The organism is Streptomyces sp. NPDC039465, assembly GCF_055639315.1.
Map to the genome: position 1 here is coordinate 1,018,433 of NZ_JBVKAP010000001.1, position 57,671 is coordinate 1,076,103.

Consider the following 57,671-nt stretch of genomic DNA (forward strand, 5'->3'; position numbering starts at 1 on the left):
CCGCAGCCGGGGCACCCAGCGGCGCAGGGTCACGTGTGTGCCGGGATCGCAGATCCGGGGCTGTGCGTACGCCAGGCCCGGGTCACGCTCCAATTCGGCGGCGAGCCGGGACAGGACGTCGGCAGTCGGCAGGCAGGCATCGTTGTCGAAGAAGAAGAGGTGGTCGCCCATGACGTTCGCGGCACCGACGTTCCCGTACAAGGCACTCGTACTCGATGGCACGCTCGGCGACTGCCGGGACGTCCGCGCTGCGGTTGATCAGGTCTCGCAGCGACATGGGGCCGTTGCACATGAGGCTGTAGGCATGCCCGAACGGCATGAGGAACACCATGCGCAGCAGCGCGTCCGGATCCTTCGGCTCGTACGGGTCGGCGAGCGGGATCTCACGGGCCCGGATGCTGTCGATCTCCTGCTGAAGGTGGGACATATGGAACGTCCTCTCAGTCGATGGGGCGGGTACGGGCCACGTCGGCGGTGGCCTGCCGGATGGCGTCGCAGATCGCGGCCTCGTCCCCGGGGCTCATGCGGGGGTGGAGCACCGGGCACAGCAGCCGGGCGGCGAGTCGTTCGGCGCGTGGGCAGGGCCGGCCGCTGGTGTGTTGACGGATCAGGCCATGTCCCACATAGGTGACCGGGTCGCTGACGATGCTGCCGACGCCGTGTTCGGCGGCGAGGACGTTCATCAGCTCATCGCGGCCGCCGCCGGCCCACTTCTCAGGCACGAGGAGGTTGTGCCGGTAGTACAGGTGTCGCCCGCCCTCCAGCGTGGGTGGAAGGCTCAGCTCGTCGATGCCGACAAGGGTGTTGGTGCGACGGTGGGCCCGGCCGACGCGCGCGGTGTTCATCTCGTCCAGGCGGGCGAGCTGCACCAGGCCGACAGCGGCCTGGATCTTGGACATCAGTTGGTTGGTGCCCCAGTGGTCGCGGCCGCCGTATGTCCGCAGCCGGCGCAGCCGCTCGGCCAAGGCTGGGTCGTTGGTAGTGACCATGCCGCCCTGCCCGAAGGTGGTCATGAGCTTCTTCGACTCGAAGCTGAAGACGGTGGCCCAGCCCTCGGCGCCGACCCTCGCCCCGCCGGGGGGGCGGCCGCCGCAGGCCCGCGCGGCGTCCACGATGACGACCGGCGGCCCGTGGACCGGGTGCGGGTTGAGCGTGGCGAGGTCGAGGAAGGGCCGCAGGTCGGCCACCGCCCCGTTCCAGTGGGTGATCAGGATGGCCCGCGTACGCGGGCCGATGACCCGCTCGGTGTCGGTCACGTCCAGGTTGAGCGTCACCGGCTCGGGCTCGGCAAGGACCAGGCGACCGCCCTGTCCGATCACGGCGAGGTGCGGGCCTACGAAGTTGAGCGCGCAGGAGATCACCTCGTCCCCCGGCGCAAGCTGCAAGTACTGGAGAACCATTTCCATCGCGGTGCCACCGGAGTTGAACGCCACGGCGTGGCCGGCCCCCGTGTACTGGGCGAAGGCGCCCTCGAAGGTGTCGGTGTACGGCGTGGCCTTCCAGCCCCTGCGCCAGTCGTCGGAGTCGGCCATCACCTCCCGTACGGCATCGTGCTCGGCGTCGGTGTACCAGCCGCCCTGGGCCGGCTCCACGGGCCAGCGCAGATGCGTGACCGCACTCGGCACTGTGCTCGGATTCGTGGGCATCAGCGTCCTCCGTGCGCGGCCGGGGCAGCTTCGCAGTGCCGGTGCTCGAAAGCTGTGATCGCCTGAACCTGCACGGCGGCGGAGGAGTCGGCGTCGAATCGGTAGGCCAGCCACTCCGCAGTCAGACGCCGGGCCAGCCCGAGTCCGATGACACCCTGGCCGAATGCGAGTACCTGGGCGTTGTTGGAGAGCACCGCGGCGCGCACGGACAGCGAGTCGTGCGCGGTCACGGCACGGATGCCCTGGACCTTGTTGGCGGCGATGGCGACGCCGAGTCCGGTGTGGCACACCAGAAGGGCACGGTCCGCCTGTCCGTCGGCGACGATGCGGGCGGCGGCGAGCGCGATCTGGGGATAGGAGGCACGGGTGTGGTCGTCGACGCCGACGTCCATGACGTGCGCGACCAGTTCGCTGGCCCGTAGGTCGCCCGCCAACGCGTCCTTGTAGTCGCGCCCCGCATCGTCGGAGCCCAGGACGATGCGCAGCCGGTTCGGTTCCGCGCTCATGCGCGTTCTCCTTGGTTCGGCAGGTGGTTGGGGGTCGGGTGGCGGCCGTGATCTCCGGCGTGAGGGAGCCGGCCTCCCTGGCGGATGGCAGACGCGTAGCGGGACAGGTGCGCGACGGACTGGGCCAGCAGCCGGAGGTTCGCGGCCGGGTCGTGCGCCTGGTCCTGGGCGACCGCTCGGGCGTGGCGGACGGTGTCCGTCGCGATGTCGCGGGCGCGCGTGTCGGAGAGGGCGGCCGCGTACATGTCGGCCGGGTCGGCCAGCACGCTGATGTAGTCGCGGAGCCGGGCGCGTACGGCGTCGGCGGCCTCGCCGGTGGGGCGGCCGTGCGCCAGGTCGAGCGCGAGGCGGACGTCAGCAGCAAGGACGGCGGGGGTGACGATCTCGCGGGGCGGGGAAGTTACGGGGGCCGCCACGTTTTCGGTGGGGCTGCTGTCGGTGGGGTGCACTGATATCACCGTTTTCCGTTCGATGGCGCCGACTCTTCGGTGTGGTGCCGAGTCAACGGCCATATACGGACGGTGAGGAGGTGCCAGGCTGTGGGCCAGTCGTAGGCCCGTGTAGGCCACGTCAGGGAGGCACCTGGTCCCCCTGGTGGAGGAGAAGGGGGCGGGGTGTCCGACATCCCTGACATCGGTGCGCTGATCCGGCAGGCGTGCAAGGCAAAAGGGTGGGGCCCGACCAAGCTCGCCCGGGAGTTAGGCATCGCCGAGGGACGGGGCCCGAACGGGCTCGACCGGCAGTCGGCCAGGCGGTGGATGGCCGGTAAACGCACGCCGCGGTACTGGCTGCCGTTCATCCTCCAAGTCCTCGAACTCGATGCACACTCGGTTCAGGCCGCTGAATCCGCCGGTCCCGCAGGCCCGGACGCGGATACCGTGGCGTCAGTCATCGAGTTGGGAAGGAGCGACGTGCTTCGGCGGAACTTCCTCGCCGCGACGAGCGCTTACGCCATCGGCGCTCTGAACTTGCCGGATCCGGAGAGCATCACCCGCCGGACGAACCGGGCGGGTGCCGTCCGGGTCGGCGGCGGCGAAGTCGCGGCGATCCGGCAGATGACGAAGGTCCTTGGCGACGCCGCGGCCGAGCTCGGCGGCGGGCACGCGCGCCATCTGGCCGTGCGCTACCTCGTCGACGACGTGGGCCCATGGCTGGAGGGCACGTACACGGAGAAGACCGGCCAGGAGCTGTTCGCCGCGTCGTCCCAGCTCGTGCACCTGGCCGGGTGGATGGCCCAGGACGAGGGCAATGAAGGCATGGCCCAGCGGTACTACGCGCACGCCTACCGCCTGGCGGCCGAGGCCGGCGACCCCGAGCTGTCGGCGACGGCCCTTCGTGGCCTCGCGGTCCAGGCGATCGCCCTGGGACCCAAATTCCATGCGGTGGCGCTGCGGCTGTCGGAACGGTGCGTCGAAGAGGCCAAGACCTTGGACGACGCGCGGGCTGTGTCGTACTACCAGACGACGTTGGCGGACGCCGCCGCCCTCGACGGGGACCACCGTCTCGCGTCCCGGGCGCTCAAGGCATCGCGGACGGCGATCGAGAAGAAGCCGGACGCCCCGCCGGGCGAGTCGTGGGCGTCGCACTTCAGCATCGGCAGGTGGGCCCACCACTCCGGGATGATCCTCGCCCGGCTCGGTGACCTGGACGCGGCGACCGAGCATCTGCGCCAGTCCCTGGACATCCACGGCCTCGACAGGCGCCGCAGCCGAGCCATCGTCCTCGCCGATCTCGGGCAGGTCCACCTTCGGCAAGGTGACCTCGACGCGGCCCTGTCCACATGGACGTCCTTCCTTGACTGCGCGGACGGAATCCGGTCGGTGAAGATCGACGAGGCAGCCCACGACATGTACGTCCGGCTGGACCGGTACCGGCAGCTGCCGGAGGTCGAGGAGCTGCGGCTGCGGGCGGAACCCCTCCTCCCCGTTGAGGACTGACGGCACCTTCGGAAGCGTCCAGACCGGCCAGGGGGCGCGGCCGGGGCCCGTGCTGTGGCTGAAAATGCTTCCCGTGGCGCATGGTTGGTAGGTTGGCGCCCCCTGCCCTTCTTCGCTCAACGGGGGACCATGAGTCAGCACCAGCCCCATCCGCCGCAGTACAACCCGTACCACCAGGGACCCGGGCAGCCGCCCATGCCGCCCGGGCAGCCGCCCGTACCGTCCTGGCAGCCGCCGATGCCGTCCGGTGGAACGTTTCCGCCGCCTCAGGGGCCTGCCGGGCAGCAGCCGAGGGCCGGGCATCCCGTCGGGGCCTTCTTCCTCGGGCTCCTCGTCTCGGTCGTCGTCTCCGTGCTCTACACCGGGCTCGTCGTGCTCACGTACAAGGAGCAGTCGGTCGAGACGGCCCAGATCCTCTACGTGGGCCACAGCCTCCTCAACGGAGCGGCTGTCGGCCTGGTGGTCGGCCTGGTCGCGCGTGGCAGGTCCGGCGCCTGGGCCGCCGGAGCGTTGATCGCTCCGCTCGGGGCCTTCTTCGGCTACACCAACGCCGTCCCGCTCATCATCGCCGAGCAGGACGGTGCCCCGGCCATCGGGGACATGATGGAGATCGACCCCCTCATTCCGGCCAAGTCCTGGTGGGGCAGTCAGGGCGACACCGAGTGGATCGCCCTGCTCGGCCTCGTCGTCGCGGCGGGAGTGGCCTGGATCCTCGCCCATCTCGTCGGCAAGCGGTCCACTTCGGCGTCCGCTCCCCTCTCGCCGTACGCTCCGGTCGCGCCGTCGGGGCCCGTTCCGCCGTCGGGTCCCGTCCCGCCGCCGGGTCCCGTGCCGCCGTCCGGCAGTGGGGGCGGGGGCGTGGGCGTCAAGACGATCCTCAAGGGTGTCGGCGTCGTGGTCGTCCTCGTCATGTGCGCCGTCGGCTACTTCCTGAGCCAGGACGACGCCGACCACGCGAAGGTCGGGGACTGCCTCAAGAACAACGGGACCACCGCGGCTCCTGACCTCCAGGTCGTGGAGTGCGGTGGCGCCGAGGCCTCGTACAAGGTCGTCGAGGTGATACCCGACACGCTGGAGACCTCCCGGTGCGAGGGCCGGTCGGACATCGGCTACCAGGAGCAGACCCGCGGCGGCCGGCGCAGCTCGGGCAAGCAGTTCGTGCTCTGCCTGGACGAGATCAAGAAGTAGTCGGGCAGCGGAACGACGCGGCGAGGCCCCGGACCTGAGCGGTCCGGGGCCTCGTGCGCATGGGGCGGCCGGGTCAGAAGCGGCGTCGGGGCATCGCCTCCAGGGTCTGGCGGACCAGGGCCTCGGGGACGTCCTGGATCAGTTCCGCGCCGTGGGGGCCGTCGAGGACGAAGGCGAGGCCGTGGGCGGCCTTCTTGTCGAGGCGCATCAGGGCGATGAGTTCGTCCGGGGTCGGGCCCAGGGGGAGTTCGGTGGGCAGGCCGTAGCCGGCGACGATCTCGTGGTGCGTGGCGACGCGTCCGGCGTCGATCCGGCCGAGCGCTCCGGCGAGGCGGCCCGCGAAGACCGTGCCGATGGCGACCGCCTCGCCGTGCTTCAGGGCGAAGTCGGTGGCGATCTCCAGGGCGTGGCCCAGGGTGTGGCCGTAGTTGAGCAGATGGCGCGGGCCCGCGTCGCGTTCGTCGGACATGACGACGGACGCCTTGAGCGCGACGCTGGTCGCGATCTGCTCGTGGAGCGGGAGGTGGCGGATGTCGCCGGCGCCGATGAAGGCCGCGCGGGCCAGCTCGCCGTAGCCGTTGGTGAGTTCACGCTCGGGCAGGGTGGCGAGGAAGTCGGTGTCGCACAGGACCGCCTTCGGCTGCCAATACGCGCCGACCAGGTTCTTGCCCTCGGGCAGGTTGACCGCCGTCTTCCCGCCGATGCTCGCGTCGACCTGGGCCAGCAGCGAGGTCGGCAGGTGGATGACGGGGACGCCGCGGTGGAAGAGCGACGCGGCCAGGCCGACCGTGTCGGTGGTGGTGCCGCCGCCGCAGCTGATGACGGCGTCGTGGCGGGTGAGCCCGAAGCCGGCGAAGGCCCGGCAGAGCTCCTCGACGGTGACGAGGTTCTTGTCGACCTCGCCGTCCCTGGCGCGGACGCGCAGGGACGGCACACCGGGGTCGGGCACCCAGTCGTCGGGGCGGGCGGAGACGATCACGACGCGGTCGGCGCCGGTCTCCGCCACGATGCCGGGGAGCAGATGCCGTACGCCCGGGCCGATGTGCACGGTGTACGAGCGGTCTCCGAGGTTCACGGGGACGCTGCGCCGCTCGGTCGCGGCCGACGACGTGGTCGTCAGGGTCATGGAGGTCCTCCCATGCGAGTGTCGGTGCCGGTCACGCCCTTTGGAGGACCGGCGTGGTGAGGAACGCGGACTCGGGTGCGGTCCGCAGGACGAGGGCAGCGAGCGCCTCGGCCTCGCGGGGTATGCCGAGTCTTTGGTGGGTCAGGTGGGCATGCTCGAAGAGGAGGTAGGTGCCGGGCAGTTCGCAGCTGACCTCCTGGTCGCTGACGGCGGTGTCGAGGGTGCGCAGGTAGCCGCGCCAGGTGTCGGCGGTGCGGCGGCCGCCTACGAGGGAGACGGGCAGGGCGGTAGCGAGTTCGAGGAGGGCCGCGCCGTCGGCGGTGGCGCGGCGGCCGAGCGCGAGACGCTGGTCGGGGTCGATGCCGGCGGCCCAGTGCTGCCAGCACAGGAAGAGGAACGCGGCGCGGTCGGCGCTGGGGACGAGCGCGGCGACGTGCCGCAGGTGCAGCACGGCGAGGGTGAGCCGGTCGGCGGCGGGCAGTCCGCCGGCCTCGGCGACGGCCAGCGCGAAGGCGCTGGAGCGCATGGACAGTTCGTCGGTGAAGGCGGCGGCGCGCTCCTCGTAGCGGTGGAACATCCGGCTGCCGGTGCGGTCCGCCTCGGCAAGCAGCGCGGTCAGGACCTCTTGGGTGGTCGCCACGTCGGCGTCGAGCCAGAGTTCGGTGCCGGGGGTGCCGGAAGCCTCCCGCAGCGGGTGGAAGAACCAGTGGCCGGCCCGGCCGTTCAGCACCGGGGCGAGCGCCCCCGCCACGGCGGCGGGCAGCCGCGGCGTCAGGGCGGCGCCCTGATCGGCCCAGGCCTGGCCGGACAGACGGCAGTACAACCAGTTGCGCGTCACTGCGGATCACCTCGGTATGGAGTCGGATGGTTCAATTCGGGGCAGCCTTGGAATTTATTCCGGTGACATCTTGCGTTTCACCGATGAGCCGGTAATCTCCCAGCCGGGACAGGGCCCCAGAAGTGAGACTAAGGTCCGGGTGAATCGGCTTCCATTCTCTGGGGTGGAAAGCTGAAGGCCCCTGTGAATGAGGGCGGTCCTAGGGGGGTCGTCAGGGGTCCCCGCCTCTCCCCGCCGGTCAAGACTGAGCCGCACAGCGTGTCTTTGTCTTTTCCGAACAAGGGGTGGATCGGTAATGCTGCGTACCGAACTGATACGGCCGTTGCCCGAACTGCTGAAATCACATGCGCTTTCCTTCGGGAACAAGACGGCATTCAGTGACGGTCGGCGGAGCGTCGGATACGCCGAATTGGAGGCCCGTACGGGCCGGCTGGCCGGCCACTTCGCCGAGCTGCGGCTGCAGCCCGGCGACCGGGCCGCGATCCTGCTCGGCAACCGCGTGGAGACGGTGGAGAGTTATCTCGCCATCACGCGGGCGAGCGCGATCGGCGTACCGCTCAACCCCCGTTCCACCGAGGCGGAGCTGTCCTATCTGCTCGCGGACAGCGGCGCGCGGCTGCTGATCACCGACGCCGCCCATCTGGAGCAGGTCCGCCCGCTCCTGGAGAGCGGCGGCCTTCAGCTCAAGGTCGTCGTGGTCGACGACGAGGGTGCGGTGCCCGCCGACTGTGTTCCGTACGAGCGGCTGGCCACCACCGAGCCCGCGCTGCCCGCCCGGGACGACCTGGGCCTGGACGACCTCGCGTGGCTCCTCTACACCTCCGGCACCACCGGCAAGCCCAAGGGTGTGCTCTCCACCCAGCGCAACTGCCTGTGGTCCGTGGCCGCCTGCTACGCGCCCGTGCCGGGGCTCACCTCCGAGGACCGGGTGCTGTGGCCGCTGCCCCTGTTCCACAGCCTGTCCCACATCTTCTGCGTGCTCGCCGTGACGGCGGTCGGCGCCTCGGCGCGGATCGTCGACGGCTTCTCGGCGGAGGAGGTCCTGCGGGGCCTGGCCGAGGACGACTCGACGTTCCTCGGCGGTGTGCCGACGATGTACCACTACCTCGTGCGGGCCGCCCGCGAGCGGGGCTTCCGCGCGCCCGCGCTGCGTATGTGCCTGGTCGGTGGCGCGATCACCACGGCGTCGCTGCGGCAGGCGTTCGAGGAGTCGTTCGGCGCGCCGCTGCTGGATGCGTACGGATCGACGGAGACCTGCGGTTCCATCACCATCAACTGGCCGACCGGCGCCCGGGTCGAGGGCTCCTGCGGTCTGCCGGTGCCCGGCCTCAACGTCCGCCTCGTGGACCCGGAGACGGGTGCGGAGGTCGGTACGGACGAGGAGGGCGAGGTCTGGGTCTCCGGCCCCAATGTGATGGCCGGCTACCACAACAAGCCCGAGGAGACGGCGGCCGCGCTGCGCGACGGCTGGTACCGCACCGGTGACCTGGCCCGCCGTGACGGCGCCGGGTACTTCACCGTCACCGGCCGCATCAAGGAAATGATCATCCGGGGTGGCGAGAACATCCACCCGGGCGAGGTCGAGGACGTGCTGCGGCGGGTGCCGGGCGTCGCCGACTGCGCGGTCGTCGGCAAGCCGCACGACATCCTCGGCGAGGTGCCGGTCGCGTTCATCGTCCCGGCGGAGGAGGGCTTCGACCCGGAGGCGCTGTTCGCGGCGTGCCGTGAGGAACTCGCCTACTACAAGGTGCCCGAGGAGCTGTACGAGATCGAGGAGGTGCCCCGGACCCAGTCCGGCAAGGTCACCCGGCTCGCGCTCCTCGACCGCCCGGGCCGGCTGCGGGCGGCGGGCAGCAGCCACTTCGAGGCGCTGCTGCGGCAGGACTGGATCCCGCTGCCGTCCGTGCCGACGGCGTCCGCGGCCCCGTCCGGCTGGGCGATCGCCGGCGCGGACGCGTCCCCGTTCACGGCGGCCGGTCTGCGGGCCGAGCAGTACGCCGACCTGGCGGCCGTCCGCGCCGCGGTGGCCGCGGGCGGACCGCTGCCGGCGGTCACCGTCCTGCCGCTGGCGGACGCGCCGTCCACGCCGGAGGGCGTGGGGGCGGAGTCCGGTGGGTCCGGTGGCTCCGGTGACGTTTCGAGCGCCGGGCGCGGTGCGGGTGCGGGTGCGGCCCGTAAGGCTGATACGGGCAAGGGCGTTGCGGCCGGTGCCTGGCAGGAAAACCCGGGCGGCTCCGGGGGACGTACGCCCGAAGGGTCCGTCGGCCGGAGCACCGGAAGCGGTGCGGCAGCCACGTCTGCCGACAGGACCGCGGTCCGTGGGACCGGCGGCGACAAGCCGGCCGGTGCCGCCGGTGCCGGTGCCGGTGCCGGTGCCGGTGCCGACAAGGCCCGTACCGCTTCGAAGGACAGTGCCGGCAGCCGGGAAGCGGCCGTCGCCGACGCGGCCGAGCAGGTCGTGCGGGGGCTGGCCGAGGCCGTCGAGCCGTGGCTCGCGGACGAGGGCGTCGCCGGGTCGCGGCTGGTGATCGTGGTGCGGCGGGCCGTCGCGACCGGGGCTGGGGCCGACACGCCCGATCTGGCGCAGGCCGCCGCCTGGGGGTACGCGGGTGCGTTGCAGGCCCGTCATCCGGGCCGGATCACCCTCGTCGACCTCGACACCGGGCTCGCCACCGAGGACGGTGCGGGCGGCCCCGTCGCCGCGGCGCTGCTCACGGCGGTCGGCTCCGGCGAGGACCGGCTCGCCGTCCGGGACGGTCTCGTGCTGCAGCCCCGGCTCGCCCGGGTCTCCGCGGCCGTCGAGGACGCGCCGCGCGCGCTCGTCGACCCGCAGGCCACCGTCGTCGTCACCGGCGCCGACGGTCCGCGCGGCGGCGCCGTCGCCCGGCACCTGGTCGCCGCGCACCAGGCCCGTCATCTGCTGCTGATCAGCGGCGGCGGAGAGGCCGCGGACACGCTGCGCGGCGAGCTGGAGGCGCTCGGCGCCACCGTCGCCGTACACGTCTGCGACCTCACCGACCGGGCCGCGCTCGCCGGAGTCCTCGGCCACGCCGAGCGGCCGGTGGGCACGGTCGTCCACGCGCCCGACCCGGAGGACTTCTGGCCGGGCGCGGCGCTGCGCGCCACCGTCGAGGGGACGCTGCACCTGCACGAGCTGACGCGGGCCGCGCAGCCGGCCGCGTTCGTGATGCTGTCCTCCGCCGACGCGCTGCTCGGCATCCCCGGCGACCCGTCGCAGGCCGCCGCCGACGCGTTCGTCCAGGCCCTCGCCCAGCACCGCGTCTCGCGCGGGCTGCCGGCGCAGGCGCTGGCGTACGGGCCGTGGGAGCTGCCCTCGGCGGCGGTCGCCGAGACCGTCCCGGCGGGGATCGGCAGGCTGCCGGCCCGTACGGGGCTCGCGATGTTCGACGCCGCCCAGCTCGCCTCGCCGGCCTGCCTGTTCCCGGTGAAGCTGGACACGGCCACGCTGCACCGCGACGCCGTGCCGTCCCTCTTCGACGACCTCGTCGACGCGGCCCCGCGCGCCTCCGAGGCCGACGACACTCGCGCCGCGGCGCTGCGCGAGCGGCTGGCCGCGCTGTCCGAGGACGGCGGGGTGCGGATGCTGCTGGAGCTGGTGCGCACCGAGGCGGCCCGGACCGCCGAGCTGGACGGGCCGGGCGCGGTCGGCGCGGAACGCGCCTTCAAGGCGCTCGGTTTCACCTCCGTACACGCCGTGGAGCTGCGGAACCGTCTCACCGAGGCGACCGGTCTGCGGCTGCCGGCCACGCTCGCGTTCGACCACCCCACCGCGGCCGCGATCGCCCGCTTCCTGCGGGCGCAGCTGGTGAGCGACGCCGGCCCCGCCGCGGAGCTGGTGGCGACCGGCGCGGGGTATGACGACGAGCCCATCGCCATCGTCGGCATGGGCGTACGGCTGCCGGGCGGGGTCACCTCCCCCGAGGAGCTGTGGCAGCTGGTGTCGGACGGGGTCGACGCGGTGTCCGCGTTCCCCGACGACCGTGGCTGGGACCTGGAGAAGCTGTACGACCCGGACCCGGCGCACACCGGCACCTCGTACGTCCGTGAGGGCGGGTTCCTTTACGACGCCGGTGAGTTCGACGCGGGGTTCTTCGGGATCTCACCGCGTGAGGCGCTCGCCACGGACCCGCAGCAGCGGCTCCTCCTGGAGACGGCGTGGGAGACGTTCGAGCGGGCCAAGATCGACCCGGCGGGGCTGCGCGGCGCGAGCGTCGGCGTCTTCGCGGGCGTCATGTACCACGACTACGGCTCCCAGCTCGGTCAGGCGCCGGAGGGCACCGAGGGGTACATCGGGATCGGGACGGCGGGCAGTGTCGTCTCGGGCCGTATCTCCTACACGCTGGGCCTGGAGGGTCCGGCGGTCACGGTCGACACGGCGTGCTCGTCGTCGCTGGTGGCGCTGCACCTGGCGGCGCAGGCCGTGCGCAGCGGTGAGTGCGCGATGGCGCTCGCGGGCGGTGTCGCGGTGATGTCGACGCCGTCGTCGTTCGTGGAGTTCTCCCGCCAGCAGGGTCTGGCGACCGACGGCCGGTGCAAGGCGTTCGCGTCGGCCGCCGACGGTACGGGCTGGGCCGAGGGCGCCGGTCTGGTGCTGCTTGAGCGGCTTTCGGATGCGCGGCGCAACGGCCACCCGGTCCTCGCGGTCGTCCGGGCCAGCGCCATCAACCAGGACGGTGCGTCCAACGGCTTGACCGCGCCGAGCGGTCCGGCGCAGCAGCGCGTCATCCGTCAGGCTCTCGCCAACGCGGGTCTGTCGACGGCCGACGTCGACGCCGTCGAGGCGCACGGCACCGGCACCACGCTCGGTGATCCGATCGAGGCGCAGGCGGTCCTCGCCACCTACGGTCAGGGCCGTCCTGCGGACCGGCCGCTGTGGCTGGGTTCGCTGAAGTCGAACATCGGGCACGCGCAGTCCGCGGCCGGTGTGTCGGGTGTCATCAAGATGGTCGAGGCGATCCGGAACGGCGTGCTGCCGAGGACGCTGCACATCGACGAGCCGAGCGAGCACGTCGACTGGTCGGCGGGCTCGGTGGAGCTGCTGACGGAGGCGCGGCCGTGGCCGGAGACGGGCCGTCCGCGCCGGGCCGGTGTGTCGTCGTTCGGTGTGAGCGGGACGAACGCGCACGTCATCATCGAGCAGCCGCCGGCCGAGGAGCCGGTGGAGAGTGGCAGCGAGGACGAACTGCCCGCGCTGCCGTGGGTGTTGTCGGCGGCGTCGGCGGAGGCGCTGCCCGCGCAGGCGGCTCGGCTGTCGGCGTATCTGGAGGACCGTCCGGAGCTGGCGGCGCACGATGTCGCGCACGCGCTGGCGACGACGCGTGCCGCGCTGGAGTACCGGGCCGTGGTGACGGCCGCCGACCGCGGGTCGGCGCTGGCCGAGCTGCGGGCGCTGGCCCAGGGGAGGACGGGACCGGCGACGACGCTCGACACGCCGTCGGACGGGGCGCTGGCGTTCCTGTTCACGGGTCAGGGTGCGCAGCGGGCCGGGATGGGCCGTGAACTGTACGCCGCGTTCCCGGCGTTCGCCGCAGCCTTCGACACCGTCTGCGCCGAGGTCGACCAGCACCTCGACGGATCGCTCGCCGAGGTCATCGAAACCGGCCAGGGCCTGGACGAGACGGGCTGGACCCAGCCCGCCCTGTTCGCGATCGAGGTCGCTCTCTTCCGCCTCTACGAGTCCTGGGGCGTGCGTCCCGACCACCTCGCCGGACACTCCGTCGGTGAGATCGCCGCCGCACACGTCGCCGGCATCCTCACCCTCCAGGACGCGGCCAAGCTGATCACCGCACGCGGACGTCTCATGCAGGCCCTGCCCGCGGGCGGCACCATGGCCGCCCTCGCCCTCACCGAGGACGAAGCTGTCGCCCTGATCGACGGCCGCATCGACCAGGTCTCCATCGCCGCCGTCAACGGACCCACCTCCGTCGTCATCTCCGGTGCCGAAGAGGTCGTCTTGGAGATCGTCGCGAAGGTCAAGGAACAAGGCGGCCGAGCCAAGCAGCTCACCGTCTCCCACGCCTTCCACTCCCCCCTCATGGACCCGATGCTCGACGACCTCCGCGAGGTCGTCGCCGGGCTCACCTTCACCACACCCCACATCCCGATCGTCTCCACCCTCACCGGCAAGCCCGCCGGCGACGAGATCCTCACCCCCGACTACTGGCTCAACCACGTCCGTGAGGCAGTCCGCTTCGCCGACGGGGTCCGCGCCCTCGACGAACTCGGCGTCACCACCTACCTGGAACTCGGCCCCGACGCCGTCCTCACCGCCATGGCCGCCGAAACGATCGACGGCGACGCGGTGTTCGTACCGTCGCTGCGGCGGGCGCAGGAGGAGGCACCGGCCGTCGTGTCGGCCCTCGGCCGGCTGCACGGGCGGGGTGTCCCGCTCGACTGGGCGGCGTTCTTCGTCGGGACGGGCGCCCGCGCGGCCGACCTGCCCACCTACGCCTTCCAGCGGCAGCGCTACTGGCTGGACGCCCCGGCCGCCCCGGCCACGGCCGACGGCAGCGGCGGCGGCTCGGAGTCGCGGTTCTGGGAGGTCGTCGAGAGCGGTGACCTGGACGCGCTGGGTGTGACGCTCGGCAGCGGGGACAGCGCTTCCCTCGGGGCTGCGCTGCCGATCCTCGCCGACTGGCGGCGCGGGGAGCGGCTGCGGGACACCCTGGACTCGTGGTCGTACCGCGTCCACTGGAAGCGACTGTCGAAGGACACCGGTCCCGCGCTGTCCGGCACCTGGCTGGCGGTCGTGCCGGCCGGTCTGGCCGAGGGGCCCAGCACGGCCGCGGTCCTGGACGGGCTGCGGGCGCAGGGCGCCGAGTTCGTGGTGTACGAGGCCGGTACGGACGCGGAGGCGTACGGCGAGGGTCTGCGGGCCGCGCTGGAGGACGCGTCCGGGCGGGGCGAGTGGGGCGGTGTGCTGTCGCTGCTCGCGTTCGACACCCGGCCGCACCCGGAGCACCCGGCGCTGACGCGGGGTCTTGCCGCGCTGGCCCGGCTGCTGCCCGCGCTGGACGCGGCCGGTGCCGCCGGGCCGGTGTGGTCGCTGACCCGTGGCGCTGTCGGTGCGGGCCCGGACGGCCGGGTCGAGGACCCGGCGCAGGCCCTGGTCTGGGGCTTCGGTGTGGCCGCGGCCCTGGAGTTCCCGCGGCTGTGGGGCGGTCTGGTCGACCTGCCCGGCTCCGACGGCCTGGACCGCAGGACGGTGCAGCGCCTGGCGCTGGCCCTTGGCGGCGCCGAGGGTGAGGACCAGCTCGCGGTCCGCGCGTCGGGCGTCTTCGTCCGCCGTCTGGTGCGGGCGCCGCAGCGTGGCGCGGTCGCCGAGTGGACGCCGCGCGGCACGGTCCTGGTGACCGGCGGTACGGGCGGGGTGGCCGCGCAGATCGCGCGCAGGCTCGCCCGCGCCGGGGCGGAGCATCTGATCCTGACCAGCCGGCGCGGCTCGGCCGCCGAAGGGGTGGCCGAACTCGCCGCCGAGCTGGCCGAGTCCGGGGCCGAGGTGACGGTCGCCGCGTGCGACGTGACCGACCGGGCGTCGCTCGCCGCGGTGCTGGACTCCGTACCGGACGGGCTGCCACTGACGGCCGTCGTGCACGCGGCGGGTGTCGGGCAGACGGGTTCCGTCGCGGAGACGGGGCCGGAGGAGATGCACCGGATCCTGGCGGGCAAGGTGCTGGGTGCGGCGCATCTGGACGATCTGCTCGCGGACCGGCCGCTGGACGCTTTCGTGCTGATCTCGTCCAGTGCCGGTGTGTGGGGCGGCGGCGGTCAGAGCTCGTACGCGGCCGCCAACGCCTATCTCGACGCGCTCGCGCTGCGGCGTCGCGCGCTCGGCCGGACCGCCACGTCGATCGCGTGGGGTTCGTGGGGCGGGGCCGGAATGGGTGCCGCGGACGGGTCGGCGGAGCGGATGCGCCGGCTGGGTGTGCCCCCGATGGATCCGGAGCTTGCGGCGACGGCGCTGATGCGGGCCGTCGGGCGGGGCGAGACGACGCTGTCGGTCGCGGACGTGGAGTGGTCGCGGTTCGCGCCGGGCTACACCGCGGCCAGGCCGAGCGCGCTGATCGGTGAACTGCCCGAGGTGGTCGAGGCGCTGCGCGAGGACGAGGTCCCGGCCGCCGCGGCGGGCGGGGGCGGTTCGTTCGCCCAGAAGATCGCCGCGCTGCCCGAGGGGCGGCGTGCGGACGCGGTCCTGGAAGTGGTGCGCGAGGCGGCGGGTGCCGTGCTCGGGTACGCGAACGGGTCGGCGGTCGCGCCCGAGAAGACGTTCAAGGAGCTCGGGTTCGACTCCATGACGGCGGTCGAGCTGCGCAACCGGCTGGGTGCGAGCACCGGGGTGCGGCTCTCCCCCACCCTGGTCTTCGACCACCCGACGCCGCGGCGGCTCGCCGAGCACCTGCTCGCGGAGGCCGGGAGCGGTGCGGTGAGCGGCGCCCCGGTGGTGGCGTCCCGTGCGGTCCTGGACGACGATCCGATCGCGATCGTGTCGATGGCCGGGCGTTTCCCCGAGGGCCTGGACTCCCCCGAGGAGCTGTGGGGTCTGCTGGCCGAGGGCCGGGACACGATCGCCGACTTCCCCACCGACCGCGGCTGGGACATCGACGGCCTGTACGACCCGGAGCCGGGTACACCCGGCAAGACGTACTCGGTGAAGGGCGCGTTCCTGCGCGGCGCCGACCGGTTCGACGCGGCGTTCTTCGGGATCTCGCCGCGTGAGGCGCTGGCGATGGACCCGCAGCAGCGGGTGATCCTGGAGACGGCGTGGGAGACGTTCGAGCGCGGTGGTATCGACATCACCACGCTGCGCGGCAGCCGGACGGGTGTCTTCGTGGGCGCCTTCCACACCGGCTACGCCGTCGGCACGGACAACGACGAGGTCGACGGCTACACCGCGACCGGCAACCAGCCGAGCGTGCTGTCCGGCCGGGTGTCGTACACCTTCGGCTTCGAGGGTCCGGCGGTCACGGTCGACACGGCGTGCTCGTCGTCGCTGGTGGCGCTGCACCTGGCGGCGCAGGCGGTCCGTAACGGCGAGGTGGATCTGGCGCTCGCGGGCGGTGTGACGATCCTGGCGAGCCCGGACGGGTTCGTGGAGTTCTCGCGGCAGCGCGGTCTGGCCATGGACGGCCGGTGCAAGGCGTTCGCGTCGGGCGCGGACGGTACGGGCTGGTCGGAGGCGGCCGGGCTGCTGCTGATCGAGCGTCTTTCGGACGCGCGGCGCAACGGCCATCAGGTCCTGGCCGTGCTGCGGGGCAGCGCCATCAACCAGGACGGTGCCTCCAACGGTCTGACGGCCCCGAACGGTCCCGCGCAGCAGCGGGTGATCCTCCAGGCGCTGGCCGACGCGGGTCTGGCACCCGCCGACGTGGATCTGGTCGAGGCGCACGGCACGGGCACGAAGCTGGGTGACCCGATCGAGGCGCAGGCGCTGATCGCCACGTACGGGCAGGGCCGCCCCGAGGGGCAGCCGCTGTGGCTGGGTTCGTCGAAGTCGAACATGGGGCATTCGCAGGCGGCGGCCGGTGTCACCGGAATCATCAAGGTGATTCAGGCGATGCGGCACGGTGTCCTGCCGAAGACGCTGCACGTGGGCGAGCCGACACCGCACGTGGACTGGTCGGCCGGTGACGTGGAGCTGCTGACCGAGGCGCGGCCGTGGCCGGACTACGGTCACCCGCGCCGGGCCGGTGTGTCGTCGTTCGGTGTGAGCGGGACGAACGCGCACGTCATCATCGAGCAGCCGCCGGCCGAGGAGCCGGTGGAGAGTGACGACACCGCGGAACCGCCCATCATTGATTGGCAGTTGGCCGGGTCGACGGAGGAGGCGCTGCGGGCGCAGGCCGGGCGGCTGCTGGACTTCGCCCGTGACCGGGACGCCCGTGCGGTGGGCCGTGCGCTCACTCGGCGTCCGGCGCTCGACCGTCGTGCGGTGGTCGTCGGCGCGGACCGTGAGGAGCTGCTCGCGGGTCTGGAGTCGCTGGCGGCGGGTACGGCGTCGGCGCAGGTGGTCGTCGGGTCTCCGGTGCCGGGCAAGGTGGCGTTCCTGTTCACGGGTCAGGGTGCGCAGCGGGCCGGGATGGGCCGTGAACTGTACGCCGCGTTCCCGGCGTTCGCCGCAGCCTTCGACACCGTCTGCGCCGAGCTCGACCAGCACCTCGACGGATCGCTCGCCGAGGTCATCGAAACCGGCCAGGGCCTGGACGAGACGGGCTGGACCCAGCCCGCCCTGTTCGCGATCGAGGTCGCTCTCTTCCGCCTCTACGAGTCCTGGGGCGTGCGTCCCGACCACCTCGCCGGACACTCCGTCGGTGAGATCGCCGCCGCACACGTCGCCGGCATCCTCACCCTCCAGGACGCGGCCAAGCTGGTCACGGCGCGCGGACGTCTCATGCAGGCCCTGCCCGCGGGCGGCACCATGGCAGCCCTCGCCCTCACCGAGGACGAAGCTGTCGCCCTGATCGACGGCCGCATCGACCAGGTCTCCATCGCCGCCGTCAACGGACCCACCTCCGTCGTCATCTCCGGTGCCGAAGAGGTCGTCTTGGAGATCGTCGCGAAGGTCAAGGAACAAGGCGGCCGAGCCAAGCAGCTCACCGTCTCCCACGCCTTCCACTCCCCCCTCATGGACCCGATGCTCGACGACCTCCGCGAGGTCGTCGCCGGGCTGACGTTCGAGGCGCCGGCCATCCCGATCGTGTCGACGCTGACCGGCAAGCAGGCCGGGGACGAGATCCTCACCCCGGACTACTGGGTCAACCACGTCCGTGAGGCAGTCCGCTTCGCGGACGGGGTACGGGCGCTGGACGAGCTCGGCGTCACCACGTATCTGGAGCTCGGCCCCGACGCCGTCCTCACCGCCATGGCCGCGGAGACGCTGGACGGCGAAGGCTCCCTGACCGTCCCCGCGCTGCGACGGGGCCAGGACGAGGTCCGGGCCGCCGTCCTCGCCCTCGGCACGCTGCACACCCGTGGCGTGCCGACGGGCCGGGCGGCCCTGCACGCCGTCGACGCCGAACGGCCCGACGAGCGGCTGCTGCTGCCGACGTACGCCTTCCAGCGCGAGCGGTACTGGCTGGACCCGGCGGCGCCCTCCGGGGACGTCGGTTCGGTCGGTCTCGGTGAGCCGGACCATCCGCTCCTCGGTGCGGTGACCGTGCTCCCCGACTCGGGCGGTGTGCTGGCATCGGGCCGGCTGTCGCTGGCCACCCAGCCGTGGCTGGCCGACCACACGATCGCGGGGACCGTGCTGCTGCCCGGCACCGCGCTCGTGGAGCTGGCGGTGCGGACCGGTGACGAGGCGGGCAGCCCGCATCTGGAGGAGATGATCGTCGAGGCGCCGCTGGTGATCCCGGCCAAGGGTGGTGTGCACGTCCAGGTCGTCGCGTCCGGTGAGGACGCCTCGGGCCGTCGCAGCGTCGGGATCTGGTCCCGCGCGGACGACGCGGCGGCGGACCTGCCGTGGACCCGGCACGCGAGCGGCTCGCTCACCGCGGCCGGTGCGGCCGCGCCGGAGGCGGACCTGACGGTCTGGCCGCCGGCGGGGGCGGAGCCCGCCGGAACGGACGGCTTCTACGAGCGGCTCGCCGAGGGCGGTTTCGCGTTCGGTCCGCTGTTCCAGGGGCTCGGCCGGGTATGGACGCGCGGCGAGGAGGTGTTCGCCGAGGTCACGCTGGACGACCTGGGGGCCGCCGACCGGTTCGGGATCCATCCCGGGCTGCTCGACTCGGCACTGCACGCGGCGGCGTTCGCGCCGTCGCGGGCCGGTGACGAGCGGACGCGGCTGCCGTTCGCATGGAACGGCGTCACGCTGTACGCGTCGGGTGCGACCGCGCTGCGGGTGCGGATCGCCCCGGCAGGTGCGGACGGGTTCTCGGTGACGGCGGCGGACGCGACCGGCGCGCCGGTGGCGGCGGTGAGCTCGCTGGTCTACCGGGAGGTGGCCGCCGAGCAGCTGGGCGGCGGCGCGGACGCGGCCGTGCGGGACGCGCTGTTCCGTACGGAGTGGCCGGCGGTGCCGCTGGGTGCCGCGGCGGGCGACCCGGGCTGGTCGCTCCTTGCGGCCTCGGCCGATCCGGCGCTGCCGGTCCCGGCCAGGGTGCGGGCGCTGACCGGGCAGGTACTCACGGCCGTGCAGGAGTTCGTGGAGGACCCGGCGAAGGACGGCACGTCCCTCGTCGTGACCGTGGACGCGGGCGATCCGGCGTCGACGGCCGTACGGGGTCTGCTGCGCACCGCGCAGCTGGAGTACCCGGGCCGGATCGTCCTGGTCGAACTGGACGGCACGGACGCCTCCCGGGCGGCGCTGGCGGCGGCCGTGGCGACGGGCGAGTCGCATCTCGCGCTGACCGGCGGTGCGGCGACGGCTCCTCGGCTGGCACGGAACGTGCAGGTCGGCGCCGAGGCTCCGCTCGGTGCGGACAGCGTCGTCCTGATCACGGGCGGCACGGGTTCGCTGGGTGCGCTGGTGGCCCGGCACCTGGTCTCGGCGTACGGCGTGACGCGGCTGGTGCTGACCAGCAGGCGGGGCCGGGCGGCGGACGGTGTCGACGAACTGGTCTCCGGGCTCGCGGAGTTGGGTGCGACGGATGTGGCGGTCGAGGCGTGTGACGCCGCCGACCGGGACGCGGTACGGGCCCTGCTGGAGCGGCATCCGGTGACGGCGGTCGTGCACACGGCCGGTGTCCTGGACGACGGCTCGCTGGCGTCGCTGACGCCGGAGCGGTTCGACACGGTCCTGACGCCGAAGGCGGACGGAGCCTGGAACCTGCATGAGCTGACCGTGGACCGGGCGCTGGAGGCGTTCGTCCTCTTCTCGTCCGTGTCGGGCACGCTCGGCAACCGTGGTCAGGCCAACTACGCCTCCGCCAACGCCTTCCTGGACGGTCTGGCCGCGCTGCGGCGGGCCGCGGGCCTCCCGGCGACGTCGCTGGCCTGGGGCCTGTGGGAGCAGGTCGGTGGTATGGCGTCCACTCTGGAGGCCGGCGAGCAGCGCCGGGCCGCGCGGGACGGCATGCGGGCGATCAGCGAGTCCGAGGGGCTCGCGCTGCTGGACGCGGCGCTGCGCTCCGAGGAGGCGGCGCTCGTCCCGGCGAAGCTGGATCTGGCGGCGTACGCCCGGCAGCAGCCCGTCCCGGCTCTGCTGCACGCTCTGGTGCGGCCGGCTCGTAAGCAGGCGGCCGCGGCGGCCGAGCAGTCGGCGGAGTCGTTCGCGGACCGGCTGGCGAAGCTGGACGAGCGGGAGCGGGAGGCCGCGGTCCTGGAGCTCGTACGGACCGAGGCGGCGATCGCGCTGGGGCACTCCGGTGCCGACGCCGTCCAGCCGGAGCAGGCGTTCAAGAACCTCGGGTTCGACTCGCTTGCGGCGGTGGAGCTGCGCAACCGGCTGACCGCGACGACGGGGATCCGGCTGCCGGCGACGCTGGTCTTCGACTATCCGACGCCGCTGGCGCTGGCCCGGCAGCTCCAGGAGCAGCTGGCGCCGGCTCCGGCCGCCGCGCAGGGGGCGACCGCGTCGGAGGTGCTGGCCGAGCTGGAGCGCCTGGAGCGGGTGCTGGCCGCGACCGTCCTCGACGACGGGCGGCAGTCGGAGCTGGCGCTGCGGCTGCAGACCCTGGCGGCGCAGTGGGGCGGCAAGGCCCCGCTGGGCGGCGGGGACGACTCGGGGATCGATCTCGACTCCGCGAGCGACGACGAACTCTTCGACCTCATCGACAGCGAACTCGGGCTGTCCTGACCGGCAGACCTCACCTCTTTCACACAAAGGAACACACTTGTCATGACGAATGATGAGAAGCTCCGCGACTATCTGAAGCGTGTGGTCGCCGAGTTGAAGCAGACGCAGGGACGGCTGCGCGAGATCGAGTCGGTGAAGTGCGAGCCGATCGCGATCGTCGGGATGGCGTGCCGGCTGCCGGGCGGGGTGACCACGCCCGAGGAGCTGTGGCGGCTGGTCGACGAGGGCCGGGACGCGGTGAGCGAGTTCCCGGTCAACCGGGGCTGGAACACCGACGACCTGTATGACCCCGATCCGGAGAAGTCCGGGAAGTCGTACGTCCGCGAGGGCGGGTTCCTGCACGACGCCGACGAGTTCGACGCCCGGTTCTTCGGGATCTCGCCGCGTGAGGCGCTGTCCATGAATCCGCAGCAGCGGCTTCTCCTGGAGACGGCGTGGGAGACGTTCGAGCGGGCCGGGATCGATCCGACGACGCTCGGCGGTGCCAGCGTCGGCGTGTACGCCGGGGTGATGTACCACGACTACGCGGTCGGTCTGACCGATGTGCCGCGTGAGGTCGAGGGGATGCTGTCGATCGGCAACTCGGGCAGCGCCACCTCGGGCCGGGTGTCGTACACGCTGGGTCTTGAGGGTCCGGCGGTGACGGTGGAGACGGCGTGCTCGTCGTCGCTGGTCGGTATCCATCTGGCGGCGCACGCGCTGCGCTCCGGCGAGTGCACGATGGCGCTGGCCGGCGGGGTGGCCGTGATGGCGACGCCGGACACGTTCGTGGAGTTCTCGCGGCAGCAGGGTCTGTCGCCGGACGGCCGGTGCAAGGCGTTCGCGGGGGCCGCGGACGGCACCGGCTGGTCCGAGGGCGCGGGTCTGATCCTGCTGGAGCGTCTGTCGGACGCGCGCCGCAACGGCCACCCGGTCCTCGCGGTGATCCGGGGCACGGCCGTCAACCAGGACGGCGCGTCGAACGGTCTGACCGCGCCGAACGGTCCCGCGCAGCAGCGGGTCATCAAGCAGGCGCTGTCCAACGCGGGTCTGAGCCCGCAGGACGTGGACGTCGTGGAGGCGCACGGCACGGGCACGAAGCTGGGTGACCCGATCGAGGCGCAGGCGCTGATCGCCACGTACGGGCAGGGCCGCCCGGAGGGGCAGCCGCTGTGGCTGGGGTCGCTGAAGTCGAACATCGGGCACTCCCAGTCGGCGGCCGGTGTCGCCGGTGTGATCAAGATGGTGGAGGCGATCCGGCACGGCGTCCTGCCCAAGACGCTGCACGTCGACGAGCCGACGCCGCACGTGGACTGGTCGGCCGGTGACGTGGAGCTGCTGACGGAGGCGCGTCCGTGGCCGGAGACGGGCCGCCCGCGCCGGGCCGGTGTCTCGTCCTTCGGGGTGAGCGGCACCAACAGCCATGTCGTCATCGAGCAGGCCCCGGCGGCGGAGGAGCCGGCGGCGGACGAGGCGGAGCGCACGCAGGTGCCGGTGGTGCCGCTGGTGCTGTCGGCCCGTACGCCGGAGGCACTGGGCGCCCAGGCCGGGCGGCTGCACGCGCTGCTGACGGCCGACCCGGAGCTGGACCCGGTCGATGTGGGCCATTCGCTGGTGACGACCCGTACGGCCTTCGAGCACCGTGCGGTGGTGGTGGCCTCGGAGCGGCAGGAGCTGCTGGACGCGGTCGCGGCGCTGACGCGCGGCGAGCGTCCGGCGGGGGTCGCCGAGGGTGAGCGGGCGCCGGGGAAGCTGGCGCTGCTGTTCACCGGTCAGGGCGCGCAGCGGGCCGGGATGGGACGGGAACTGTACGAGTCGTTCCCGGTGTTCGCGGAGGCGTTCGACGCGGTCTGCGCGGAGTTGGACCAGCACCTCGACCGGCCGCTGGCCGAGGTGATCGCTTTTGGTGACGGGCTGGACGAGACGGGGTTCACGCAGCCCGCGCTCTTCGCCCTGGAGGTCGCCCTCTACCGGCTCGTCGAATCTTGGGGGGTGCGGCCCGACCATGTGGCGGGACACTCGATCGGTGAAATTGCAGCGGCGCATGTGGCGGGCGTACTCACGCTTGCGGACGCGAGTGCGCTCGTCGCGGCTCGTGGCCGGCTGATGCAGGCCCTGCCTTCGGGCGGGGCGATGGTGGCGCTCGGTGTATCCGAGGCGGAGGTGGCTCCGCTGCTGGCCGGGGCGGTGTCGATCGCGGCGGTCAACGGGCCGTCGTCGGTGGTGATCTCGGGTGAGGAGGCCGCGGTCCTCGCCGTCGCCGAGCGGGTGAAGGCGGCCGGTCACCGCACCAAGCGACTGACGGTGTCGCACGCCTTCCACTCGCCGCTGATGGAGCCGATGCTCGCCGACTTCCGTGCGGTGGTGTCGGGCCTTACGTTCGCGGCGCCGAAGATCCCGGTGGTGTCGACGCTGACCGGTGCGCTCGCCGGGGAGGAGCTGCGGACGCCGGAGTACTGGGTGCGGCACGTCCGGGAGGCCGTGCGGTTCTCGGACGGGGTCCGGGCGCTCGCCGCGCTGGGGACGACGACGTTCCTGGAGCTGGGCCCGGACGCGGTGCTCACCGCGATGGCGACGGAGTGCCTGGACGGCGACGGCGACGCTGTTGTCGTGCCGTCGCTGCGGCGTGGGCACGCCGAGGCGCCGGTCCTGGTCGAGTCGGTGGGCCGGGTGTGGGCGGCCGGGCGGATCGTGGACTGGCCCGCCTACTTCGAGGGCACCGGCGCGCGCCGGGTGGAGCTTCCGACGTACGCCTTCCAGCGTGAGCGGTACTGGCTCGCGGGCGGCGCGGGCGCGGGTGATGTGACGGCGGCCGGTCTGGCCGGGGCCGGGCATCCGCTGCTCGGCGCGGTCCTCGGGCTGCCGGGCGAGGAGGGCGTGTGGGGGACGAGCCGGCTGTCGGTGTCGACGCATCCGTGGCTGGCCGACCACACCGTCGGTGGTGTGGTGGTCGTGCCGGGCGCGGCGCTGGTGGAGCTGGCCGTACGGGCCGGTGACGAGGCGGGCGCCGGGGTGCTGGACGAGCTGGTCGTGGAGGCGCCGCTGACGCTGCCCGCGCACGGCGCGGTGCAGCTGCGGATCGGGGTCGCGGGTCCTGACGCGACGGGCCGTCGCCCGGTGACGGTCCATTCGCGGCCCGAGGACGCCTTGGCGGGCACGCCGTGGACGCGGCACGCGTCCGGGTTCCTGACGGATGCGTCGGCGGCGCCCGGTGCGGCGCTGTCGGTGTGGCCGCCGGCCGGTGCCGAGGCCGTGGACCTGGCCGGGTTCTACGAAGCGCAGGAGGCGGCGGGCCTGGGCTACGGTCCGGTCTTCCGCGGCCTGCGAAAGGTGTGGACCCGCGGCGAGGAGGTGTTCGCCGAGGTCGCCCTGGACGAGCAGGAGAGCGGCGCCGCCGAGCGGTTCGGGCTGCATCCGGCGCTGCTGGACGCGGCGCTGCAGGCCAGCACCTTCCTCGACGTGGCCGCGTCCGACGGCGAGGCGGACGGCGTACGGCTGCCGTTCGCATGGAACGGGGTGACCCTGCACGCGGCGGGCGCCGCGTCGCTGCGGGTGCGTGCGGTGGCCTCCGGGTCCGGGGTGTCCCTGGATCTGGCGGACGCCTCGGGCGCGCCGCTGGCGACGGTCGGGTCGATGGTGACACGGCCGGTGTCGGCGGAGCAGCTGGCCGGTGGCGGTGACGATCCGCTGCGGGATGCGCTGTTCCAGGTGGAGTGGGTGCCGGCCGCCCTCGACACGGCGTCCGTCGCCGGGGGCTGGACCGAGCTGGACGCCATGTCCGTGGCCGTGGGTTCGGTGCCCGAGCGGGTGCGGGCCCTGACGGGCCGGGTCCTGGCGGCCGTCCAGGAGCATGTGGAGGACGCCGACCCGGCCGAGGGCCCGCTGGTGGTCACGGTCCGCTCCGGCGACCCGGCCGCGGCGGCCGTGCGCGGTCTGCTGCGCTCGGCGCAGCTGGAGTACCCGGACCGGCTGGTCCTCGCCGAGCTGGACGGCACGGACGCCTCGCGGCAGGCCTTGGCCGCCGCGGTGGCGACGGGCGAGTCGCAGTTCGCGCTCACCGAGGGCGCGTTGAGCGTGCCGAGGCTGGTGCGCGGCACGGTGGCCCCGGCCGACCACGGCGTGCTGCGGGACGACGGCAGGGTGCTGATCACGGGCGGTACTGGCTCCCTCGGCGCCCTGCTCGCCCGGCACCTGGTGTCGGAGTACGCGGTGCGCAACCTGGTGCTGACCAGCCGGCGCGGCCGGGCCGCCGACGGGGTGGAGGAGCTGGTCGACGAGCTGTTCGAGCTGGGCGCCGCCTGTGTGGCGGTGGAGGCGTGCGACGTCGCCGACCGCGAGTCCGTGGAGGCGCTGCTTGCGCGGTATCCGGTCACGGCCGTCATCCACACGGCCGGTGTCCTGGACGACGGCATCCTCGGCTCGCTCACCCCCGAACGGCTGGACACCGTCCTCGCCCCGAAGGCGGACGGCGCCTGGCATCTGCACGAGCTGACCGCCGACCGGGATCTGGACGCGTTCGTGCTGTTCTCGTCGGTGACCGGCGTCCTCGGCAACCCGGGGCAGGCCAACTACGGTGCCGCGAACGGCTTCCTGGACGAGCTGGCCCGGCTGCGGCGCGGTCTGGGCCTGCCCGCGACCTCGCTGGCCTGGGGCCTGTGGGAGCAGAGCGGCGGCATGGCCGCGTCGGTCGAGGCCCGGGCCGCCAAGGGCGGGATGCGGGCGATCACCGAGGCGGAGGGGCTGGCGCTGTTCGACGCGGCTCTTGCCGCCGAGGACGCCGCGCTCGTCCCGGCGAAGCTGGACCTGGCCGCGTACGCACGGCGCCAGCCCATACCGGCGCTGCTGCACGGTCTGGTGCGCCCGGCCCGTAAGCAGGCTTCGGCGGCCGTGGCCGGCGGGGACACCCTGGCGGTCCGGCTCGCGGCGCTGCCCGAGGCCGAGCGGCAGCGCGAGGTGCTGACGCTGGTGCGGGCCGAGGCGGCCGCGGCGCTGGGTCACTCGGGCGGTGACGCGATCAAGGCCGGGCAGGCGTTCAAGGAGGTCGGCTTCGACTCGCTGGCGGCGGTGGAGCTGCGCAACCGGCTCACCGCGGCGACCGGGATCAAGCTGCCCGCGACCCTCGTCTTCGACTATCCGACGCCGGCCGTGCTCGCCGAGCATCTGCTGGCCCAGCTCGCCCCGGCGGGCGGCGGCCAGACCGCCGACCCGGCAGGCCGTGAGGCGGACATCCGCCGGTTCCTGGCCATGGTGCCGCTGGACCGGCTGGCCACCCTGGGGGTCCTGGACCGGGTGCTGCCGCACCTGGACACCGTCACCCTCGACTCCCTCGAACTCCCCGACGAGAGCGGCGCCGACGATGCCGTCGCCTCCGAACGGATCAGCGACATGAGCGTCGACAGTCTGCTGGAGCTCGCGCTGGGCAGCGAAGCCCGCTGAGCGAAGCCCATCGACCGAGCCCCTTTACGGAGGAAGCAATGACCGCAACAGAGGACAACGCCGCCAAGCTCGTCGAGGCGCTGCGGGCCTCGCTCATCGAGAACGAGCGGCTCAAGCGGGAGCAGGCCGCCGCGGCGGCCGCCGCCAAGGAGCCCATCGCCATCGTCGGTATGGCGTGCCGGCTGCCGGGCGGGGTGAGCACGCCGGAGGAGCTGTGGCGGCTGGTCGCCGACGGCACCGACGCGATCAGCGAGTTCCCCGCCGACCGTGGCTGGAACACCGACGACCTGTACGACGAGGACCCGGAGAAGTCGGGCCGTACGTACGTCCGCGAGGGCGGGTTCCTGCACGACGCCGCCGACTTCGACGCCGGGTTCTTCGGGATAGCCCCGCGGGAGGCGCTCGCCACCGACCCGCAGCAGCGGATTCTCCTGGAAACGGCGTGGGAGGCGTTCGAGCGGGCCGGGATCGCGCCGAGCAGCCTGCGCGGCGCCAACGTCGGCGTCTACGCCGGGCACATGTACCACGACTACGCCGGCCGCCTCCAGGACGTCCCGAAGGAGGTGGAGGGGCTGCTCGGGATCGGCAACTCCGGCAGTGTCGCCTCCGGCCGTATCTCGTACACCTTCGGCTTCGAGGGCCCCTCGCTCACCCTGGACACGGCCTGCTCGTCGTCGCTGGTGGCAATCCATCTGGCGGCGCAGGCGCTGCGCAGCGGCGAGTGCTCGATGGCGCTGGCGGGCGGTGTCGCGGTGATGTCGACGCCGGGGGTGTTCGTGGAGTTCTCGCGGCAGCGCGGGCTCGCCACCGACGGCCGCTGCAAGGCGTTCGCGGCCGGCGCCGACGGCACCGGCTGGTCGGAGGGCGCGGGTCTGATCCTGCTGGAGCGTCTGTCGGACGCCCGCCGCAACGGCCACAAGGTCCTGGCCGTGGTCCGGGGCAGCGCAGTCAACCAGGACGGTGCCTCCAACGGTCTGACCGCCCCCAACGGCCCCTCCCAGCAGCGGGTCATCAAGCAGGCCCTCGCCAACGCGGGCCTGACCGCCCGGGACGTCGACGCCGTCGAGGCGCACGGCACCGGCACCACCCTCGGCGACCCGATCGAGGCGCAGGCGCTGCTCGCCACGTACGGCGAGGACCGGCCGCGGTCCGGGGAGGGCGTCGAGCCGCTGTGGCTCGGCTCGCTGAAGTCGAACATCGGCCACTCCCAGTCGGCGGCCGGTGTGGCCGGTGTGATCAAGATGGTGGAGGCGATCCGGCACGGCGTCCTGCCCAAGACGCTGCACGTCGACGCGCCGTCGCCGAAGGTGGAGTGGACCGGCGGGGTGGAGCTGCTGACCGAGAACCGGCCGTGGCCGGAGCTTGGCCGGCCCCGCCGGGCCGCGGTCTCCTCGTTCGGTGTCTCCGGCACCAACAGCCACGTCATCCTGGAGCAGGCCCCCGCGGAGGAGGCGGTGGAGGAGCCCCGTACGGCCCCGCCCGCCGTGCCGTGGGTGCTGTCGGCCCGCTCGGCGGCCGCGCTGAAGGACCAGGCGCTGCGGCTGCACGACCATGTCACCGCCCGCCCGGGGCTCGAACTCACCGACATCGGCCACTCGTTGCTGACGACCCGCGAGGCTCTGGAGCGGCGGGCCGTGGTGGTCGCCACCGACCGCGCCCAGGCGCTGACGGCGCTGGCGGACCTGGCGGCCGGGGAGACACCCGCGCAGGTCGTGCGGGGCACCGCCGACGCCGACGGCAAGACGGTGTTCGTCTTCCCCGGGCAGGGCTCGCAGTGGCTCGGCATGGGCGGGCAGCTGCTCGACGAGTCGCCGGTGTTCGCGGCCAGGATCGCCGAGATCGAGGAGGCGTTCGCGCCGTTCGTCGACTGGTCCCTGACCGATGTGCTGCGGCAGGCGCCGGGCGCCGCGTCGCTGGAGCGGGTGGACGTCGTCCAGCCGGTGTCGTTCGCGATGATGGTGGCGCTGGCGGAGCTGTGGCGTTCGTACGGCGTCGAGCCGGACGCCGTCGTCGGCCACTCCCAGGGCGAGATCGCGGCGGCCGCGGTCTGCGGGGCGCTGTCCTTGGCGGACGCCGCCCGGGTGGTGACGCTGCGGTCCCGGGCGATCGGCGCGATCACCGGCAAGGGCGCCATGGCGACCGTGTTCCTGCCCGCGGAGGAGACCGGGCGGCGGCTTGAGCCGTGGAGCGCGGACCTGGCGGTCGCGGCGGTCAACGGCCCCGGCTTCACCGTCGTCGCGGGCGGCATCGAGGCCCTGGACGCCTTCTCGGCGAGCCTGGAGGCCGACGGGGTGCGGGTGCGCCGTATCGCCGTGGACTACGCCTCGCACTCCCCGCACGTGGAGGACATCCGCACCGACCTGTACGACGTCCTGGCGCCGATCGTCCCGCGCAAGCCGCACGTGCCGATGCTGTCGACCGTCACGGGCGAGTGGATCGGCGCGGGCGACACCGACGCGAAGTACTGGTACGAGAACCTGCGCCGCACGGTGCACTTCGCGGACGCCGCGGCCGTCCTGCGCGACCAGGGCTATCAGGTGTGGGTGGAGTCCAGCCCGCACGCGGTCCTCGTGCCGGCGCTCCAGCAGCTCCTGGAGTCCGCCGCGGCCGGCGCCGTGGTCACCGGCTCGCTGCGCCGTAACGAAGGCGGGCACGCCACGTTCCTCACCTCGCTCGCCCAGCTCCATGTGCGGGGCGTGCCCGTCGACCTCGGCCGGGTCTTCGAGGGCACCGGCGCCCGCCGCATCGACCTTCCCACCTACGCATTCCAACACCGTCGCTACTGGCTGGAGGCTTCCATCGTGATCGGCAACGGCGAGACCGCCGCGCAGAACGACCTCGTCGAGGAGACCACGGAGGAGCCCGCGCAGCTGCTCGCGGCGCGGCTCGCCGGTCTCTCCCCCGACGAGCGCATCGATGTGCTCACCGATGTGGTGCGCACCGAGGCCGCGGCCGTCCTCGGCCATGACGATCTGGAGGAGATCGAGGAGAACAGCGGCTTCTTCGACATCGGCTTCACCTCGCTGACGGCGGTGGAGCTGCGCAACCGGATCTCCGAGGCGACCGGTCTCGCGCTGCCCGCGATGCTGCTGTTCGACCAGCCGACGCCGGGCATGGTCGCCGAGTTCCTCGAGCCGCTGCTGCCGGCCGGGGTCCCGGCGAACGCCTGACCATGCGCGCGGGGGCGGGCGGGCCCTTCGGGGTCCGTCCCGCCCCCGCGCCGTCCCGTCCCCTGAACTGATCCTGATCCTGATCGAGGAGTGGAAGCACGATGTACGACACGCATGCGGAGCCCGGCGGCGACAGCGACGTCCTGGTCGTCGGCTACGGCCCGGTCGGGCAGACCCTGTCCGTGCTGCTGGCGCAGCGCGGCCACCGGGTCACCGTCGTGGAGCGGTGGCCGAAGGCGTACGCGATGCCCCGCGCGGTGAACTTCGACAGCGAGTCGGCGCGGATCCTCGCCGCTGCCGGTCTCGCCGAGCAGATCCCGTCGTTCTCCGAGCCGTCCGGGGCCTATGAGTGGCTGAACGCGGAGGGCCGGACGCTGCTGCGGATCGAGGCGACCGAGGAGGGCCGGTGCGGCTGGCCCGACTCTACGGCCATGTACCAGCCGGGACTTGAGGCGGCTCTCGCGGCGCGTGGTGCCCAGCTGCCGGAGCTGACGGTGCTGCGCGGCCTTGAGGGGGTCGCCCTGGACGTCACCGGCGAGGGGGTGCGGCTGACGGTGCGGCCCACCGACGGTGGCGAGGAGCGGGTGCTGACGGCGCCGTGGATCGTCGGCTGTGACGGCGCGAACTCGTTCGTGCGGGGGGTGATGGGCGTCGGCCAGACCGACCAGGGCTTCTCGCACGACTGGCTGATCTGTGACGTGGCCCCGCACGAGCGGCGCGTCTACGAGCCGAACAACCTCCAGGTCTGTGACCCGGCGCGGCCCCGTACGCATGTGTCGGCCGGACCGGGTCACCGCCGCTGGGAGTTCATGCGGGTGCCGGGCGAGACGGTGGAGGAACTCAACACCGAGGAGCGGGCGTGGGAGCTGCTGGCCGAGCAGGGCATCACGCCGGACGACGCGACCATGGAGCGGCACGCGCTGTACACGTTCAACGCCCGTTGCACGGACGAGTGGCGTACGGGCCGGATGCTGCTGGCGGGTGACGCGGCGCATCTGATGCCGCCGTTCGCGGCGCAGGGCATGTGCTCGGGGTTCCGGGACGCGGCGAACCTGGCGTGGAAGCTGGATCTGGTGCTTTCGGGCCGGGCCTCGGACGCGGTCCTGGACAGCTACACGGTGGAGCGGCGTCAGCATGTGCAGCACGCGATCGGGATGTCGGTGAACCTGGGGAAGGTGATCTGCCAGGACGATCCGGTGGCCGCCGCCGAGCGGGACGCGGTGATGCTGGCGGCCCGGGAGCGCGGGGTGGGCACGGCCCAGCCGAAGGGCGCGGTGCAGCCGCTCAAGGACGGGCTGCTGTACCGGCGTTCGGCGGGCCGGGCGCCGCGCCGGCCGGCCGGTGACCTGATGCCGCAGGGCCGGGTGGAGCGGGACGGCGGGACCGGCCTGTTCGACGAGGTCGTGGGTCTTGGCTTCGTCCTGCTGACCGCGGACGAGCCGGACGCGCTGCTGGGCGACGAGGACCGGGCGTTCCTGGACGGTCTCGGCGCGCGGGTGGTGCGGGTGGTGCCGGCGGGCACCCAGGCCGGCCCGGGCGAGGTCGTCGACACCGACGGCGTGTACTTGACGTACCTGACCGAGTCGCGGACCCGTGCGGTGCTGGTGCGCCCGGACTTCTACGTGTACGGCCCGGCCGCCGACCGCGCGGAACTGGCGTCGGTGCTCGGCCAGTTGCGGGAGGGCCTGGGAGTCCTCGCCGCCGTGTGACCACGACCGCCCAAAAGAAGGGGGCCGCCCGGCGAGTGCCGGGCGGCCCCTTTGTCGTGCGCGCTGGGCGGGTCAGGCGGCGCTGCCGACGATGTCCTTGACGATGGCGGCGTACTCGTCCTTGTCGATGATGGCGCGGAAGGTCTCGGCGCCGTTCTCGGAGACGACGTAGCGGCGTCCGATCAGGATCTTCTGGCCGGCGTCGAAGGCACGGCCGCGGATGACGGTGGTGGAGCTGAGCTGCTGGCCCTCCCACTCCCATTCGTCGCGGCTGGTCAGCGACTCGGCGTAGCCGACCCAGGCGGTGAGCTCGCGGGCCTCGGGGCGGAAGCGGAAGACCGCGATCCAGTCGCCGGTGGCGCCCTGGCGCTGGACGATCTGGTAGCCGTCCTCCTCCACCACGCGGAAGCGGAAGCCGTTCTGCTCCTGGATCCCGGGGCCGACGTGCAGGGGCTCGGTGAAGGACGGGCCGACGTAGCCGACATCGGCGAGGTACAGCTCGCCGTCGATGGTGACGCCGTTGAGCATGTGGTCGAGGTCGGGGCCGAACTGCTGGTCCGCGCCGCGAATTCCGGCGGAGAGGATGACGACGTCGAATCCGAGCTGGCGCAGCAGCGTACGGAAAAGGCCGTTGAGTTCGTGGCAGACGCCGCCGTTAGCCTCGGTGACGAGATGCTTGAAGAGTTCCTGCGGGTCGGCGTCGGCCGCTTCGTCCCATACCGCCGCGCCCTTGTGGACATGGCGGGAATTGTCGAAGGGCACCGTCATCAGGTGGCGCTTGTGCAGGGCCCGCAGCGTCTCCAGAGTCGGCTCCAGCGGGCCGGAGAGTCCCAGGTGGGCGGCGTATGCCTCGACGTCGAGCATGATGGATCTCCTCTTTCGACAGCTTCCTGGATTCGCGTGTAACGGCACACGTACAGGCCGCACCATAACCACGCAGCGGGTGCACTGTCTGCGCCCAGAGGACCCCCCTGAAACCCCCCTGTTTCTGGGCCCTTGAGTTTCCCGAGGGACTCATGTACCGGGGGTCGAATAGGGGTGTTCGCATCGATGTTCCCACTCTAGATTCTGTTTGACTTCAATGATCTGTCCCCGGCGCCGAGTCGGTGACAAACGGAGGAGATTACATTGTTGAATCGGCGGAACTTTCTGCGGGCGAGCGGCGGCGTCGCGGCCGCCGGCGCGCTGGCCGGTGTCGCGCCGTCCGTGTCGTTCGGTGCCACGAGCTCGTACGAGACGCTCCGGGCCGGCCTCCAGGGTGATCTGCTGCTGCCAACGGACAGCGGCTACAACCTGGCGAAGCAGCTCCAGATAGCGCAGTACGACGCGGTCAGCCCGCAGGCCATCGCCTACTGCGAGACCCCGCAGGACGTCGCCAAGGCGATCCAGTTCGCCAGCAGCGAGGGCATCGCGGTGCGCACCCGCAGCGGTGGCCACAACTACTCGGGCTGGTCCACGGGCGAGGGCCTGGTGGTCGACGTCTCCCGGATCCGGCACGCCAAGCTCAACGGCACCACGGTGAAGATCGGTCCGGGCGCCCAGTCGATCCTCGCCATCGACGCCCTTACGCCCTACAACAAGCAGATCGCCACCGGCACCTGCCCGACCGTCTGCCCCGGCGGCTTCTTCTCCGGCGGCGGCATCGGCTACCAGACGCGGAAGTTCGGCACGGGCAGCGACCGGGTCGCCGCGGCGACGGTCGTCCTCGCCGACGGCAGCATCGTGCGCGCCTCCTCGACCTACGACTCCAGCCTGCTGTGGGGTCTGCGCGGCGGTGGCGGCGGCAACTTCGGTGTGGTCGTGGACTGGGAGGTCCGCCCGGTCGACCAGCCGCGGATGGTCTGGTACGAGCAGTGGTGGGACTTCGACCAGGCGCCGCAGATCTTCGCGGCCTGGCAGGCCTGGATGGCCAACGGCTCCGACAACCTCGCCGGTCAGTTCGTCCTGGTCACCCCGGACGCGGCCCCCGGCACCAAGCCGATGGTCCTGACCACCGGCGCCTACCTCGGCCCGCAGTCCGAGCTGGAGACCGCGCTCGCGCAGCTCAACTCGCTGGCGAAGACCGCCCCGCTGAGCAAGGTGGTCGCCGACCTGACGTACGCCGAGGCGATGAAGCGTACGTACCACTGCGACCAGCTCACGGTCGCCCAGTGCCAGCGCGCCGGCACCACCCCGGAGGCGCAGCTGCAGCGCACCGGCTTCCAGCGCGAGAGCTACCGCGTCTTCAACCGTCAGATGACGGCCACCGAGATCGAGAAGGTCCTCGCGGCCTACGACGCCAACCGCGCCGCGGGCCACACCCGGGTGCTGCACGTGATGGGCCTGGGTGGCGCCGCCAACCGGATCAGCCGTACGTCCACGGCGTTCTGGCACCGGGACGCGACCTTCGTCGCCGGTTTCGTCAACCAGCTGGGCGCCAACCCGTCGGCGACGGACGTGCAGGCCGCGACGGCGTGGGCGGGCAACGGCGGCAGGGTCATGGACCCGATGTCGAGCGGTGCGTACGTCAACTTCACCAGCACCGAGCTGACCGACTGGCAGACCAAGTACTACGGCGGCAACTACAACAAGCTGCTCGCCGTGAAGTTCGCCTACGACCCGGACAACTTCTTCAGCCACCCGCGCAGCATCGGCAGCTGACACAGGAAAGCCCGACAGGGGGCCGGGGCGCGAAAGCGCTCCGGCCCCCTTTGGCATGTGCGCCGCCGGATGCGGGGCGGGGCGGGAACGCCTGGAGGGGGTGGTGCGCTTTCGCGCACCACCCCCTCCTTGGGGACCTGCGGTCGACCGCCTTACAGGACGGCCGGGGCGGCCGGGGCGTCCGCCTTGGCGTCGCCCTCCTCGCCCGCGCCCTGGGCCGCGGGAGCGGCCTTGAGCAGGATGACGGCCAGGACCAGGCCGGCGGCGATGAAGCCGACGGCGATGGTGAAGGCCAGGTTGTAGCCGGCCGTGAGGGCGGCCGGGTTCGGGTTGGCGCCGGACTCCGCGGTGGCGAAGGTGTTCAGCAGCGCCAGGCCGACGGCACCACCGATCTGCTGCGAGGTGTTGAACAGACCGGAGATGACACCGGAGTCCTCGGGGGTCGCGCCGGACAGGCCGAGCATCATCAGCGCGGGCATGGCCGCACCGAAGCCGACACCGAGCAGCAGGTTGGCCGGCAGGAAGTTGGCCAGGTACGTGCCGTCGACCGGCAGCTGCGCGAAGAGGACGAAGCCCAGGCCGATCAGGACGAGGCCGGTGATGAGGACGGCGCGGGCGCCGAACTTGGTGATCAGCTTGGCGGACAGGCCCAGCGAGACACCGGCGATCGCCACGGCGACCGGGATGAAGCCGAGACCGGTCTGCAGCGGGTCGTAGCCGAGGACACGCTGGAGGTAGAGCGTCCCGAAGTACAGGAAGCCGAACATGGCGCCGATCATCAGGAGCTGGATCAGGTTGGCGCCGGAGACGTTACGGGAGCGGAAGAGCCGCAGCGGCAGCAGCGGGGACGCGGCCTTGGACTCCCGGATGAGGAAGCCGACGAGCAGGACGACGGCGAGCGCGGCGTAGCCGAGGGTGTGGGTGGAGGCCCAGCCTTCCTTCTCGATGCCGACGATGGTGTAGACGAGGAGCATCAGACCGGCGGTGACCAGCACGGCGCCGAGGAAGTCGGCGCTGGAGCCGAGGCCGGGGCCGCGCTCGGTCTGCAGGGTGCGCAGGGCGAGGGCGACGACCACGATGCCGATCGGGATGTTGATGAAGAAGATCCAGCTCCAGTCGACCGAGTCGGTGAGGATGCCGCCGACCAGGGGGCCGATGGCGCCGCCGCCCGCGGAGGCGAAGCTGAAGGCGCCGATCGCCTTGGCGGTGTCCTTGGGCTCGGTGAAGAGCGTGACGATCATGCCGAGGATGCCGGCCGAGGTGATGGCGCCGCCGACACCCTGCACGAAGCGGGCGATGATCAGCATCTCCTGGCCGGTGGCCAGGCCGCAGAAGAGCGAGGCGACGGTGAAGAGCGTGAGACCCGTGATGAAGACCTGCTTGCGGCCGAGCAGGTCGCCGAGGCGGCCGGCGAGCAGCAGCAGACCACCGAAGGGAATCACATAGGCGTTGACGATCCAGACCAGGTTGGTGGCGGTGAAGCCGAGGTCGGACTGGACCGCCGGGAGGGCGACGTTGACGATGTTCTGATCAAGGATGATCATCAGCTGGCCGGCGCAGAGTACTGCGAGGGCCAGCCAGCGCGACGCGGTCGCCGCAGGCGTGGTGCCCATGGAAATCTTTCCTCCAGAAGAGCGGTAAGGGTGGGTGGGAACGGTGGTCAGCCGCGCAGCATCTCGGCCACGAGGAACGCGAGTTCCATCGACTGCTGGGGGTTGAGGCGGGGGTCGCAGTACGTGTCGTACCGCTCCGCGAGGCCGGAGTCGTCGATGGCCTGGGCGCCGCCCACGCATTCGGTGACGTCGTCTCCGGTCAGTTCGATGTGCAGGCCGCCGGGGTGGGTACCGAGCGCGCGGTGGACCTCGAAGAAGCCCTCGACCTCGTTGATGATGCGGCCGAAGTCGCGGGTCTTGTAGCCGCTGGCGGCCTCGTGGGTGTTGCCGTGCATCGGGTCGCACTGCCAGATGACCTGGTGGCCCGTGGCGGTGACGCGCTCCACGATGGCGGGGAGCACGTCGCGGATCTTGCCGCAGCCCATCCGGCTGATGAGGGTCAGCCGGCCGGGCACGTTGTGGGGGTCGAGCCGCTCGACGTATTCGGCGGCCTGCTCCGGGGTGGTACCGGGACCGATCTTGAGGCCGATGGGGTTGGCGAGCAGCGAGGCGAGGGCGATGTGGGCGCCGTCGAGCTGGCGGGTGCGCTCGCCGATCCACAGGAAGTGGGAGGAGAGGCCGTACAGCTTCTCGGTGCCGTCGGCGCCCCTCTCGCGGCGCAGCAGGCCGCGTTCGTACTCCAGGAGCAGCGCCTCGTGGCTCGCCCACAGCTCGGTGCTGTGCAGGGCGCCATGGTCGACGCGGCAGGCGGACATGAAGTCGAGGCCGCGGTCGATCTCGGTGGCGAGCGCCTCGTAGCGCTCGCCGACCGGTGAGGTGCGCAGGAAGTCGCGGTTCCATTCGTGGACGCGGTGCAGGTCGGCGAAGCCGGAACCGGCGTAGGCGCGGGTGAGGTTGAGGGCGGCGCCGGAGTGGGCGTATGCCTGGAGCATCCGGGCCGGGTCGGCGACCCGGGCCTCGGGCACCGGGTCGAAGCCGTTGACGATGTCGCCGCGGTAGACGGGCAGGCCGAGCTGGTCGGTGCTGTTGGAGCGGGGCTTGGCGTACTGGCCCGCGATCCGGCCGACCTTGACGACGGGCATGCTGGCCGCGTAGGTCAGCACGACGGCCATCTGCACGAGGGTGCGCAGATTGGCGCGGACATGGGATTCGGTGTTCCCGGCGAAGGTCTCGGCGCAGTCGCCGCCCTGCAGCAGGAAGGCCCGGCCTCGGGCGACCTCGGCCAGCCTGGACTGGAGACGGTCGACCTCCTGCGGCACCACGAGCGGAGGCATGGTCTCCAGCGTGGCGACGGCGGAGAGCGCCGAGACGGGGTCGGGCCACTGCGGCTGCTGTGCCGCGGGGCGGGCCAGCGCCTCGGCTATCCGGGCGTCGAGCGAGCCGGCGGTCGTGGACGGCTGAGGAGGCACGGCCGTGACGGTCCGTGCTGCGATGGTCGGCTGCATGCCGCCAGGCTAGGTTTTGCGTGCCAACTCCCCGCCCATCTACCGGTAATCACAAGGCGTAATGGTCATTACGCCTTTGGATCAATGGGCTTGGTGGGAGTCGAGAGAGAAGTACTCGCGGTAGAGAGCGACTTGGCTCTCCAGCATCGGCGCACCGTAGTGCACGGGCAGGCCGTGGGCGAGGGCCGTGCGCAGCAGCCGGGTCTCGCGCGGCTTCATGATGATGTCGGCGACGAGAGTGCCGGGGGCGAGGCCGGCCGGGTCGAACGGCAGCGGGTCGCTGTCGCGCAGCCCGAGCGGGGTGGCGTTGACGACGAGGTCGGCGCCGTCGACGTCGGGGCGGGTGGAGTGGGTGGTGCGGCCGGGCCAGCGGGTGTCGAGCCGGGCGGCGAGCGCGGCGGTCCTGGCCGGGTCGAGGTCGCACAGGACGAGGTGGTCGACGCCGGCGGCGAGCAGGGCGGGGGCGATGGCGCAGCCGGCGCCGCCGGTGCCGACGAGGGTGACGCGGCTGCCGGCGGGCCGGTGGCCGGCGGCTTCGAATCCGGCGACGAAACCGGCTCCGTCGAAGTTGTCGGCGTGCCAGCGGCCGTCGGGTTCGCGGCGCAGGACGTTGGCGCTGCCGGAGAGCTGGACGGCGGGGCTCTCCAGGTCGGCGAAGCGGCGGACGGCGGCCTTGTGCGGCACGGTGACCAGCAGGCCGTCGAGGTTCTCCACGGCCTTGAGGCCGGTGACGACGGCGGCGAGCTGGTCGTGGCGGACGTGGACGGGGACGAGGACCGCGTCCCGGGAGAGCCGGGCGAGGAGCGGGTTGACCATGGTGGGCGCCTGGACCTGGGCGACGGGGTCGCCCAGGACGGCGTAGAGCCGGGTGGTTCCGGTGATTCTGGGCTGCTGGTTGCGGGCGTCGTCGGACATGCGGGGCCTCGGTTCGGGTGGTGGAAGGTGGGGCCGCGCCGCGGGTCAGGGGATGAGCGTGACCTTTCCGGTGGTGCGGCGGGCCAGCAGGTCCTGGTGGGCGCGGCGGACGTCGGCGAGCGGGTAGCTGGGCCCGGCGAGCGGGCGGAGGGTGCCGGCGGCGGTGAGGGCGAGCAGTTCGCGCAGGGGGCCGGTGACCGCGTCGGGGCGGGCCAGGACGGGCCGGAGCCAGAAGCCGACGACGGAGGCGCCGCGCCGGGCGAGGCGCTGGGGGTCGACGGGGGTGGCGGGCGTACGGGCGGCGCTGCCGTAGGTGACGATCCGGCCGAGGGGGCCGAGGGAGCCGAGGGCGTCGTCGAAGAGGGCGCCGCCGGTGCCGTCGAGGATCACGTCGGCGGGGTTCTCGAGCGGGTACGTGGCGACGGCGTCGGCCCCGAGGTCGAGGGCGAGGGCGCGTTTGGCGTCGGTGGAGGCCTGGGCGAGGATCCGGCCGGCGCCCATGTGCCGGGCGAGCTGGACGGCGAGGGAGCCGACGCCGCCGGCGGCGGCGTGCACGACGACGGTCTCGCCGGGCGCGAGGCGGGCCGCGGTGGTGAGCAGGTGCCAGGCGGTGAGCCCCTGCATGAGCAGGGCGAGGGCGTGGGCGGCGGGCAGGTCGTCGGGGATCGGGACGACGGCCGCGGCGTCCGCGACGACCTGCTGGGCGTAGCCGCCGCGGACCCGGGCGAGGACCCGGGTGCCGTCGTCGGTGCGGCCGACGACCTCACTGCCCGGTACGAAGGGCAGTTGGTCGGCGGCGAGATAGGAGCCGTCGGCCTGGTGGGTGTCGGCGTAGTTCACGCCGGCCGCCTCGACGGTGATCCTCAACTGGCCCGGACCCGGTGCGGGTTCGGGCAGGTCGACGTAGTCCAGTACGTCGGGCCCGCCGAAGCGGTCGAACCGAACGGCTCTCATGCCGCCCTCCCCCCGAGGGCCCCGGCCAGGGCCGCGCGTCCCTCCCGGACACGCGCACCCTTGACCGAGCCCCCTGTCGTGTCGTTCGTGCCGGTCAGGCCGTGAGCCGGTCCTGTTCGTCCTCGCCGTCGGAGTCCGGCCTCTCCGCGAGCTCCTTCTGCTGCTGCTCGTAGAGGGCCAGGCCACGGGCGGGTGAGGTGTCGATCTGGCCGAGGATCGCCGGGGCGGCGATCGCCGGCAGGGTCAGGTCGTACATCCGGGAGATCCGCGTCTCCAGGTCCGCCATCTGGCAGACCGCCTGCGACAGCATCTGGATGCCGTTGAAGGATCCGACGAGCACCTCGGCGGTCGCGGTGGCGTCGACGTACGGCAGGACCTCGCCGCGTTCCTTGGCCTCGGTGAGCTGGGTGGTCATCACCCGCACCCACTCGTTCCAGGGCTCACCGAAGAAGTGCCGCGCGTTCTGGTCCGCCGCGAGGCGGGCCGAGGCGCGCAGCAGGGGCTCCCGGGGCAGCCGGTAGGCGAGCACCAGTCCCATGTCGACCGCCGTCTGCAGCTTCAGCAGCTGCTCCGGCGGCGGCTCGGTGACCGCGTGCTCCAGGACGCCGAGGGCCAGTTCTTCCTTGGAGGCGAAGTGGAAGTAGAGCGCTCCCTTCTTCACTCCGGCCCGGTCGAGGATCATCGTGATGGTCGCTGCCTCGTAACCGAACTCGGCGAAGACCTCCGCCGCGGCTTCCAGTACTGCCCTGCGCGTGCGGATGGCCCGCTCTTGCCGTGCCAATGCCAACCTCCGGGTCGATCTGCGGTTCTTTGCGTCCCCCCAAAAAACCAAACGGTCCGTATCTTATCTGCCCATCCACCTCCTCTGCCACCCCGGCTCCACCGGCCTTCCTTGGCGCCTCCACCGCGGATCCACCGACCGGGAACCTGACATACTCGCTCCGGGTCTTGAAAAAGAAACCGTACGGTCCGTATCTTACTGGCTCAGAGGCGGGGCTTCCCCGCTTCTCAACCCGAGTCGTCGCGCATTCCTATGGGGGGAACCGACATGCACTTCACGACCGTGGCCCAGAACAAGACCGTCACCCACGCCCGTACCGGCGCCGCCGCCCGCACGCCGCAGCCCGTACCCCACGCGCCCACCGCTTCGTTCGCCCACCGGGACCTGGACCGGGACGTCCTGATAACCGGCTGGACCCGCCGGGACGAGATGTCCTTCTCCGTCGACATCAGCTGGGCGAGAGACCACTGCTTCTTCGCCCCGGCCCCGGGCAGCGTCCACCACCACATGCTGATCGCCCAGACGATCCGGCAGGTGACGCTCTCCCTCGCGCACGCCGCGTTCGAGATCCCCACCTCGGACAAGTTCCTGATGAACGAGCTGACTTACGCGGTCGACCCGCACCACCCCACGACCCTGACCGACCCGGTCCAGGTGGAGGCCGAGTACTCCTGGGAAGGCCGGCGCTGCATGCGGGTCAAGCTCGCCCTGCGCCAGCGCGGCGCGACCTTCGCGACCAGCGACAACCTCTTCTCCTGGGTGCCGCCGCGGGTGTACGGCCGGATGCGCGGCGACTACCTGACCGCCCTGCCCGGCGAGTCCGCCGAGCCGGTGGCCGCACCGCTGGTCGGCCGCATCGCCGACAGCGAGGTCCTGCTCGCGCCGGGCGGCCGACCGCACCGCTGGCAGCTGCGCTGGGGCACCGGCCACATGGCGCTGATCGACCACGCCGTCGACCACGTCCCCGGCCTCGTCCTCCTCGAAGCGGCGCACCAGGCCGCATACGCCTTCGCGGGCGCCCCCCACTTCAACCCGACCGGACAGGCCATGTACGCCAGCCGGTACGTGGAGTTCGACGTGCCGTGCTGGATAGAGGCCCACGCCCTGCCCGCCCGGGCCGGCATCCCGGCAGCGGTCGAGGTCATAGGCCTGCAGCGGGACAGCATGGCCTTCCGCTGCGTCGTCGAGGGCTTCACCATCCGCGACTGAGCCCCCCTTTTTTGGGGCTCGGTTCGCCTCCGGGCGCTTTGAGCGTCTGCTGACGGTCGATGGTGCTCGGTCCCTCGTTCCTCGGGACCTCCGCGCTCCCCCTACCTTCGGTGGGGGACCCCCATCCCTTTCAGCAGCCGCGCGCCCTTCGGCTCACTCGCCAGGCGGTCGGAGTTGGCGGTGACGACGGCCCCGACGCGGTACCGCTACGCCGGTACGCCGCTCGGGGTCTTGTCGCGTTCGCGTTCCGGGAGGGCCGCGGCGCCCTCGGGCCGCACGGCCCGCGCCGCCTCGGGGGTGGCCAGCATGGAGAGGGCGGCCCGCCAGAACTCGGTGAGGGTGGCGTGCGAGAGCCACTTCTCGTCACCGCGGCCCAGCATCTCAAGCCCCGCGGTCGCCGCGGCGACGAGGGTGACGGCCGCGGAGTGCGGCAGCCCGGCCGCCAACTCCCCCGCCGCCGAGGCCCGCCCGATCAGCAGCGCGACCTTGTGGTGCCACTCGTCGCGCAGCCCCAGGGCGAGCTCGGCGTCGCCGTCGCTGTTGAGCCGGAACCCCGCCCGTACCACCACATCCGTACGGAACAGGGCGGCGAAGCTGTGGGTGAGATCGGTCAGCGTCTGCAAGGGGGTGCCCCGGCGGGCGCGGACCTCCAGTGCCGCCGCGCGGAGCCGGTCCGCGGCCTGCGCCACGACCGCGTCCGCCAGGGTGTTCTTGTTCTCGAAGTGGAAGTGCAGTGCTCCGGGACTGACTCCGGCGGCGGCGGCGATCCGGCCGACCTTGGCCTCGGCGTAACCACCGCCCTCGAAGGCTTCGGCGGCGGCGACGATCAGAGCGCGGCGCGTCCGCACGGCACGATCCTGCTTGGTCATGGGGGGTCCCTGAGCTGGTCGATACATCATGGAGATGTATTCAATGAAACCAACCCCCCGGTTTTTTAACTAGGCTGGACCAACAATTGGCCGGTAATCGCCAAAACCGGGCGCCCCCTCCGCGCGCCCCTTCAACCGGCCTGACCTGCGAGGGAGTTCAGCAGCTCGTCCGCCCAGCCGGCGTCGTAGCGGTCGAGCCGCGGGAAACCGCCCGTCTCCGGGGAGCCGTTGTACGTGTAGTGCGCGCCCGGATTGTGTACGGCGTAGCCGCCGGGCGCGAAGAGGTGCGGGCTGCCCTGGATCTCCCGGCCCTGCGCATGGTGCCACTGCTCGTAGACCTCGCGGCGCCCGGCGCCCCGGGCGAGGGCGGCTTCCAGCGCCTTGGCGTCCACGTGGGCGCAGCCCTCGGCGATGTCGAGGATCACGGAGTGGATGCTGATGCAGCGGTGGTCGACGTAGAAGGCGCGGCGCAGGGCGGTGTCCAGTTCGTCGGAGCCGCGCAGGCCGCCGACCTCGGGGGCCTTGGCGGCCTGGACGGCCTCCAGCGCGGGCAGGATGCTCGACGGGTACTCCCACTCGTGCCCCGCCCACAGCCGCCAGCCGAGCTCGGGGCGGTGTGCGCCCAGCATCACGACCTCGGCGTCGACGATGAGCTTGGGGGTGGGCTGGCTGTTGAACAGCTCCAGCGGGAAGGCGCGGTGGTCGATCAGGAGCTCCTGGCCGCGTGCGTCGGCGGCGGCGTGCAGGGTGTGCAGGGCGAGCGTGGCCCAGGGGCAGCCGATGTCCGACCAGAAGGTGATGATCGGCTGCTCGGTGGCGCGTGCGGCGGTCATGGGGTGCTCCCTTCCAGGCACGGCCCGGCGGCCGTCCGGACGAATGAGCGTGGTCGACCCGGGTCCGCCCGGTCAAAGGCCCGGCGGCGACTTCGTCACCATGCGGATCCGGCGTCTTCCCGCTACCGTGGACCGTAACGGATAACTTTCCGTTTCTTCCTGGGGCGGGATGGAGCGTGTTGTGCAGTTCGGAATCTTCACCGTCGGGGACAGGACCACCGACCCGACCAAGGGCACCACACCGGGCGAGTACGAGCGGATCAAGGCGATGGTCGCCATCGCGGTCAAGGCGGAGGAGGTGGGCCTGGACGTCTTCGCGACCGGCGAGCACCACAACCCGCCGTTCGTACCGTCGTCACCGACGACCCTGCTCGGCCATATCGCGGCCCGGACCGAGAAGTTGATCCTCTCCACCTCCACGACGCTGATCACGACCAACGACCCGGTGAAGATCGCGGAGGATTTCGCGATGCTCCAGCACCTGGCCGACGGCCGCGTGGACCTGATGATGGGCCGCGGCAACACCGGCCCGGTCTACCCGTGGTTCGGGCAGGACATCCGCCAGGGCATCCCGCTCGCCATCGAGAACTACGCCCTGCTGCACCAGCTGTGGCGCGAGGACGTGGTGAACTGGGAGGGCCGCTTCCGCACCGCTCTCCAGGGCTTCACCTCGACACCGCGGCCGCTGGACGGCGTGCCGCCGTTCGTCTGGCACGGCTCCATCCGCTCCCCCGAGATCGCCGAACAGGCCGCGTACTACGGCGACGGCTTCTTCGCCAACCACATCTTCTGGCCCAAGGAACACACGGCCAAGATGGTCGGTCTCTACCGCCGCCGGTTCGCCCACTACGGCCACGGCACCCCTGAGCAGGCCATCGTGGGCCTCGGCGGCCATGTGTTCATGCGCAAGAACTCCCAGGACGCCGTACGGGAGTTCCGCCCGTACTTCGACAACGCGCCCGTCTACGGCCACGGCCCCTCCCTGGAGGAGTTCGCCGAGATGACCCCGATGACGGTCGGCTCTCCGCAGCAGGTCATCGACCGCACGCTCTCCTTCCGGGAATACGTCGGCGACTACCAGCGTCAGCTGTTCCTGGTCGACAGCGGCGGCCTGCCGCTGAAGACCGTGCTGGAACAGCTCGACATCCTCGGCGAGGAGGTCGTGCCCGTCCTGCGCAAGGAGATGGCGAGCCGACGGGCCCCCGGGGTCCCCGACGGGCCCACCCACGCGGCGCTGCTCGCCCGGAAACAGGAAGAGGCCGAGCGCACCGCGAAGGGCGTCCCGGCCTCCTGAGAAGGCGCCTCCTGAGTAGGAACAAGGCGCACGGGTCGGTGTCCGGCCTGGGGCATTAACCGGAGACTGGCCCGTGCCGCCTCGTGAGGGCGATGTTCCGCCCCCGCCGACCGGCGCGCAAAGCCGCGCGGACGACTCTGTCAGATCGCTTTCACACCCCACGTAATTCGGTGGCCGGACCACACCCTCAGGTGGTCCGGCCACACCTCTTTCCACCCATCGAGACCGACCGCACCCCCTCCGGCCTGCGACGACGCCCCGACCGGTGGTCCGGCCACCATCCACCGGTCCAGGGGGGTGACGGGTACACCTCGTGCCACGCCCCGCCAGGCACGACTGTGGAAGGGCAGCTGGAGGGAGCTGCCAAACCGTCGGGCAGGAGTGTCGTGAGTACATCCGCAAGTAAACGCAGGACTGTTCTCGAACCACGGGGGATCCACCGGCTGGAGCGGACCGTGTTCCGCGGCAGCGTGGTGGCGGACGACGTCGTCGACGAGCTCTGTGCCACGCTCTTCGCCAGATTCCCCCGCCGGGACCAGCGGGTGAAGGCCGAGCAGTATCTGAGGGGACTTCTCACCGCGCAGGGACGCAAGTCCATCCGTAACATCGCCGCACAGATCGGCGGCCCGGCCGCCGAGCAGAGCCTGCACCACTTCATCTCCAGTTCCACCTGGGACTGGCGGCCGATGCGGGCCGCGCTCGCCGGCTATGTCGAGCAGAACAGCTGCCCGCAGGCCTGGGTCGTGCGCTCCATGCCGATACCGAAGGCCGGCGAGCACTCCGTGGGCGTGGACCGCAGGTTCGACCCCGAACGCGGCCAGGTCTTCCGGGGCCAGCAGGCGTTCGGCGTGTGGCTGGCATCCGAGGAGCTGAGCGTGCCGGTCAACTGGCGCCTGTTCCTGCCCGATCCGTGGGTGAAGGACCGTACGCGCCGGGACCGGGCGGAAGTTCCGGAGGAGGCCGGCGAAGAGACCCTGGAGGAATGCGCCGTCGCCGCCGCGCTGGACACCGCGGCCTGGCAGGACGTCACCCGCAAGCCGCTGCTCCTCGACATCCGGGGCGGCGCCGGCCGGGCCGCGCTGTGCCGGCTGGCCTCGGCCGGGGTGCCGCTCGTCGCCCGTATCGGCCCGACCTGCCGGCTCACCGTCGCCGACCGGGCCCTGCCCGGCTACGGCGCGGGCCCCCTGCCCGCTCAGCAGATCCTGGAATCGCTCAAGGGCCTGCGCCGGCCGGTGGGCTGGCTGGACACGGCCACCGGACGGCCGGTCTCCCGTACGTCCCTGACCACGGCCGTCCGGGTCACGCTGCCGACCATGTCGGGCAACGAACGCCAGCTGCTGCTGATGGGCGAGTGGGACGATCCGCGGCGGCCGCTGGCGCGACTGTGGATCACCGATCTGACCGGCGCGACCGTGGGGCAGCTGCTACGGCTGACCAAGCTGACCCGCCGGGTCGAACGCGACTTCACCCAGGTCGGCGAGGGCGCAGGCCTCCGCGACTTCGTGGGCCGCTCGTTCCGCGGCTGGCACCGCCACATCACGCTCGCCTCCGCGGCCCACGCGGCCACGGTGCTCAGCGCCGGCTGGGACGCCTCCTACGAGGCCGTACGGTCCACCGGCTGACGGGTGTGCTCCAGGCCCCGCTGCTGGGCCAGGACATCGCGGGTCCGCTGCAGCCGCAGGGCGAGCTGGACCTCGAGGACCTGGCCCGGCTTCTGCCACTCGGCGCCGAGGAGTTCCCCGATCCGCTCCAGCCGGCGAGAGACCGTGTTGGGGTGGACGTGGAGCTCCTCGGCGGCGTTGGTGGGGCTGCCGCCGGAGGCGAAGTACGCCTCCAGGGTGCGGGTGAGATCGGTGAACCGCTCGGCGTCGTAGTCGAGAACGGGCCCGATCGCGGACTCGATGAACCCGTCGACATCATGGTCGTCGGAGAGCAGCAGACCGAGAAAGCCCAGGTCCTGCACGGAGGCCGCGGAGCCACCGGCACCCAGCGCGCTCATCGCGTCCAGGCAGCGGGTCGCCTCGCGGTACATCCGCCCCGCGCTGTCCGGGCTCCAGCCCGGCCCGGCCGAGCCGACCGAGACGGGATGGCCGAGCAGCGGCGAGAGCTCGCCGGAGACCGCGCGGGCCGCCGCGGACGCGTCGAGGCCGGGCAGCAGCAGCACGATGCAGCCGCCCTGCACGGTCTTGAGGCCGGACATCCTGTACGCGTACGAGGACGCCCACACGACGGCCCGCCCCTGCTCACCGCCCTCCGGGCGGGCGACCACGAGCACATGCGGCTTGCGCAGATCGATGCCGAGCCGCCGGGCGCGCTGCACGATCTGGTGCGGGGAATGCTGCGGATCGGCCAGCAGATCGTCGAGGAGCTCGTCGCGCACGGGCCCCTCGGCGACGGCGGTGGAGCGCTGCATCAGCAGCAGGAACGCGACGGACTGGGCGGCCAGTTCGAGGAGCCGTTCGTCCTCGGCGGTCAGCCCGGTCGTGGGACGGGTCACCAGCACGCCCAGATCCTCGGAGCCGGCGATGACCGGGGCGACCCAGGTGTTGTCACCGGTCACCACCGGACGGCGGCCGGCATGCGCGTCCAGGGACGCCTTCGCCACCGCCTCCTCGTCGAGACCGGGCAGCTCCCCGCCGGTGGGAAGGGACGAGGCCAGCGAACGCCCCCCGGGGTCCCGGATCATCACCGCGCCGTCGAGGGCGTCACCCGCCGCCTTCGCCACATTGCACAGATCACCGCCCGCGAGGACCAGATTCATGATCCGGCTGTGGGCCTCGCTGACATGCCGCATCCGAGTGAGGGTCGTCCGCGCCCGGGAACTGTCGAGCTCCAGCTCGGTCACCTCGGCCCGCGTCTGGTCGAGCAGACCCGCCTTCTCGATGGCGACGGCAGCCAGATCGGCGAGCGAGCACATCAGCCCGAGCTCGTCGGCGGTGTAGTGGCGGATCCGCCGGTCGGCGCCGTACAACGCCCCGACCGAAGCGTCACCGTTCCGCAGCGGCACGGCCATGACGGCGTGCAGCCCCTCCATCCGTACGACCTCGTCGATGGCCTCGCAGTGCGGAAAGCGGTCGTCGTTGAGGTAGTCGGAGGTCCACGCGGGAGCGTCCCCGGCCTGCGCCTCCCCACCGAGCCCCCGGCCGTCCAGGACCCGGAGCCCGGTGCTGAGACCGGTCCTCGACCCTTCGGTGCTGTGGATGTACGACGCGCCACTGCTGCCGCGCAGACTCACGTACGCCATGTCGAAGTCGAGGAGCCGGCGGGCGCGTTGGGTGATGACCCGCAGCAGGCTGTCCAGGTCGTACGGGAACGTCAGGTCACGGGCGGTGTCGACGAGAGCGGCGAGCCCCGCCTCGCGCTGCTCACGGCGGCTGAACGACGAGTGGATGCCGTCGGCGAGCTCGACGGCCCGCTCCAGCTCGGCCAGTTCGGCGGCGGACGCGCCGCCCTCGCGGGCCTGGTGGAGCAGTTCCTCGAACCGGTGCGGCGGAGCTTGCTGGGCGAGCAGTTCAAGCACGGTGAGTGCTGAGGCGCCGCCGGTATCCGCTCCTTCCCACGTCATGGTCCCAACCCCCGTTGTGTAAAAAATCAGAAAAACCCGGACCGCTGGCCGAAACTAGTTTGCCCCCGAGACAGGGTCAACGGTGACCTCGGCCACTTCGTTCCCCTCGGCACGCGGGGTGTGACACGACCACCGCGCGAGGCCATGTGCGGTGTTCCCGGACCACCTTCCGACTACGGGCGAGTCGGGCGAGGCTGAGGGCGATCCTCCGTTTCGAAGAAGTCCGAAGAAGAAGGAAAGACGGAACTCCTGTGCGCACGCTGCTGGTCGACACCCACTCCTCCCTGACCGACTGCCTGAACACCAACATCTGCCAGGACGGCGACCCCGGCTGGTCGTGAGCCAGAATGCGCGCTTTGCGAAGGCGACTTCGGCAACTCCCCCACGGCGGCCCAAGGAGTGGCGAACTCACGCCAGTTGTGTGATTCGGGTCCCCTGGGCGGAGTGACGTGGTTACGCTCAGCGACGGATCGTCCGTCCCGACTTGGGGGTGCCCATCGCTCGTGGTCAACATCCGCAGCCTGGATCCCAGCGCCTCACCGCTGGACTACTACGGGTCAGAACTACGCCGCTTGAGAGAGGCGGCGGGTCTGAACCAGGCGCAGTTGGGGGCGTGCGTGTTCTGCACGGCGTCGCTGATCGGCCAGATCGAGAACGCGCGGAAGGTACCGACGCGGAAGTTCTCGTTGAGGCTGGATGTGGCGCTGGAGACGGGGGGTGTGTTCGAGCGGCTGATTGGGCTGGTGCTACGGAGCCAACTGCCGACGTGGTTCCAGCCGTTCGCCGACCTTGAGAAGAAGGCCGCGTACATCCACACGTATCAAGCCCAGTTGGTGTACGGCCTGCTCCAGACCGAGGACTACGCACGAGCCGTACTGGCAACGGGCTTGCCCGACAACCTCGAGGAGCAGGTCGCTGCCCGTATGGAGCGTCAGCTCATCCTCGCCCGGCCGCAGCCACCTATGGCGTGGGTCGTGTTGGACGAGGCGGTCCTGTACCGGCCGATCGGCGGCGTGGCGGTGATGCGAGAACAACTCGCCCACCTGCTGACCTTTCAGGAGAAGCGCTGGGTGCGAATCCAGATCCTTCCCTTCGCCGCAGGCGCGCACGCGAGCCTCATCGGATCCTTCACAACCCTCCGATTCGAGGACGACCCCGAGATCGTCTACTCGGAAGACCTCATCTCGGGCCACATGACGGCCAACCCCGACACAGTCAAGGAAGCCGCCTTTCGTTACGCTCACTTGCAGGCTGCGGCCCTCTCCGTGGAGGACTCGGCGGCACTGATCGCTCGCGTAATGGAGGAACGGTATGGGCACGAGCCACGACCTGACGGGCGCGCGGTGGCGTAAGTCGTCGTACAGCGGAAACACCGGCGGCGAGTGCGTCGAGTGCGCCCCGCTCGGCGCCGCCGCCTGGCGCACGTCCTCGTACAGCAGCACCAACGGCGGTGATTGCGTCGAGGTCGCCACCCAACCCTGCCTCGTCGGCGTACGGGACTCCAAGAACCCCGAGGGCCCCACCTTCACGGTCACCCCCTCCGCCTTCGAGGCATTCGTGGGCGCCGCCGCCGAAGGGGCGCTCTAGCCGGTCGGTGTGGGCCGGGGTCGTGAGTTTCTGGTGGGTCCGCCCTTGCTGCCGCGCCGTTTGCGGTGGGCCCGCTGGTTCGGGACGCGAGGCTTCCTCTTTCGGGCCCCGGCCGCGTGCTAATGGGCCCGGCCCGGGCTGTGCGAACGAAAGCGCGCGCGGAATGAAGGCCCTCGCCGGAACGGCGCCTCTCCCGTCACAGTAGGCGCCCCAGACCCCCTCCCGGTTGAACTGTTGCTTGCGCCGTAAACTCCGCGTCGGTGGGGATGTGCGTGTGTCGTGGGCCAAACAAGGGGCTCGACACGTTCTTGCGCACCTCGGGGCGGCGCGCAGCTTCACCCGGGTGCGACTGATCGGCTACGGCTACGACAAGACCTTCGACGTGGGCTGAGGCTGATCATCTTGAGCGAGTACAACATCTACACCGGCCACCGGGAGCCGCAGGCCCCCGGGGTCACCCTCGCGGAGACGCTGTGGGCCGACCTCGAAACGGCCTTCGGCATCGGGTTCTACAGCGACGCCGGTGGGCAGTCGCCCTTCACGTGGGGGGACAACGAGCGCTGGCTGAGCGTCTCGGTCTCGGTGCCACCGGACCTGGACGAGCCGTTCCACTCCCACCCGGCCCGGGTCACTGCCAATCAGCCGGACACGGACGCCTGGGCCCAGCGGGTCTTCGACGCCCTGGACGCAACGGGCCGGTACTCGCTGTTCATGATTGAGGACGACCATGCCCTGGTCCGGACGAACTCGGAGCTGGCCCGCACCCAGTGGGAAGACCGCGACTGAGCACGCACTGCTTCGGCGGCCGAGTGTGCAGTCCCAGCCCGCCCTGTCCGTTGGCTGCCTATCCTTGTGGCCATGACTGCCCAGCCTCCGGAGCCCTCTCCGCGCCCTGCCCCATCTGGAGAGCTCCGCGCCTCTCACGATGACCGGGAAGCAGTGGTGGAGCAGCTGCGCGATGCGGCAGCCGAGGGGCGAATCGATCTCGATGAGCTGGATTCGCGTCTGGAGCAGGCACTGACGTCCAAGACTCACGCCGAGTTGGCCGTCCTGACCGCCGACTTGCCGAGGCTGCATTCCCCTCAGAGCCGGCTTCCGCTGGTACTCAAAGGCGGCATGTATGGCGCGTCTCGAGGCCCCGGGCGCTGGGAGGTTCCCGGGCACGTGATCGCGCATGGAGGCGTGGGGGGTGTGAAGCTCGACTTCACCCGGGTTGAGTGCCGCCTCAGGGAGGTCGCCGTGGAGGCGTACGGGGAGACATCCGGTGTCACGATCGTCATCCCCGACGCCTGGGCCGCGGACACCAGCGGCATGGATCCGGGCGTCGGCGGCCTGACGGACAAGACCACTCCCGACCGGCTCCCGGGAACTCCGCTGATCCGGCTCACTGGGTCCGGCGGCGCGGGAGGAGTGGTCATCCGCCACCCCAACCGCCGGGAACGGCGCAAGCTGGACAGCAACCCGTCGCAGGGCTAGGCGGCTAGGTTCTGTCCGGCCGATCTTGGACTTGGGAAGATGCCATTCATGACTCACATCCGAAGGGGCCGTGCCGCGTAGAACACCAGCTGCACTTCGGTCGCGGGAACGCGGCTGGGGAAGACCCTGGGTGCGGTATCGCGATGTCCCAGGTCTGTCGGGAGCGGCGAATGCCGCCGTCCGTGTGCTCGAACGGGAGCGGCTTTCTCCGGGCATCGTGGCAGTAGCGTTTAGCGTGTGGTCTGTGCGTGTCCACGGCACCAAACGCCGGTGGAGGCAATGGGAGGCTGAGTTCACCTGCCCGTGCTGCGGCGAGGGGTGGGCCCGGGACACGCTGCAAGACGCCCTGTTCATGCTTCCGCCAAGGGCCGCCGGCGAACTCCGAATGCAGGTGGAACGCTTGGACGCGGTGCTCCTTGGGCGAACGCATCACGAGCCGATGGCAGACCCGGAGTTGGCGTGGTGGCATCGAAGGTGCTGACCGCACCCGTGCCGCCCCTGATTCGTGGCGACCACAACGCCCCCGAGGGAGCGGGATCACGGGCGCGTCGCCCGCTTCACTCGAACACCACAGACAAGTCCTGGGCGGCTGCGGGACCCGCTGCGGCTCGGGGGCGACGAAATGCGCCACAGGACGTAATGTGTCCTCCCTAGCAATGACTATTACTTGGCCGTTGCTGAAGCGGCCACTGTTCAGGGAGGGCTTGATGCTTGCGGACTTAACCAGGACCTGGGTGGCCGGCTGGGCCGTGTCGCGGCGGACTCCCCTGCCGGTCGCCACGCCCTGGGGTTTCCACATCGAGGTGGCCGGCAACCCCGCCGAGGTCGGACGCCATGTCCTGCCGGAGGCGGAGCAGTCGCTGGTCCGACGTGCCGCCGCTTCGGTGACCGTGCCGCGGACGTGGATGAAGATGCCCGCGGAGCCGGAGGACATCGAGCCCTGGCTGACCCGGGGTTGGATCGTGGCCTGGGAGGAGACCGGGCATCTGATGGCCATCGACCTGGTGGCCTCGGAGCCGGTCGCGCCCGAGGGGTACACCGCGACCGTGGAGACCATGGGCGGGGTCACCTGCGTCCGGGTGCTGGATGCGGCGGGCGAGCAGGCGGCCAGGGGACAGATGGCGTCCCTCGGGGAGGCCGTGGTCGTGGACCAGGTGATCACCGAGGAGGCCCATCGGCGGCGCGGGCTTGGCGGCTTCGTGATGCGTACGCTCGCCGATCACGCCGTGGATCAGGGCGCGGTCCTGGGCGTCCTTGGCGCGACCGACGCCGGGCGCGCGCTGTACGAGACGCTGGGCTGGAAGAAGCACGCGACGATCGCGGAGTGCATCTACCGGCCCTGAGACCGCGCGCGTCGGTCCCGAAAGCCGGTGAGAGTATGTCCGCCCGAGACCGGCAGCGGGAAGGGTGCGGCACGTGGGACTGGCGCGGGGGACGTATGAGGTGCGGTACACGGCGGAGGGGCCCCTCGTCGTCGGGGATGCCGGGGTCGTCGGGCGGCTCTGGCGGGATGCGTACGGGCCCGAGGCCGAGTGGCACCCCGACGCGCGGTACTTCCAGCTCGTCGGGGACGGAAACGTTTCGCTGGCGCGGGTGAGCACCGAGCACGCCGCCGGTCCGCTCGTCGTCTACCGGGTCGAGGACGCGTACGGCGGCCCCCTCGGCCGGATCACCTTCCGCCGACGGCGGGGCCTGCGGATCGGGCGGTTGAGCTGGAAGGTGGAGCCGGTCGCCGGGCCCGTCCTGCGGGGCTTCCGGGGGCGGATGGCGTGGTGGGCGGTGTGGTGGCCTCTGGGGCTGCCGCTGCGGTGGGTGTGTCTGATCGGGTCGCTGCTGGCCGGGGACGACATGGCATTCCGGCATCCCCGCCGGGTGACCTGGCGGGACGGCTCGGCCCGGGCGCACCTCGTCTTCCGGGGCGTGGCGGACGACTACCGCCTGAAGACCGACGGCTGGGATCCACGCCTGGTCGCCGCGGTGTTGGGGCTCCACCAGTCGTTCGAGGCGTCCGAGGGGGCGGGCCCATACGGCTGGTACGCGGCGTAGCAGGCCGTCCCGTCGTGGCGAGTCGCCAGCGAGCTGATGCCGTCCTGCCGGGTTTTTCCGCCTCACAAAGGCGCGCTCAGGACCGAGCCCGGCTGAGGTCCGTCAAGCGGCAGCAGCCGCGCGCCCATGCCATGTCTCCGTTCCCGCGCAAGAAGGCCGATCATTCCATGGGCCGGCTGGTGACATAGATGGTACGGAGGACGATGGCGGCGGAGAGCACCAGGAGGTTGCAGCCCATCAGCCCGTACAGCCCGAGGTTCTCGCTCACGCGCGGCCCGCCGTCCATCCCCAGGAGTTGGAGGCCCGCGAACCCGAGGAAGATCCCGACGAGGGCGTGCACCACCCGCCCGACGAGCTCGCCGACGACCCGCCGGTCGCGGGGATCGGCGAAGAGCCGCACATTGACCCCGAGCCGCCCCTCCTCGAGAGCACCGCCGAGGCGGTCGAGGCGGCGCGGCAGCCGTCGCAGGACAGGCAGCAGCGCGATCAGCTCGTCGCGGGCCGTGTCACGGGCACTCTGGGGTCCCAGGCGGTCGGTGAGCCGGGCCGAGGCGTACGTACGGGACGCCTCCAGCATGTTGAAGCCGGGGGAGAGGCGGACCAGTGTGCCCTCCAGGGTGGCCAGGGCGCGGAACACGGCCGCGATCTCCGGTGGAACCGCCAGCCGGAAGTCGGCCACCAGCCGGAACAGATCGCTGAACATCTCCACGTCGGGCGCTGATCCGTGCCCCAGATGGCGGGCGCTGAACTGCCCGAGCACGCGCAGCAGCCGCTGTTCGTCGACCTCCTCGGGACGGTCGGTGATCTCCAGGAGGGCCTCGCGCAGGGCATGCGGATCGCCGCGGTCGACGGCGAGGAAGAGACCGCCCATCGCCTCTCGGAGCCCGGCGTCGATCCGGCCGACGGATCCGAAGTCGAGCAGGGCGGCCGTGCCGTCGGGCTGGAGCAGGATGTTGCCGGGGTGCGGATCGGCGTGGAAGACGCCGTCCAGCATGATCTGGTTGAGCAGCGCGGTGAGCAGGGTCTCGGCCAGCTTGGTGCCGTGCCGCTCGTCGTCGGGGACCGCCTTGCCGAGCGAGGTGCCCTCGACACGGCTCATGACGAGGACGCGCTCCGTGCTGAACCGCCCGTGCAGGACGGGGACGGCTACGCTGGAGTCGCCGCGAGCCGCGGCGGCCCGGCGCACCGCGGTCATGTTGCGAGCCTCGACGCGGAAGTCCAGCTCCTCGCGCAGCGCGACGGCGAAGCCCTGCGCCAGCTCGTTCAGCCCGAGTCCGCGCCCCCAGGCGGTGCGGTCGCTCAGGGCGGCGGCCAGGCGCCCGACGATGTCCAGATCGCGCTCCACGAGTTCTGGTATCCCGGGCCGCTGCACCTTGACGATGACCTCGGTGCCGTCATGCAGGACGGCCGCGTGCACCTGCGCGATGGAGGCTGCGGCCAGCGGGACCCGCTCGAACGTGGCGAACAGGTCCCGCAGCGGCGCTCCCAGGCTTTCCTGGAGCTGTGTCTCGACCTCGCTCCAGGGCGCGGGCGGCACTTGGTCCTGAAGCAGACTGAGCTCCTCGACATACACCTCGGGCAGCAGGTCCCGCCGGGTCGACATCAGCTGCCCCAGCTTTACGAAGGTGGTCCCGCCGGCCTGCAAGGCCTGCCGCAGCTCTCGCGCCAGCAACTCGTGCCGCACCCCGGCTGCGCGCCGCCGCCCTCGCAGATACGGCCTGAGTCCGTGCCGGGTGGCGATGCGCACCACCCCGGAGTACCGTCGCGCCCGCGCGATCCGCCTCCGCACCGACTGCGCCCACCCGAGCGGCCGTACGGCCCCCATGGGCACCACGATGTCCAGCGCGACGAGCACCACCATCGAGGCAAGCATCCCCACCCCGACCAGCAAGGACAGCAGCGGCGCAAGCTCCCCCGACTCCTCCAGCCGGGGTCCGAACAGCACCCCGGACACCGCGAGTCCGCACATCCCCGCAGTCCCGACCCGCACCACCCCCGCCTGCACCCCTAGCAGTCGCCGCCCCACCACCGCAGGCGCCACCACCACAAGCAAGAAGATGAGCGTCCCGACCAATGCACCGGTGATCCACATGGCGTCATTCAACAGCACGCGTGTGCGATTGGCTGCGCCTTGGCTCCTCGGTAAGGCGTAGAGCACGTTCGCGGAGTTGACGTTCTTGGTTGTGACCTACGCAGCCAGTCCTCCGAATGGCGACACCCGTCGGCTCGGCCTACGTTTGTGTCAGGGGTGTCGACGGTCAGTCGACGAGTCAGTCGACGGAGACGGAACTCGTAGTCCGTTCAACCCGGAGGCCGCAGATGGCCGGCAAGGAACTCGGCTCCCCGAAGGCCGGGCCCGTCATCGAGCCGACGAGCCCGGAGGAGCTTGCGAAGCAGCCTCGTCGGAGGCTGACCCCGGCTGAGCTCGAAGAGCGTGAGCGCAAGGGCAAGGCGCCGCACACCAAGGTCATGGGTCCCCCGAGGGAGCCGGAGCCGTACGAGGATGCATCGGCCGCCCCCGCCACCGAGGCGGATGTGCCGCCCACGCCCACGCCGGAGCCGGGCTGGTGAACGCGATCCAGGAAGGTGGCATCGATGTCCTCGGTGCAGCTGATCCAGAACGTCACCCTGGACGACGTGGCGACAGGAGCCGACACGACATCGGCGACCAATGAACCCACGGTCGCACGGTTCCTGGATCAGGTGCTCATGACCGGGAACACCTACGCGAGCTACTCCGACGACGGAGGCGCGAACTGGACGCACCTGGACCCGTTCACCGAGTTCCCTCATGCGGCGGGCGGGTTCTGCTGCGACCAGGTGGTGATCCACCACCGGGGCCGGAACCTATGGTTCCGCGTCTTGCAGTACGACACCGGGCCGGGCGGAGCGCCCAACATCATCCGTCTCGCCTGCTCGACCAACGGTACTCCGGCGCCGGGCTCGTGGACCGTCTACGACTTCGCTCCTCAGGAGTTCGATCCCACGTGGCAGACGGGCACCGAGTTCGACAGGCCGGACATCGCGACGACCTCCCGCCATCTCTTCATGACCGTGAACGTCTTCCGGGCGACCTGGGTGGCGACCCTCGTCCTGAAGATCCCGCTGGCCGACCTGGAGGCCCACGCGCCGTTGAACTACGAGTACTACACACTCGACGCCACCTTCGGGCAGCGAGGTTCGGTGTGTCTGACGCGCGGCGCGACCACGGACATGTACCTGATGGGCGCCGAAACCCGCAATCCCGTACGGATCTTCCGCTGGCCCGACGCGCCGGGATCCGCGATGACGCCGTTCGACATCTCGACCACTTTTCCCTGGACCGGCAGCCTGAAGCAGGGTGACTACGTGTCGATCTGCCCCAACGGAGCCACCAACTGGCTGCGCAAGCAGCACTCCCGGCCGGCCGGGTGGGTCACGGGCAACCGCGTCGGCTTCATGTGGAACGCGCTCCCCAACTCCACCCGGCCACAACCGTGGATCAAGACGTTGATCGCCGACACCACCACCATGACCGTCGTTTCCGAGCCTGATCTCTGGAGCGACATCGCCTGGGCCTATCCGGCCCCGTGCCCCAACGTCAACGGTGTCGTCGGCGTCTCCCTCTTCGTCGGGGGCGTCACGCTGAATCCCCGCCACGTGGTGGGGTTCCTGGACGGCAACCAGTGGGTCCTCGTGGCCACGGCCGACAGTACCGAAGCACCGCGCGGCTTCCCCTGGGGCGACTACGTCAGTTGCGCGACGCACGATCCCGACGGAACGCAGTGGGTGGCCAGCGGTTACTCACTCCAGGGAGGTTTTGACGGCAGGTTCGTCGAACCGCAGTACGTTCGGTTCGCGGTAGGGCCGTGACGGGAAGCTGGGAGCGGCGTTCGCCGCGCGGATCAGGGCCGTGCGCGCAGGACGGGCGAGAGGGAGTGGGAGACCGGCGAGCCGAGCACCGCCGCGCGCATCAAGAGCGGGCCGTCCGCAGGACGACGCGCCGGCCGCGCAGTTCGCCCTTCTCCAGGCGCCGGTGGACGTCGGCCGCCTCGCTCAGCGGGAGCGGTTCGACCACCTTGGGGCGGAGTTTCCCGGCCGCCAGGAGGCGGTTGATCGTCACCGACGCCTCCGCCAGTTCGGACGCCGAGGCGTGCGAGATGGCGAAGCCGACGATCGAGCAGTCCTTCATGTAGAGCTGTCCGGCGGGCAGGACGGGCTGGGAGCGGGCTCCGGCCAGGATCACGATCCGGCCGCGTCGGGCGAGCAACTCCACGCTCTGGGCGAGGTCGTTGGTACCGGAGCAGTCGAGGTGGGCGTCGACGCCGTCGGGGGCGGCCGCGCGGATGCGTTCAGTGAGGTCGGGGGCCTTGTAGTCGAAGACCTCCGCCGCGCCGAGCGAGCGTACGTAGGCGGCGTCCGCCGCGCTCGCGGTGGCGAGGACCCGGGCTCCGGCCTCCACGGCGAGGGTCACCATCGCGCCGCCGACGTTGCCGCCCGCCCCTGCCACCACGATCGTCTCGCCGGGCCGTATCCGGCCGTGGGTGAACAGGCCGAGGTACGCGGTGGCAGCCGGGTGGACGACGGCGACGGCGGTCTCCGGGTCGACGCCCGGGGGCAGCCGGTACAGCCGGTCGGCGGCGACGACCGCCTTCTCGGCGGCGGCGCCCTGCCGGCCGCCGTGCCCGAGGCTGTTGCTCCAGACCAGGTCACCGACGGCGAACCCGCCGGCCTGGGAACCGGGGCCGGTGTCGGCGACCCGGCCGACGAGATCCCGGCTGATCACGAAGGGGAAGGGGGTGGGCGTACGGAAAAGGCCGGAGCGTACGAAGGTGTCGACGGGATTGGCCGTCGCGGCCAGCACATCGACGAGCACGTCCGTGGGTCCTGGCCGGGGCTCGGCGACTTCTCCGTATTGAATGACGTCCGGTGATCCGAGCTCTTCGATGTAGGCAGCGCGCATGCGCCGGATTCTGGCAGGGCACCCCATATGTTTCCCGCCCGTAACGCATTGTGTGTCAACTCCGCATGGACGTGGGGCATTACCCGCCTACGCTGAGGCGCATGGAATTGACAATGCGGGATGTGACACCGGACGACCCGGCCATGACCACCGATGTCGCGCCGCTGATCAGGACTCTGCGACCGGATCTCGGCGCGGCCGAGTTCGCCGAATT

General features: G+C 71.8%; 34 protein-coding genes and 2 pseudogenes (2 of these 36 running past the window's edge). 19 read left to right on the top strand and 17 right to left on the bottom strand.

Annotation, left to right across the window (positions count from 1 at the left end; translation table 11 throughout):
* From ACZ7LT_RS04630 to ACZ7LT_RS04645, 4 genes and pseudogenes are all read right to left on the bottom strand, one after another.
* Nucleotides 1-192, bottom strand: a pseudogene (locus tag ACZ7LT_RS04630) (glycosyltransferase family 2 protein) (its annotated part extends 471 nt beyond the left edge of the window); the annotation flags it as partial.
* Nucleotides 193-440: 248 nt separating this feature from the next.
* Nucleotides 441-1,646 carry a DegT/DnrJ/EryC1/StrS family aminotransferase gene (locus ACZ7LT_RS04635; RefSeq protein ID WP_471234198.1) on the bottom strand — a complete coding sequence of 402 codons (1,206 nt, stop codon included), beginning with the start codon at nt 1,644-1,646 and terminating at the stop codon, nt 441-443.
* Nucleotides 1,646-2,152 (bottom strand): ribose-5-phosphate isomerase, encoded by a 507-nt coding sequence (locus tag ACZ7LT_RS04640; protein WP_471234202.1) that lies wholly within the window; start codon nt 2,150-2,152, stop codon nt 1,646-1,648. Before ACZ7LT_RS04640 ends, ACZ7LT_RS04635 begins: the two co-directional genes overlap by 1 nt.
* On the bottom strand, nt 2,149-2,601 hold the full coding sequence (locus ACZ7LT_RS04645) for a DUF6415 family natural product biosynthesis protein (RefSeq protein WP_471234206.1): 453 nt from the start codon (nt 2,599-2,601) through the stop codon (nt 2,149-2,151). The genes ACZ7LT_RS04640 and ACZ7LT_RS04645 overlap by 4 nt, the downstream gene beginning before the upstream one ends.
* A 462-nt stretch (nt 2,602-3,063) precedes the next feature.
* Here ACZ7LT_RS04645 and ACZ7LT_RS04650 point away from each other — a divergent pair, with 462 nt between their 5' ends.
* Entirely contained in the window at nt 3,064-4,089 is a 1,026-nt protein-coding gene (locus ACZ7LT_RS04650; RefSeq protein WP_471234208.1) for a tetratricopeptide repeat protein, read from the top strand.
* A gap of 129 nt (nt 4,090-4,218) precedes the next feature.
* Nucleotides 4,219-5,277 carry an LppU/SCO3897 family protein gene (locus tag ACZ7LT_RS04655; RefSeq protein WP_471234211.1) on the top strand — a complete coding sequence of 353 codons (1,059 nt, stop codon included), beginning with the start codon at nt 4,219-4,221 and terminating at the stop codon, nt 5,275-5,277.
* A 73-nt stretch (nt 5,278-5,350) separates the two neighbouring features.
* Here ACZ7LT_RS04655 and ACZ7LT_RS04660 read toward each other — a convergent pair whose 3' ends face one another.
* Both ACZ7LT_RS04660 and ACZ7LT_RS04665 read right to left on the bottom strand, forming a co-directional pair.
* On the bottom strand, nt 5,351-6,403 hold the full coding sequence (locus ACZ7LT_RS04660; RefSeq protein ID WP_471234214.1) for a 3-dehydroquinate synthase family protein: 1,053 nt from the start codon (nt 6,401-6,403) through the stop codon (nt 5,351-5,353).
* 31 nt (nt 6,404-6,434) lie between these two features.
* The gene (locus ACZ7LT_RS04665; RefSeq protein ID WP_471234217.1) at nt 6,435-7,241 is read right to left on the bottom strand and encodes a hypothetical protein; all 807 of its coding nucleotides are present in this window, start codon (nt 7,239-7,241) and stop codon (nt 6,435-6,437) included.
* A gap of 295 nt (nt 7,242-7,536) precedes the next feature.
* Here ACZ7LT_RS04665 and ACZ7LT_RS04670 point away from each other — a divergent pair, with 295 nt between their 5' ends.
* The 4 genes and pseudogenes from ACZ7LT_RS04670 to mhpA all read left to right on the top strand — a co-directional run bounded on the left by ACZ7LT_RS04670 (nt 7,537) and on the right by mhpA (nt 31,288).
* A complete protein-coding gene (locus tag ACZ7LT_RS04670) occupies nt 7,537-20,994 on the top strand; it encodes a type I polyketide synthase (RefSeq protein WP_471234219.1) in 13,458 nt (4,485 codons plus the stop codon).
* A 42-nt stretch (nt 20,995-21,036) separates the two neighbouring features.
* Complete coding sequence (locus tag ACZ7LT_RS04675) at nt 21,037-26,409, top strand: type I polyketide synthase (protein WP_471234221.1); 5,373 nt, start codon at nt 21,037-21,039, stop codon at nt 26,407-26,409.
* A 65-nt stretch (nt 26,410-26,474) separates the two neighbouring features.
* Nucleotides 26,475-29,579 (top strand): annotated as a pseudogene (locus tag ACZ7LT_RS04680) (type I polyketide synthase); the annotation flags it as partial.
* A 101-nt stretch (nt 29,580-29,680) separates the two neighbouring features.
* Nucleotides 29,681-31,288: a bifunctional 3-(3-hydroxy-phenyl)propionate/3-hydroxycinnamic acid hydroxylase MhpA gene (gene mhpA / locus ACZ7LT_RS04685; protein ID WP_471234225.1), complete on the top strand. Its 1,608-nt coding sequence runs from the start codon at nt 29,681-29,683 to the stop codon at nt 31,286-31,288.
* A gap of 72 nt (nt 31,289-31,360) precedes the next feature.
* On the opposite strand, the gene ACZ7LT_RS04690 is transcribed toward mhpA, so the two are convergent.
* Nucleotides 31,361-32,152, bottom strand: a complete 792-nt coding sequence (locus ACZ7LT_RS04690; protein ID WP_471234227.1) for an arylamine N-acetyltransferase family protein — start codon at nt 32,150-32,152, stop codon at nt 31,361-31,363.
* A gap of 267 nt (nt 32,153-32,419) precedes the next feature.
* On the opposite strand from ACZ7LT_RS04690, the gene ACZ7LT_RS04695 reads away from it, so the two are divergent.
* Nucleotides 32,420-33,928: an FAD-dependent oxidoreductase gene (locus tag ACZ7LT_RS04695; protein ID WP_471234231.1), complete on the top strand. Its 1,509-nt coding sequence runs from the start codon at nt 32,420-32,422 to the stop codon at nt 33,926-33,928.
* Nucleotides 33,929-34,080: 152 nt separating this feature from the next.
* On the opposite strand, the gene ACZ7LT_RS04700 is transcribed toward ACZ7LT_RS04695, so the two are convergent.
* The 5 genes from ACZ7LT_RS04700 to ACZ7LT_RS04720 form a co-directional block, all read right to left on the bottom strand.
* Nucleotides 34,081-35,541 carry a DHA2 family efflux MFS transporter permease subunit gene (locus ACZ7LT_RS04700; RefSeq protein WP_471234233.1) on the bottom strand — a complete coding sequence of 487 codons (1,461 nt, stop codon included), beginning with the start codon at nt 35,539-35,541 and terminating at the stop codon, nt 34,081-34,083.
* A gap of 47 nt (nt 35,542-35,588) precedes the next feature.
* A complete protein-coding gene (locus ACZ7LT_RS04705; protein WP_471234237.1) occupies nt 35,589-36,986 on the bottom strand; it encodes a class II 3-deoxy-7-phosphoheptulonate synthase in 1,398 nt (465 codons plus the stop codon).
* 81 nt (nt 36,987-37,067) lie between these two features.
* Nucleotides 37,068-37,901, bottom strand: a complete 834-nt coding sequence (locus ACZ7LT_RS04710; protein WP_471234240.1) for a shikimate dehydrogenase family protein — start codon at nt 37,899-37,901, stop codon at nt 37,068-37,070.
* Nucleotides 37,902-37,946: 45 nt separating this feature from the next.
* Nucleotides 37,947-38,855: a quinone oxidoreductase family protein gene (locus tag ACZ7LT_RS04715; protein ID WP_471234245.1), complete on the bottom strand. Its 909-nt coding sequence runs from the start codon at nt 38,853-38,855 to the stop codon at nt 37,947-37,949.
* Between the two features lie 94 nt (nt 38,856-38,949).
* On the bottom strand, nt 38,950-39,636 hold the full coding sequence (locus ACZ7LT_RS04720) for a ScbR family autoregulator-binding transcription factor (RefSeq protein WP_471234249.1): 687 nt from the start codon (nt 39,634-39,636) through the stop codon (nt 38,950-38,952).
* 267 nt (nt 39,637-39,903) lie between these two features.
* Between ACZ7LT_RS04720 and ACZ7LT_RS04725 the strand changes: the two genes are divergently transcribed.
* Nucleotides 39,904-40,845, top strand: coding sequence for a ScbA/BarX family gamma-butyrolactone biosynthesis protein (locus ACZ7LT_RS04725; RefSeq protein ID WP_471234252.1), 942 nt, complete (start codon nt 39,904-39,906; stop codon nt 40,843-40,845).
* 206 nt (nt 40,846-41,051) lie between these two features.
* On the opposite strand, the gene ACZ7LT_RS04730 is transcribed toward ACZ7LT_RS04725, so the two are convergent.
* On the bottom strand, nt 41,052-41,714 hold the full coding sequence (locus ACZ7LT_RS04730; protein WP_471234255.1) for a ScbR family autoregulator-binding transcription factor: 663 nt from the start codon (nt 41,712-41,714) through the stop codon (nt 41,052-41,054).
* Nucleotides 41,715-41,845: 131 nt separating this feature from the next.
* Nucleotides 41,846-42,547: a DsbA family oxidoreductase gene (locus ACZ7LT_RS04735; protein ID WP_471234258.1), complete on the bottom strand. Its 702-nt coding sequence runs from the start codon at nt 42,545-42,547 to the stop codon at nt 41,846-41,848.
* Nucleotides 42,548-42,728: 181 nt separating this feature from the next.
* Between ACZ7LT_RS04735 and ACZ7LT_RS04740 the strand changes: the two genes are divergently transcribed.
* Nucleotides 42,729-43,841 carry an LLM class flavin-dependent oxidoreductase gene (locus tag ACZ7LT_RS04740; protein ID WP_471234261.1) on the top strand — a complete coding sequence of 371 codons (1,113 nt, stop codon included), beginning with the start codon at nt 42,729-42,731 and terminating at the stop codon, nt 43,839-43,841.
* A 434-nt stretch (nt 43,842-44,275) separates the two neighbouring features.
* The gene (locus ACZ7LT_RS04745) at nt 44,276-45,463 is read left to right on the top strand and encodes an IS701 family transposase (protein ID WP_471234791.1); all 1,188 of its coding nucleotides are present in this window, start codon (nt 44,276-44,278) and stop codon (nt 45,461-45,463) included.
* On the opposite strand, the gene ACZ7LT_RS04750 is transcribed toward ACZ7LT_RS04745, so the two are convergent.
* Nucleotides 45,436-47,406: a helix-turn-helix domain-containing protein gene (locus ACZ7LT_RS04750; RefSeq protein WP_471234264.1), complete on the bottom strand. Its 1,971-nt coding sequence runs from the start codon at nt 47,404-47,406 to the stop codon at nt 45,436-45,438. The two genes, ACZ7LT_RS04745 and ACZ7LT_RS04750, sit on opposite strands and share 28 nt — an antisense overlap.
* Before the next feature lie 503 nt (nt 47,407-47,909).
* Between ACZ7LT_RS04750 and ACZ7LT_RS04755 the strand changes: the two genes are divergently transcribed.
* The 6 genes from ACZ7LT_RS04755 (at nt 47,910) to ACZ7LT_RS04780 (ending at nt 52,515) form a co-directional block, all read left to right on the top strand.
* Entirely contained in the window at nt 47,910-48,758 is an 849-nt protein-coding gene (locus ACZ7LT_RS04755) for a helix-turn-helix domain-containing protein (protein WP_471234268.1), read from the top strand.
* Nucleotides 48,718-48,993 carry a DUF397 domain-containing protein gene (locus ACZ7LT_RS04760; protein ID WP_471234272.1) on the top strand — a complete coding sequence of 92 codons (276 nt, stop codon included), beginning with the start codon at nt 48,718-48,720 and terminating at the stop codon, nt 48,991-48,993. Before ACZ7LT_RS04755 ends, ACZ7LT_RS04760 begins: the two co-directional genes overlap by 41 nt.
* A 402-nt stretch (nt 48,994-49,395) precedes the next feature.
* Nucleotides 49,396-49,779, top strand: coding sequence for a hypothetical protein (locus tag ACZ7LT_RS04765; protein WP_471234274.1), 384 nt, complete (start codon nt 49,396-49,398; stop codon nt 49,777-49,779).
* Nucleotides 49,780-49,851: 72 nt separating this feature from the next.
* Nucleotides 49,852-50,469: a DUF1707 SHOCT-like domain-containing protein gene (locus ACZ7LT_RS04770; RefSeq protein WP_471234279.1), complete on the top strand. Its 618-nt coding sequence runs from the start codon at nt 49,852-49,854 to the stop codon at nt 50,467-50,469.
* Nucleotides 50,470-51,176: 707 nt separating this feature from the next.
* Complete coding sequence (locus tag ACZ7LT_RS04775) at nt 51,177-51,812, top strand: GNAT family N-acetyltransferase (RefSeq protein ID WP_471234283.1); 636 nt, start codon at nt 51,177-51,179, stop codon at nt 51,810-51,812.
* 73 nt (nt 51,813-51,885) lie between these two features.
* A complete protein-coding gene (locus tag ACZ7LT_RS04780; RefSeq protein WP_471234285.1) occupies nt 51,886-52,515 on the top strand; it encodes a hypothetical protein in 630 nt (209 codons plus the stop codon).
* A gap of 160 nt (nt 52,516-52,675) precedes the next feature.
* Here the strand turns inward: ACZ7LT_RS04780 and ACZ7LT_RS04785 are convergent, their stop codons facing one another.
* Nucleotides 52,676-54,607: an ABC1 kinase family protein gene (locus ACZ7LT_RS04785; RefSeq protein ID WP_471234289.1), complete on the bottom strand. Its 1,932-nt coding sequence runs from the start codon at nt 54,605-54,607 to the stop codon at nt 52,676-52,678.
* A 227-nt stretch (nt 54,608-54,834) separates the two neighbouring features.
* Between ACZ7LT_RS04785 and ACZ7LT_RS04790 the strand changes: the two genes are divergently transcribed.
* Both ACZ7LT_RS04790 and ACZ7LT_RS04795 read left to right on the top strand, forming a co-directional pair.
* Nucleotides 54,835-55,086 carry a hypothetical protein gene (locus ACZ7LT_RS04790; protein ID WP_471234291.1) on the top strand — a complete coding sequence of 84 codons (252 nt, stop codon included), beginning with the start codon at nt 54,835-54,837 and terminating at the stop codon, nt 55,084-55,086.
* Between the two features lie 24 nt (nt 55,087-55,110).
* Nucleotides 55,111-56,367, top strand: a complete 1,257-nt coding sequence (locus tag ACZ7LT_RS04795) for a hypothetical protein (protein ID WP_471234293.1) — start codon at nt 55,111-55,113, stop codon at nt 56,365-56,367.
* A gap of 100 nt (nt 56,368-56,467) precedes the next feature.
* Here the strand turns inward: ACZ7LT_RS04795 and ACZ7LT_RS04800 are convergent, their stop codons facing one another.
* The gene (locus ACZ7LT_RS04800) at nt 56,468-57,457 is read right to left on the bottom strand and encodes an NADPH:quinone reductase (protein ID WP_471234297.1); all 990 of its coding nucleotides are present in this window, start codon (nt 57,455-57,457) and stop codon (nt 56,468-56,470) included.
* Nucleotides 57,458-57,558: 101 nt separating this feature from the next.
* On the opposite strand from ACZ7LT_RS04800, the gene ACZ7LT_RS04805 reads away from it, so the two are divergent.
* On the top strand, nt 57,559-57,671 hold the start of the coding sequence (locus ACZ7LT_RS04805) for a GNAT family N-acetyltransferase (RefSeq protein WP_471234301.1). It continues 334 nt past the right edge of the window; 113 of the gene's 447 nt are visible here — the first part of the coding sequence; the start codon lies at nt 57,559-57,561; the stop codon falls past the right edge of the window.

Bases quoted from the DNA above. Each gene is read 5' to 3' on its own strand.
- ACZ7LT_RS04635 (WP_471234198.1), bottom strand. From the start codon at position 1,646: ATGCCCACGAATCCGAGCACAGTGCCGAGTGCGGTCACGCATCTGCGC.
- ACZ7LT_RS04640 (WP_471234202.1), bottom strand. From the start codon at position 2,152: ATGAGCGCGGAACCGAACCGGCTGCGCATCGTCCTGGGCTCCGACGAT.
- ACZ7LT_RS04655 (WP_471234211.1), top strand. From the start codon at position 4,219: ATGAGTCAGCACCAGCCCCATCCGCCGCAGTACAACCCGTACCACCAG.
- ACZ7LT_RS04660 (WP_471234214.1), bottom strand. From the start codon at position 6,403: ATGACCCTGACGACCACGTCGTCGGCCGCGACCGAGCGGCGCAGCGTC.
- ACZ7LT_RS04670 (WP_471234219.1), top strand. From the start codon at position 7,537: ATGCTGCGTACCGAACTGATACGGCCGTTGCCCGAACTGCTGAAATCA.
- ACZ7LT_RS04675 (WP_471234221.1), top strand. From the start codon at position 21,037: ATGACGAATGATGAGAAGCTCCGCGACTATCTGAAGCGTGTGGTCGCC.
- mhpA (WP_471234225.1), top strand. From the start codon at position 29,681: ATGTACGACACGCATGCGGAGCCCGGCGGCGACAGCGACGTCCTGGTC.
- ACZ7LT_RS04690 (WP_471234227.1), bottom strand. From the start codon at position 32,152: ATGCTCGACGTCGAGGCATACGCCGCCCACCTGGGACTCTCCGGCCCG.
- ACZ7LT_RS04700 (WP_471234233.1), bottom strand. From the start codon at position 35,541: ATGGGCACCACGCCTGCGGCGACCGCGTCGCGCTGGCTGGCCCTCGCA.
- ACZ7LT_RS04705 (WP_471234237.1), bottom strand. From the start codon at position 36,986: ATGCAGCCGACCATCGCAGCACGGACCGTCACGGCCGTGCCTCCTCAG.
- ACZ7LT_RS04710 (WP_471234240.1), bottom strand. From the start codon at position 37,901: ATGTCCGACGACGCCCGCAACCAGCAGCCCAGAATCACCGGAACCACC.
- ACZ7LT_RS04715 (WP_471234245.1), bottom strand. From the start codon at position 38,855: ATGAGAGCCGTTCGGTTCGACCGCTTCGGCGGGCCCGACGTACTGGAC.
- ACZ7LT_RS04725 (WP_471234252.1), top strand. From the start codon at position 39,904: ATGCACTTCACGACCGTGGCCCAGAACAAGACCGTCACCCACGCCCGT.
- ACZ7LT_RS04730 (WP_471234255.1), bottom strand. From the start codon at position 41,714: ATGACCAAGCAGGATCGTGCCGTGCGGACGCGCCGCGCTCTGATCGTC.
- ACZ7LT_RS04735 (WP_471234258.1), bottom strand. From the start codon at position 42,547: ATGACCGCCGCACGCGCCACCGAGCAGCCGATCATCACCTTCTGGTCG.
- ACZ7LT_RS04750 (WP_471234264.1), bottom strand. From the start codon at position 47,406: ATGACGTGGGAAGGAGCGGATACCGGCGGCGCCTCAGCACTCACCGTG.
- ACZ7LT_RS04760 (WP_471234272.1), top strand. From the start codon at position 48,718: ATGGGCACGAGCCACGACCTGACGGGCGCGCGGTGGCGTAAGTCGTCG.
- ACZ7LT_RS04770 (WP_471234279.1), top strand. From the start codon at position 49,852: ATGACTGCCCAGCCTCCGGAGCCCTCTCCGCGCCCTGCCCCATCTGGA.
- ACZ7LT_RS04775 (WP_471234283.1), top strand. From the start codon at position 51,177: ATGCTTGCGGACTTAACCAGGACCTGGGTGGCCGGCTGGGCCGTGTCG.
- ACZ7LT_RS04785 (WP_471234289.1), bottom strand. From the start codon at position 54,607: ATGTGGATCACCGGTGCATTGGTCGGGACGCTCATCTTCTTGCTTGTG.
- ACZ7LT_RS04790 (WP_471234291.1), top strand. From the start codon at position 54,835: ATGGCCGGCAAGGAACTCGGCTCCCCGAAGGCCGGGCCCGTCATCGAG.
- ACZ7LT_RS04795 (WP_471234293.1), top strand. From the start codon at position 55,111: ATGTCCTCGGTGCAGCTGATCCAGAACGTCACCCTGGACGACGTGGCG.
- ACZ7LT_RS04800 (WP_471234297.1), bottom strand. From the start codon at position 57,457: ATGCGCGCTGCCTACATCGAAGAGCTCGGATCACCGGACGTCATTCAA.